General features: G+C 62.1%; 46 protein-coding genes and 1 pseudogene. 20 read left to right on the forward strand and 27 right to left on the reverse strand.

The features are described 5' to 3' along the window. Positions 1-115: 115 nt before the first annotated feature. The 3 genes from GE027_RS12405 to GE027_RS12415 form a co-directional block, all read right to left on the reverse strand. Positions 116-760, reverse strand: a complete 645-nt coding sequence (locus GE027_RS12405; protein WP_153557520.1) for an SMI1/KNR4 family protein — start codon at positions 758-760, stop codon at positions 116-118. A gap of 63 nt (positions 761-823) precedes the next feature. Further along, positions 824-1219 carry a hypothetical protein gene (locus GE027_RS12410; RefSeq protein ID WP_153557521.1) on the reverse strand — a complete coding sequence of 132 codons (396 nt, stop codon included), beginning with the start codon at positions 1217-1219 and terminating at the stop codon, positions 824-826. A gap of 1011 nt (positions 1220-2230) precedes the next feature. After that, positions 2231-2686: a DUF420 domain-containing protein gene (locus GE027_RS12415; protein WP_153557522.1), complete on the reverse strand. Its 456-nt coding sequence runs from the start codon at positions 2684-2686 to the stop codon at positions 2231-2233. 371 nt (positions 2687-3057) lie between these two features. Here GE027_RS12415 and GE027_RS23880 point away from each other — a divergent pair, with 371 nt between their 5' ends. From GE027_RS23880 to GE027_RS12440, 5 genes are all read left to right on the forward strand, one after another. Then, complete coding sequence (locus tag GE027_RS23880; protein ID WP_202617398.1) at positions 3058-4080, forward strand: phage integrase N-terminal SAM-like domain-containing protein; 1023 nt, start codon at positions 3058-3060, stop codon at positions 4078-4080. A gap of 208 nt (positions 4081-4288) precedes the next feature. Continuing rightward, positions 4289-5848 carry an ABC transporter permease gene (locus GE027_RS12425; RefSeq protein ID WP_153557523.1) on the forward strand — a complete coding sequence of 520 codons (1560 nt, stop codon included), beginning with the start codon at positions 4289-4291 and terminating at the stop codon, positions 5846-5848. Positions 5849-6001: 153 nt separating this feature from the next. Further along, positions 6002-6721 (forward strand): ABC transporter ATP-binding protein, encoded by a 720-nt coding sequence (locus GE027_RS12430; protein WP_153557524.1) that lies wholly within the window; start codon positions 6002-6004, stop codon positions 6719-6721. Positions 6722-6808: 87 nt separating this feature from the next. Continuing rightward, complete coding sequence (gene ilvE, locus GE027_RS12435) at positions 6809-7669, forward strand: branched-chain-amino-acid transaminase (protein ID WP_153557579.1); 861 nt, start codon at positions 6809-6811, stop codon at positions 7667-7669. A gap of 272 nt (positions 7670-7941) precedes the next feature. Beyond that, positions 7942-9294, forward strand: coding sequence for a nucleotide sugar dehydrogenase (locus tag GE027_RS12440; RefSeq protein ID WP_153557525.1), 1353 nt, complete (start codon positions 7942-7944; stop codon positions 9292-9294). Here GE027_RS12440 and cysN read toward each other — a convergent pair. The 3 genes from cysN to rsmG all read right to left on the reverse strand — a co-directional run bounded on the left by cysN (position 9291) and on the right by rsmG (position 13074). After that, positions 9291-11234, reverse strand: coding sequence for a sulfate adenylyltransferase subunit CysN (cysN, locus tag GE027_RS12445; protein ID WP_153557526.1), 1944 nt, complete (start codon positions 11232-11234; stop codon positions 9291-9293). The two genes, GE027_RS12440 and cysN, sit on opposite strands and share 4 nt — an antisense overlap. A gap of 95 nt (positions 11235-11329) precedes the next feature. Next, entirely contained in the window at positions 11330-12241 is a 912-nt protein-coding gene (gene cysD / locus GE027_RS12450; protein WP_153557527.1) for a sulfate adenylyltransferase subunit CysD, read from the reverse strand. A 179-nt stretch (positions 12242-12420) separates the two neighbouring features. Beyond that, on the reverse strand, positions 12421-13074 hold the full coding sequence (rsmG, locus tag GE027_RS12455; RefSeq protein WP_153557528.1) for a 16S rRNA (guanine(527)-N(7))-methyltransferase RsmG: 654 nt from the start codon (positions 13072-13074) through the stop codon (positions 12421-12423). 134 nt (positions 13075-13208) lie between these two features. Between rsmG and tsaD the strand changes: the two genes are divergently transcribed. Beyond that, complete coding sequence (gene tsaD / locus GE027_RS12460) at positions 13209-14231, forward strand: tRNA (adenosine(37)-N6)-threonylcarbamoyltransferase complex transferase subunit TsaD (RefSeq protein WP_153557529.1); 1023 nt, start codon at positions 13209-13211, stop codon at positions 14229-14231. A 199-nt stretch (positions 14232-14430) separates the two neighbouring features. Here the strand turns inward: tsaD and GE027_RS12465 are convergent, their stop codons facing one another. The 3 genes from GE027_RS12465 to GE027_RS12475 all read right to left on the reverse strand — a co-directional run bounded on the left by GE027_RS12465 (position 14431) and on the right by GE027_RS12475 (position 19144). Then, positions 14431-16491 carry a carboxy terminal-processing peptidase gene (locus GE027_RS12465; protein WP_153557530.1) on the reverse strand — a complete coding sequence of 687 codons (2061 nt, stop codon included), beginning with the start codon at positions 16489-16491 and terminating at the stop codon, positions 14431-14433. 167 nt (positions 16492-16658) lie between these two features. Further along, positions 16659-18173: a DUF58 domain-containing protein gene (locus GE027_RS12470; RefSeq protein ID WP_237607488.1), complete on the reverse strand. Its 1515-nt coding sequence runs from the start codon at positions 18171-18173 to the stop codon at positions 16659-16661. Continuing rightward, the gene (locus GE027_RS12475) at positions 18173-19144 is read right to left on the reverse strand and encodes an AAA family ATPase (protein ID WP_237607490.1); all 972 of its coding nucleotides are present in this window, start codon (positions 19142-19144) and stop codon (positions 18173-18175) included. Before GE027_RS12475 ends, GE027_RS12470 begins: the two co-directional genes overlap by 1 nt. Positions 19145-19260: 116 nt before the next feature. Between GE027_RS12475 and GE027_RS12480 the strand changes: the two genes are divergently transcribed. Then, complete coding sequence (locus tag GE027_RS12480; protein ID WP_153557531.1) at positions 19261-20340, forward strand: DUF481 domain-containing protein; 1080 nt, start codon at positions 19261-19263, stop codon at positions 20338-20340. 24 nt (positions 20341-20364) lie between these two features. Then, on the forward strand, positions 20365-21405 hold the full coding sequence (waaF, locus tag GE027_RS12485) for a lipopolysaccharide heptosyltransferase II (protein ID WP_153557532.1): 1041 nt from the start codon (positions 20365-20367) through the stop codon (positions 21403-21405). Positions 21406-21537: 132 nt separating this feature from the next. Here the strand turns inward: waaF and GE027_RS12490 are convergent, their stop codons facing one another. The 6 genes from GE027_RS12490 to GE027_RS12515 all read right to left on the reverse strand — a co-directional run bounded on the left by GE027_RS12490 (position 21538) and on the right by GE027_RS12515 (position 30034). Beyond that, positions 21538-22359, reverse strand: a complete 822-nt coding sequence (locus tag GE027_RS12490; protein WP_153557533.1) for a sugar phosphate isomerase/epimerase family protein — start codon at positions 22357-22359, stop codon at positions 21538-21540. A gap of 118 nt (positions 22360-22477) precedes the next feature. Continuing rightward, complete coding sequence (locus GE027_RS12495; RefSeq protein ID WP_153557534.1) at positions 22478-23284, reverse strand: SDR family oxidoreductase; 807 nt, start codon at positions 23282-23284, stop codon at positions 22478-22480. 163 nt (positions 23285-23447) lie between these two features. After that, the gene (locus GE027_RS12500) at positions 23448-26096 is read right to left on the reverse strand and encodes a serine/threonine-protein kinase (RefSeq protein ID WP_153557535.1); all 2649 of its coding nucleotides are present in this window, start codon (positions 26094-26096) and stop codon (positions 23448-23450) included. 51 nt (positions 26097-26147) lie between these two features. Continuing rightward, the gene (locus GE027_RS12505; protein WP_237607492.1) at positions 26148-26768 is read right to left on the reverse strand and encodes an ECF-type sigma factor; all 621 of its coding nucleotides are present in this window, start codon (positions 26766-26768) and stop codon (positions 26148-26150) included. 127 nt (positions 26769-26895) lie between these two features. After that, positions 26896-29073: a serine/threonine protein kinase gene (locus GE027_RS12510; RefSeq protein WP_153557537.1), complete on the reverse strand. Its 2178-nt coding sequence runs from the start codon at positions 29071-29073 to the stop codon at positions 26896-26898. A 10-nt stretch (positions 29074-29083) separates the two neighbouring features. Then, complete coding sequence (locus tag GE027_RS12515) at positions 29084-30034, reverse strand: DUF1571 domain-containing protein (protein ID WP_153557538.1); 951 nt, start codon at positions 30032-30034, stop codon at positions 29084-29086. Positions 30035-30378: 344 nt separating this feature from the next. Here GE027_RS12515 and secA point away from each other — a divergent pair, with 344 nt between their 5' ends. Together secA and GE027_RS12525 are read left to right on the forward strand one after the other, a co-directional pair. Continuing rightward, positions 30379-34074: a preprotein translocase subunit SecA gene (gene secA / locus GE027_RS23650; protein ID WP_153557539.1), complete on the forward strand. Its 3696-nt coding sequence runs from the start codon at positions 30379-30381 to the stop codon at positions 34072-34074. Positions 34075-34165: 91 nt separating this feature from the next. After that, a complete protein-coding gene (locus tag GE027_RS12525) occupies positions 34166-35464 on the forward strand; it encodes a 3-deoxy-D-manno-octulosonic acid transferase (RefSeq protein WP_153557540.1) in 1299 nt (432 codons plus the stop codon). Between the two features lie 216 nt (positions 35465-35680). On the opposite strand, the gene GE027_RS12530 is transcribed toward GE027_RS12525, so the two are convergent. Next, complete coding sequence (locus GE027_RS12530) at positions 35681-36517, reverse strand: hypothetical protein (protein WP_153557541.1); 837 nt, start codon at positions 36515-36517, stop codon at positions 35681-35683. 243 nt (positions 36518-36760) lie between these two features. Here GE027_RS12530 and GE027_RS12535 point away from each other — a divergent pair, with 243 nt between their 5' ends. Next, complete coding sequence (locus GE027_RS12535; protein ID WP_153557542.1) at positions 36761-37222, forward strand: carbon storage regulator; 462 nt, start codon at positions 36761-36763, stop codon at positions 37220-37222. 237 nt (positions 37223-37459) lie between these two features. On the opposite strand, the gene GE027_RS12540 is transcribed toward GE027_RS12535, so the two are convergent. Both GE027_RS12540 and GE027_RS12545 read right to left on the reverse strand, forming a co-directional pair. Beyond that, positions 37460-39358 (reverse strand): 6-phosphogluconolactonase, encoded by a 1899-nt coding sequence (locus tag GE027_RS12540; RefSeq protein ID WP_237607494.1) that lies wholly within the window; start codon positions 39356-39358, stop codon positions 37460-37462. Positions 39359-39462: 104 nt separating this feature from the next. After that, positions 39463-39933 (reverse strand): hypothetical protein, encoded by a 471-nt coding sequence (locus GE027_RS12545; RefSeq protein ID WP_153557543.1) that lies wholly within the window; start codon positions 39931-39933, stop codon positions 39463-39465. A 365-nt stretch (positions 39934-40298) separates the two neighbouring features. Here GE027_RS12545 and GE027_RS12550 point away from each other — a divergent pair, with 365 nt between their 5' ends. Both GE027_RS12550 and ndk read left to right on the forward strand, forming a co-directional pair. Further along, complete coding sequence (locus GE027_RS12550) at positions 40299-41108, forward strand: hypothetical protein (RefSeq protein WP_153557544.1); 810 nt, start codon at positions 40299-40301, stop codon at positions 41106-41108. A gap of 260 nt (positions 41109-41368) precedes the next feature. Then, complete coding sequence (ndk, locus tag GE027_RS12555) at positions 41369-41827, forward strand: nucleoside-diphosphate kinase (protein WP_153557545.1); 459 nt, start codon at positions 41369-41371, stop codon at positions 41825-41827. A 3-nt stretch (positions 41828-41830) separates the two neighbouring features. On the opposite strand, the gene GE027_RS12560 is transcribed toward ndk, so the two are convergent. Together GE027_RS12560 and GE027_RS12565 are read right to left on the reverse strand one after the other, a co-directional pair. Beyond that, complete coding sequence (locus tag GE027_RS12560; RefSeq protein ID WP_153557546.1) at positions 41831-43522, reverse strand: glycosyltransferase family 39 protein; 1692 nt, start codon at positions 43520-43522, stop codon at positions 41831-41833. Further along, positions 43519-44643, reverse strand: a complete 1125-nt coding sequence (locus tag GE027_RS12565; protein WP_237607496.1) for a threonine aldolase family protein — start codon at positions 44641-44643, stop codon at positions 43519-43521. Before GE027_RS12565 ends, GE027_RS12560 begins: the two co-directional genes overlap by 4 nt. A gap of 149 nt (positions 44644-44792) precedes the next feature. On the opposite strand from GE027_RS12565, the gene hisD reads away from it, so the two are divergent. The 4 genes and pseudogenes from hisD to GE027_RS23400 form a co-directional block, all read left to right on the forward strand. Then, complete coding sequence (hisD, locus tag GE027_RS12570; RefSeq protein WP_153557548.1) at positions 44793-46214, forward strand: histidinol dehydrogenase; 1422 nt, start codon at positions 44793-44795, stop codon at positions 46212-46214. Between the two features lie 334 nt (positions 46215-46548). Next, entirely contained in the window at positions 46549-47607 is a 1059-nt protein-coding gene (gene hisC, locus GE027_RS12575; protein WP_153557549.1) for a histidinol-phosphate transaminase, read from the forward strand. 12 nt (positions 47608-47619) lie between these two features. After that, entirely contained in the window at positions 47620-48207 is a 588-nt protein-coding gene (gene hisB, locus GE027_RS12580) for an imidazoleglycerol-phosphate dehydratase HisB (RefSeq protein WP_153557550.1), read from the forward strand. A 236-nt stretch (positions 48208-48443) separates the two neighbouring features. Continuing rightward, a pseudogene (locus GE027_RS23400) lies at positions 48444-48503 on the forward strand (hypothetical protein); the annotation flags it as partial. Between the two features lie 462 nt (positions 48504-48965). Here the strand turns inward: GE027_RS23400 and GE027_RS23405 are convergent. The 6 genes from GE027_RS23405 to larC form a co-directional block, all read right to left on the reverse strand. After that, entirely contained in the window at positions 48966-49478 is a 513-nt protein-coding gene (locus GE027_RS23405; RefSeq protein ID WP_237607501.1) for a hypothetical protein, read from the reverse strand. A gap of 355 nt (positions 49479-49833) precedes the next feature. Further along, entirely contained in the window at positions 49834-50817 is a 984-nt protein-coding gene (gene tsf, locus GE027_RS12590) for a translation elongation factor Ts (RefSeq protein ID WP_153557552.1), read from the reverse strand. A gap of 236 nt (positions 50818-51053) precedes the next feature. Continuing rightward, positions 51054-51836 carry a 30S ribosomal protein S2 gene (gene rpsB / locus GE027_RS12595; RefSeq protein WP_237607497.1) on the reverse strand — a complete coding sequence of 261 codons (783 nt, stop codon included), beginning with the start codon at positions 51834-51836 and terminating at the stop codon, positions 51054-51056. Positions 51837-52091: 255 nt separating this feature from the next. Next, a complete protein-coding gene (locus tag GE027_RS12600; RefSeq protein ID WP_153557553.1) occupies positions 52092-52763 on the reverse strand; it encodes a glycine zipper domain-containing protein in 672 nt (223 codons plus the stop codon). A gap of 114 nt (positions 52764-52877) precedes the next feature. Then, positions 52878-53201 carry an RNA-binding S4 domain-containing protein gene (locus tag GE027_RS23885; RefSeq protein ID WP_153557554.1) on the reverse strand — a complete coding sequence of 108 codons (324 nt, stop codon included), beginning with the start codon at positions 53199-53201 and terminating at the stop codon, positions 52878-52880. A 123-nt stretch (positions 53202-53324) separates the two neighbouring features. Beyond that, positions 53325-54512, reverse strand: a complete 1188-nt coding sequence (larC, locus tag GE027_RS12610) for a nickel pincer cofactor biosynthesis protein LarC (RefSeq protein ID WP_153557555.1) — start codon at positions 54510-54512, stop codon at positions 53325-53327. Positions 54513-54686: 174 nt separating this feature from the next. Between larC and ykgO the strand changes: the two genes are divergently transcribed. From ykgO to GE027_RS12625, 3 genes are all read left to right on the forward strand, one after another. Continuing rightward, positions 54687-54839 (forward strand): type B 50S ribosomal protein L36, encoded by a 153-nt coding sequence (gene ykgO, locus GE027_RS12615; protein ID WP_153557556.1) that lies wholly within the window; start codon positions 54687-54689, stop codon positions 54837-54839. 152 nt (positions 54840-54991) lie between these two features. Continuing rightward, positions 54992-55294, forward strand: coding sequence for a hypothetical protein (locus tag GE027_RS23090; protein WP_153557557.1), 303 nt, complete (start codon positions 54992-54994; stop codon positions 55292-55294). A 20-nt stretch (positions 55295-55314) separates the two neighbouring features. Continuing rightward, entirely contained in the window at positions 55315-56208 is an 894-nt protein-coding gene (locus tag GE027_RS12625; protein WP_153557558.1) for a DUF58 domain-containing protein, read from the forward strand. Between the two features lie 79 nt (positions 56209-56287). Here GE027_RS12625 and GE027_RS12630 read toward each other — a convergent pair whose 3' ends face one another. Next, positions 56288-57670, reverse strand: coding sequence for a type 2 periplasmic-binding domain-containing protein (locus GE027_RS12630; protein ID WP_153557559.1), 1383 nt, complete (start codon positions 57668-57670; stop codon positions 56288-56290). Between the last annotated feature and the right edge of the window lies 1 nt (position 57671).

The following is a 57671-nucleotide window of genomic DNA, read 5'->3' on the forward strand; positions in this document are numbered from 1 at the left end:
TAGTCGGGTAACGTTGGGGATCAGCGGGCGGCGGCAGTTGACAATGATCTCACCAAGAAACGCAACTCCGCCGCTCCGTTGCATCCCATGGTTCTGCCTTTCTCGATAGTGATGTTCAAATCCTGGCCACCGCATCAGTAAGCCAGTCAGTGTACCACTCCAGAAAACTTACCCGATGGCCGCCATTGGAGTTAGCAGGAACCAGCCCCCCATGATCCACGCGGAGGTCTTCCCAGACATTGCCAACCTCAGGCCCGGACACGATCAGCCAGTTTCGATACGCGCATCCCTGATGACAAATAGGGATTGCACCGTCCACGTTCTCCGAATTCCAGTAAACCTCGTCGAATGCCTCGAGCTCGGCCTCGTACGCGTCTTCGTCGTCCTGTTCTTCGGGATACGCTGGAAGATCGTTCCAAGCTTCGGTGTGTGGAAATGGTTTTGCGAGTACGCCTATGAGGCCGTCGTCCTCTTTCCAACGTTTGTGGCTGAAATTGTTGTCCATCTCACCAAGTTTGAACACGCCGTAAAATGGTCCGGCGCCACCGTTGCCAAGTTCCGTTACGAAACGCCGATAGTCTTCGGGCAACTTTATGCCGTGTTCTGCCTCGAATTGCGAAACGACAGATTCGTCTACGGGGGCGTGCAACTCGAATCCGTGCGAATCAGAGCCGAACACCTGCAACTGTGCAGTGCGGCAACGTTCGAGGCCTTCACGGATTAATTCGATGTCCATTTTCAGTGGCAGAACGGCGGACATCACGGGGCACGGAGAGTGAACTATCGATTGCGAAAAAAGCCGCAAGCCGTGCTCACGTGCATGTCATGGTTCCCCGCTCGCCATATCGGGGCATTGATCAAGCGACGCATTGTCATAGCGGGAGGGCGTTACCACGTAGACAAGCGACGCGACGGTACAAAGTAGTGCCGCTACAGTCAGCCCCCAAGACATAATCACATGCAACGCCATGTTGTAGTGTATCGTGACCGAGCCATCCGGAGCAACAAAGGACTCATTCGCGATCATCGGCTCGATTAGCAGTCCCGAACCGGAAAGCATGGCGAGCCAAGCGGAACATGCGTAGAGAATGGAAGTTACAGAACGATACCTGCGGAGTGCGACTGTTGCCGCCACACAAAGCGAGACGAACGCGGCGAGTATGAACCAGTATTGTGATGATGCGTTCATGCGCCATTGAATAGAACGTTCGCGAAACACGGTTGGCTGTAGACGGCGGTCTCGCGCATTTTAGTCGGGGAACGTTTCAAATCACGTGGCACGGGCCCAGGGCGAGCAAGCAGACCGACAAACGAACCACCCGTGCTCACGTGCATTTGTTGGTTACTGCCTCACGGACGCTACAGCCCGAGACAGTGCGAGATAAGCATTGTAACGCTCCCATCGCAGACGTGGCAAGCAAGAACAGGGGGCCGACGGTCAGTGGACGGAGCGTACCGACAGCGACCAAGCCGAAGGATAAAACGCAGAGGACACAGAGCACGCAGAGAACGGTCTGTGCTTGAAAACTCTGCGTCCCTCTGCGACTCTGCGTTTTGCAACGACCGCGCATCCCGTTCAGGACGAAGCCACGGAGGAATCGACGAAAACCTCAAGATGGCGGGACGATCAGCTGCAGCCAGCACGGATGAGGCATCGAGGGCCGATCCGACACAAGGCATTCGGCCACCCAACGCGGGAGCAGGGCGGCTGCGGGCCCCATTCGCAAGATGTGACGGCGCCCAACGCAAGACGTCAGCAGAACACGCGGAAACTACCCACGACCGACCGGCGCAAGGATCGGACCGCAAAACGCTAGCGACGGTAACGCTGGCGATCACCGGGTCGCGGAGATTTATTTTCCACTTGCAAACGCCCAGCTACCGCGACTCCGGTGCATCGCATTGTTATCACGATATATCGGCGGAGACGCTACCATCAGCATCAAGTCTGCCGACTGCGTATCTTACCGCATGGGCGACCGAGTAACAATTGTCCGCGCACATTTTCGAGCATTGAATTGACCGCGCAACAACGAGCATCCGAATGTCCGAGCAAATTGACCGTGATAACGTTAAGGGTCTGCCACAGGCTACCGGCAGCGCCCCTTCGACTTCAAAGTTGAGGTTGTAATAGCCATGAAACTATCGACTCACGGCGGGTAGCCTGTTGGTAGCATCCGCTTGTTATCTTTTCAAATTCTTGGATGAGAAAGAGATTCGTGTGAAGAGATCATAAGAAAAATGCAAGCATGCAGACAATTGACGCGGTGATCGCTGTGTAGAATAAACCCACTATCGTGAAATACCCTAACCGCTTATGAGTAATGGAAAACGGACCTGGTAACGTTTTGCGCACTTCCCACCTTTTGCTTGAGGTGAAAACAGTTACCCCCCAAACGATATACGTTAAAACAGCTCCAATAATATGAGCAACTAATATCGATTTAAAGAAGACAGCCCCAGTATGTTCACTATTTGACACAAGGCTTCCTGAACCACCCGAAACCCGAATTTGCACCTCAAGAATCACAACTCCTGCAACACAAGACCAAAATAAGATCTTTTGAATAAAAATGTGTTTTTCATGATCTCCTTTCCTGACTAAGGACACCGCATATAAGCTAATAAATGGAGCTAGAATCGATAGAGTCAGCATTCCGATTACAATGATTAGTGTGACATTCATGATTTGCTGGTGAAAGGATTTCCTCGTCTCTCAATCTGCGGTGATCACTTCATGATGGCTCGGTGAACGAGGCAAAACGATGAAATCAACAACAAGAAGAATAGCGATAGAGCGATAGCTCATATTTAGAGATAACAATGAATTATTAGCGAGTCAGTGGGGCATTATAGGGAGTTTCACCCGGCTAAGCCACGCAATATCTCGATTAGCTCACCCGGGTGGTGGAATTTTGTTGACCATCTACCGCGTGGGGCGTAGGATGGGCGCCTTTGAGCCGCTCGTCACGGGCGAATTGCTATCACTGCTTAGCGGTGAGAGGCTGCGGCATCGATTTACGGACGAGAGGCAACTCAAATGCAGGGGCTCTTGTTATGTGTCTCGATCGGTTTGAAGTGGTCTGCAGGCAGGCCTTTACGGGCAATGAACGGACCTGGTTTCCTCGCTCGCTTTTCGGCTACGCCAAACACCTCGGTCGCGGGCGGGTCGATACGACGACCGCGGTGCCGGTCACGCGCGACTCGGTTATCGCTTACCTCCGCTTCCTTCGCGACGCCGGTGCTCCGGCTTGGAAACGGCTGCAGGTCGTCCGGGCCATTGACGCCTATCAAAACCTCGTCCTCCGGCTCGCCCCGGCCGCCGATCTGTTCGACATCAAAAAGAAGCTGAGCGAGCTGGCCGCTGCCCAGCGGCAGGCTTCGGAAGGGTCGGGAAATTCGCCCGTCGCTGGCGAAGGCAACGATGGGCACATCGATCCAGACGAGCCCGCCCCCATCCGCGAGATGCGTCGCGTGTTGCGACGCCTGCACCACCCGATCGCTACGGAAAACGCTTATACCCAGTGGGTCAAACGTTTCATGCGTCATGTCGATGACGAGAACCTGGAGGATTACGGCGAAAAGGAAATCGGCGAGTTTCTGACGGATATTGCGCTGACGCAGGTGGTCGCCAGCACGCAAAATCAAGCCCTGAACGCCCTGCTGTTCTTCTATCGAAAGGTCCTCGGTCGCGAGCTTGCCGGCGTCCAGCGACTGCGGGCTCGCACCGGCGATTACCGTCCCGTCGTGCTTACCAAGAACGAAGTCGCCAATCTGCTCGGCTTTTTCAACGGCACCAAGCGAGCCATGTTTCTGCTGATGTACGGTAGTGGCTTACGGCCCAAGGAATGTCGCTGCTTGCGCATTAAAGATCTCTGCTTCGACCGCCGTGTGATTGACGTTCGTCGCGGCAAGGGAGACAAAGATCGCGTGACTGTTATGCCCGAAGGAGCCGACATCCGTACCGTCCAGGAATTACTCGGACACAAGGATGTTCGCACCACGATGATCTACACCCACGTGATGAATCGCCCTGGACTGGCTGTGAAGAGTCCGCTGGATTCCTTGGGCGTTGAGTGAACGTTTGGAGAAACCGGGGCTATCGCCCAATCGGCTCAGTTGATGGAAGACGCTGGGTGGGCCGCCGCTTTTCTGGGCTTTTTTTGTTTTTGGGGTTGAGCTTTACTTGCGCCGCACCGGCTGGCTAGACTTGCCGCCCGAGCCCCTCGCTTCCCCGCCTGGGCCTAACGGATGGACCCGAAGAACCGCCAATGGATTGGTCAGTGTTATGTATCGATGGTTGCTTTGCTTTCGCTACCTGCGGACACGCTATATCGCGTTGGCTTCGGTAATCAGCGTCACTCTGGGCGTCGGCACGTTGATCGTCGTCAACGCCGTGATGTCGGGATTCTCGGCCGAGATGCACGACAAAATGCAGTCGCTGGCCTCCGATATCGTGATCGAATCTCATGCCAGCAACGGCCTGCCTAACCCCCAGGCTCATCTGGAAGAAATCCAGCGGCTGCTGGGCGACCAATTGGCCGGCTACAGCTTCAGCGTGCACACGCCGGCGATGCTGGCCGTGGAGCACAACGGCCAGGTGATCCGCCACCAGGTGAACCTCACCGGCCTGGACACCAACACCTACGCCTCGGTGACCGACTTCGGCAAGTACCTGCTGCATCCGGAAAATCGCCAAAGGGTGCAGTTCCGGCTTCGCGACGACGGCTATCCGGATCGCGACCGTCAATACAAATGGGGCGCCGAATACCGCGAGTGGCGGTTGGCCATCGAGAAGGCGCGCAGTGAAGAACGCGAGCGACTGGCCGCTGCCGAACAAGCGGCCGCCGCGAACACCGACGAAGCGGCAGCCGGTCCCGGCGCCGCAGCAGCCGGCCCCAGCTTTGGACAGATGTTTCCCACCGACGTCGATCAGGTCAGTACGGTCGAGGATGCGGTGGGCGAAGAGACAACCGAATTTCCGGGTTTGGTCCTGGGCGTCGCCACGTGCAGCTTCCGAACGCGCGACGCCGATGGCGAAGTGCTGGATTTCTTCTACTGCCGCCCAGGCGATGACGTGCGGCTGATGTTCGCCAATGCCTCGGACAAACCCAAAGCGATCAATCAAAAATTTACCGTCGTCGACCTGTTCGAATCGGGAATGAGCGAATACGACGGAAGCTTCGCCTTTTGCGACATTCGCCAGCTGCAAGAGCTGCGCGGGATGGTCGACCCGGAATCGCAGGCCCGCAGCGTGACCACGATCCAGTTGCGGCTGGCCGAAGGGGCGAACCTGAGCGCGGCCCGCGACGTGATCCGCGCTCGCTTTCCGCCCGAACGCTTCGCCTACAACATCCAGACCTGGCGGGACATGCAGGGACCGCTGCTGGCGGCCGTGGCCATGGAGACGACGATCCTGAACATCCTGCTGTTCCTGATCATCGCCGTCGCCGGTTTTGGAATCCTCGCGACGTTCTTCATGATCGTCGTCGAAAAGACCCGCGACATCGGCACGCTGAAAGCCCTGGGCGCCTCGAGCGGCGGTGTGATGAGCATCTTTCTGTCCTATGGTTTGACCCTGGGCATCGTCGGTGCCGGCGTGGGACTGGTGGGCGGGCTGTTGTTCGTCGCCTATATCAATCCGATCGCCGCGGTGATCGAGCGGATCACCGGCCAAGAAGTCTTCGATCCGACGATCTACTATTTCAACGAGATTCCCACCATCGTCGAACCCTTCACCGTGACCTGGGTGATGATCGGCGCGGTGATGATCGCCGTGATGGCCAGCGTTTTGCCGGCCCTGCGTGCGGCGCGGATGCACCCCGTTCAATCGCTGCGTTACGAGTAATCTCGCTGCCACATCAAGCACCTCGGCATCACCAGAAAAACCCTCTCCGGGCCTGAGAGCCCGACTCTCCCAGGAGGAGAGTGTTGTCCAAGCCTGCACCGCGCCCCTTCCTTTGCCTCCATCCCTATTCCTTCGTATCCTTCCGGCCGACCCATGAATCATCCTCTCCTGCTGCAAGCTCGCGGCTTGGTCAAGAGCTATCGCAAAAACCGCCTGGAAGTGCCCGTATTGCGGGGCGTCGACCTGGACGTGCCCGAAGGCAAGGTGACGGCCATGATCGGCCGCAGCGGCAGCGGCAAGAGCAGTTTGATGCACCTGCTGGCAACGCTGGACCGTCCCGACGAAGGGGCGGTCTATTACCGCGGCCAGCGCATCGACGACGCCCCGCGTCGCTTCCGCGACGGTTTCCGCAACAACGACATCGGCATCATTTTCCAGTTCTATCATCTGCTGCCCGAGCTGACGGCCTTGGAAAACGTGTTGGCGCCGGCGATGATCGGCCGCAGTGCCTGGCACTACCTGCGCACGCGTCGGGAAACGCGGCAACGCGCCGAGGCACTGCTCGATCGCGTCGGCCTTTCCCATCGTCGCGATCATAAACCCACGGAGATGAGCGGCGGCGAGATGCAGCGGGCGGCGATCGCACGGGCGTTGATGTCCGAACCCTCGGCGCTATTAGCCGACGAACCGACCGGTAACCTGGATACCGAAACCGGACAGGAGATCCTGGAACTGCTGCGGGGATTGAATCAGAACGAGGGCCTGACGATCGTGATGGTCACCCACGACGACGCGATCGCCCGCGATGCCGACTACACGGTGCGGCTGGAAAACGGACGCGTTGCCGATGCAAAATTGGCGGCGGTGGCCTAATCAACAAAACGCCGGCGATGCTTTACAATGGCCGCCCGTTTTGCCTGCCTGCTCGCCCCTCCCCATTTCGAAGAGATTCCCGCACCCATGTCGTTAAAGGTCTATATCAGTGGTCGTCTGGTCGACAAAGAAGACGCCAAGATCAGCGTCTTTGACCACGGATTGTTGTATGGCGACGGAGTCTTCGAGGGGTTGCGAAGCTACAACGGCCGCGTCTTCGAATTGGACGAGCATCTGGACCGATTGTGGGAATCGGCCCGGGCCATTCATTTGCAGATTCCGGGCACCAAAGCCGAGATGGCCGCTGCGGTTGAGGAAACCCTGCAAGCCAACCAGCTCCGCGATGCCTACATCCGGCTTGTCATCACTCGCGGCCGCGGCACCCTGGGCTTGGATCCCAACCGCTGCAGCGATCCGCAGGTGATCATCATCACCGACAAGATCGCGTTGTATCCGCCGGAAAACTACGAACAGGGCTTGGAACTGGTGACCGCCGCGACGATCCGCAACCACCCGGCGGCGCTCAGCCCGCGGATCAAGAGCCTAAATTACCTGAACAACATCATGGCCAAGATCGAAGGCCTGCGGGCGGGCTGTGTCGAAGCGTTGATGCTGAACCACAAGGGCGAAGTAGCCGAATGCACCGGCGACAATATTTTCGTCGTTCGCCGGGGCACGCTGATGACGCCCCCGATCGACGCCGGCATCCTGGAAGGCATTACCCGGAACGTCGTGCTGCGACTGGCCCGTGAAGCCCAGATCCCGGTCGCCGAAGTACCGTTCACACGTCATGACATCTTCGTGGCGGAAGAATGTTTCCTGACCGGGAGTGCCGCCGAAGTGATTCCCGTGGTTAAACTGGACGGACGCCCCATCGGCGAGGGGGTTCCGGGGCCGATTACCGGTCGTTTGATTCAGGCGTTTCGCCGGTGCGTGCAGGGCGATTGATCGGCGGCCGCGGCCCGGTGAAGGAGAAGACGTTTTGCCATCGCCATCGCCGCGCACAAGGCCTGAGTTGTAATTGACTTTCCATAATTTAATATGGGGCGGGTGTGGCCGTGGCGTCCCGTGGAGTGAAGGCAGTAACACAGGCTGGAAGCCTATGCCGCTGTTCACAGGCTGGAAGCCTATGCCACTGTTCACAGGCTGGAAGCCCGGCGCCACGACTGTTATTTTCCAATCCTTTGCGACCGCGACCTTTTTTCGACGAGACGAAACCTTTGTCCACCTCTACCCCCCAGTCCTCGGTTGATGCGGTCGCTCAGTTGCAAGAGCGGATCGCGAACAAAACGGCTACCATCGGCGTGATCGGCCTCGGCTATGTCGGCCTGCCCTTGATCGACGCGTTCACCAAAGCCGGGTTCGCCTGCCTGGGTTTCGACGTGGATCCGGCCAAGGTCGAAGCGTTGAGCGCCGGCAAGAGCTACATCAAGCACATCGACGACGCGACGATCTCTGAGTGGCTCTCAGCCGAAAAATTCGAAGCGACCGTCGAGATGTCTCGATTGGCCGAACCCGATGTGTTGCTGATCTGCGTGCCGACGCCCCTGACCGACGCTCGCGACCCGGACCTGAAATACGTGGTTGGAACGTGTGAAGCGATCGCTCGTACGCTGCGCAGCGGACAATTGGTGGTTCTGGAAAGCACGACCTATCCGACGACCACTCGGGACGTGATGGTGCCGATTCTGGAATCCGGCGGATACAAGGCCGGCGAGGATTTCTTCGTCGCCTACAGCCCCGAACGCGAAGACCCGGGCAACCCGAATTTCTCCGCCGCTCAGATCCCCAAAGTCGTCGGCGGCTTGGACCCGAACAGCCGAGACTTGGCCGAGGCCCTTTACGGTTCGGCCGTCGCGGGAACCGTGACGGTCAGCAGTTGTGAGGTCGCCGAGGCGGCCAAGGTTCTGGAAAACATCTACCGAGCCGTGAACATCGCTTTGGTCAACGAACTGAAAGTCTTGTTCGATACCATTGGGATCGACGTTTGGGAAGTGATCAACGCGGCCAAGACCAAGCCCTTCGGTTTCCAGGCGTTCTATCCGGGGCCGGGACTGGGCGGACACTGTATTCCGATCGATCCGTTCTATCTGTCGTGGTTGGCTCGCAAACACGGCCAGACGACGCGCTTCATCGAACTGGCCGGCGAAGTCAACACGTCGATGCCACGCTACGTCATCACTCGTGTTGCCGAGTTCCTGAATGAAGTCGGCAAGCCGATCAAGGGCAGCAAGATCTGCCTGCTGGGTATGGCTTACAAAAAGGACGTGGACGATCCTCGCGAAAGCCCTTCCTTTGTGTTGATGGAACAGTTGCTCGATCGCGGCGCGGACCTGACCTACAGCGACCCGCACGTGCCGGCGCTACCGAAAATGCGGCATCACGACCTGCCGGTGATGGAGAGTCAGGAGTTGACGCCGGAGTTTTTGAAGTCGCAGGATTGCATTCTGATCGCGACCGATCACACGGCCTTCGACTATGAGACGATCGTCCAGCACGCTCCCTTGGTAGTCGATACTCGCAATGCCACGTTGGCCGTGGCCACCGGACGAACGAATATCCGCAAGGCCTAGCGGATGAAGCCGCGTTGGCGGAGCAGGTCGATGACGGCGTCGGCACAGGCTTCGGCGGAATCGTTCGTGGCGTCCAGCACTAGGTCCGGGGCGTCGGGCGTTTCGTAGGGAGCCGTCACGCCGGGGAAATTCTGCAGCTTGCCCGCGTCGGCCTCGGCGTACTGGCCCTTGGTGTCACGCTGTCGGCAGACTTCGACGTCGGCGTTGACGTGCACGACCAGAAATCGATCCTGCCCCACCACGGACGCCGCCTTTTGGCGAACCGATTCGTTGGGCGCGACGAAGGCGGCAATGCAAATCATTCCGGCGTCGTTCAGTGTATGCGCCAGATGCGCCGAACGACGGAGGTTCTCGCTGCGATCCTCGGCGGAGAAGCCAAGGTCGCGGCTGAGGCCCTTTCGCACGCGTTCGCCATCGATCATTGCGACCGCCCGACCAGCATCGAACAGCTTTCGCTCGCAGGCCGTTCCGATCGCGGTTTTGCCGCTGCCGGTCAACCCGGTCAGCAATACGGTCACCGGCTTCTGACCAAACCGTGCAGCCCGCTCTTCGGCACCCACGGACGTCGCCTCGCCGGCGGACGGTTCGCCGGAGCGATCCGCTTCGTCATCCCAGATCGCTCGGCGTTTGGTATCGGTATCGCCATCGAGGATCATGCCGGCACCGACGGTGGCGTTCGTGATCCGGTCGATGATGATGAAGGCGCCGCTGTTGCGATTGCGGCGATAGGCGTCGAAATGGATGGGATTGTTCAGCGAAACCCGAGCGCGACCGATCTCGTTTAGTTCCAATTGCGGCGTCGGGCTGCGATGCAGCGTGTTGACGTCGATCTTGTAGTTCAACGTCTCGATGCTGCCCGGCACGGTTTGCGTGGTGTGTTTAAACAGGTACGTCTTGCCGGGCAACATCGCATCCTGGTTCATCCACACGATCATGGCATTCACGGTGTCGCTGCTGCGCGGCACGTTGCCGCTGCGCACGATCATGTCACCGCGACTGGCATCGATCTCATCTTCCAAGGTCAGCGTCACCGACAGCGGCGCGAAGGCTTCCTCGACCGGTCCTTCGAAGGTCTCGATCGATTTGACCTTCGACTGCTGACGACTGGGCAACACGGTCACTTCTTCGCCGGGCCGGATGATGCCCGAGGCGATCGTGCCGCAGAAGCCGCGGAAGTCCAGGTTGGGTCGATTCACGTACTGGACCGGAAGCCGAAAATCGCGCAGGTTGCGGTCCGAGCCGATGTAGACCGTTTCCAGGAAGTTCATCAGCGTGCTGCCGTTGTACCACGGCGTGTTCTGGCTGGGTTCGACAACGTTGTCGCCATCGAGAGCGCTGATCGGAATGAAGTGCAGGTCCGGCAGGTCCAAGCGCGTGGCGAAGGAGCGGTAGTCCTGGCAGATTTCTTCGAAGCGTTCCTCGCTGAAATCGACCAGGTCCATCTTATTGACCGCCACGATCACATGGCGGATGCCCAGCAGCGAAACGATAAAGCTGTGGCGACGGGTCTGGGTCAGGACACCGTGCCGGGCGTCGATCAGGATCACCGCCAGGTCGGCCGTACTGGCCCCGGTGGCCATGTTGCGGGTGTATTGTTCGTGGCCCGGCGTGTCGGCAATGATAAATTTTCGCTTGGCCGTGCTGAAGTAGCGGTAGGCGACATCGATCGTGATGCCCTGCTCACGCTCCTCTTTCAGGCCGTCGGTGGCCAGGGCCGGATCGAATTTGCCGCCGGCCGAACCCTGCGTGACCGAGTCGTTTTCGATCTTCGAGAGTTCATCCTCGTACAGCATCTTGGAATCGAACAGCAAGCGCCCGATCAGCGTGCTCTTGCCGTCGTCGACGCTGCCGCAGGTGATGAACCGCAGCAGTTGCTTGTGCTCGTGCTGTTTGAGGTAGGCATCGATATCGGTGGCGATCAGTTCGGATTGGTGCGACATGATAGGTGAAAAAGCGTGATGGACGGTAGCGAATGGTGGGGGGACGCAGGGCGGCACGGCGACGGCCGTGGCAGGGCGGAGCGGGGCAGGGCGGGCTAGAAATACCCCCGCTCTTTCTTCTTTTGCATGCCTGCGCCGCCTTCGTCCTGGTCGATAACGCGTCCCTGTCGTTCACTGGTACGGGTCAGCAACATTTCCTGAATGATTTCCGGCAACGTCGTGGCGTCGGATTCGACCGCGCCGGTCAGCGGATAACAGCCCAGGGTGCGGAAGCGGACGCGCCGCATCTGCGGCTCCTCGCCCGGTTCCAGCGGAATCCGCTCGTCGTCGCGCATGATCAGGGTGCCGTTGCGTTCGATTACGGGACGTTCGGCCGAGAAATACAGCGGCACGATCGGGATGTTTTCCAGATGGATGTACTGCCAGACGTCCAGCTCCGTCCAGTTGCTCATCGGGAACACGCGGATCGATTCGCCTTTATTGACCCGAGCGTTGTACAGGTTCCACAGCTCGGGACGCTGGTTCTTGGGGTCCCAGCGATGGTTCTTGTCACGGAAGCTGAACACCCGTTCCTTGGCGCGGCTCTTTTCTTCGTCGCGGCGAGCGCCGCCGAAAGCGGCGTCAAAACCGTGCTTGTCGAGCGCCTGCTTCAGCGAATCGGTTTTCATCAACTCCGTATGCCGCTCGCTGTCCTCCCAGGGTTTGATGTCGTGGCTGCGGCCCTCTTCGTTGATGTGGACAATCAGATCCAACCCCAGCTCCTTGCGAGCATAATTCTCGCGAAACTCGATCATTTCGCGGAATTTCCAGGTCGTGTCCACGTGCATCAGTGGAAATGGCGGCTTGGCCGGAGCGAACGCTTTGCGGGCCAGATGAACCAGGACCGCCGAATCTTTCCCGATCGAATACAACATGACCGGCTTTTGAAACTCCGCGACGACCTCGCGGATGATGTGGATGCTCTCGGCTTCGAGCTGTTTCAGGTGGGTAAGGTTGTAGTCGGACATAGGTTTCGGCGCTATCGGGTGTCTCGGCACTATCGGCCAATCGATCGTTCTGAACAGGTTTTCTCGGCCCGGTGAGTATAGGCCAAGGACGCTTCGGCGGGCAGGCAGGTCATCCGCTAACGCGTGTCATCGGCGACAGCGCGTTATTCGCTGCAACACGTTTTATCGGCAACAACGCTTCATTCGCGATAGCGAGGGTTATCGCGATGGGTGATCTGCAGGACCACACCTTCATTCTCGCCGTCGCCCAGCGGATAACTGGCGACTTTCCGCATCAGCAGACCGTTCATTACGCCGTGATGCCGGGCTTCGCCGCGTTCCTCCACCCATTTGGGCCCCTTGATAACCAGCAAGCGGCCGATCGACGCCCAGTGCGGCTCGACCCAAGTGCACAGTTTGCGAATTGAACCCACGGCCCGCACCAGGATCGTTTCAAAGCGAAAATCTTCCAATAGGTCCTCTCCGCGAGCGGCGTAGACCGGAACCGGCAGATTCAGTTCCTCGACAAACGTATTCAGCACGGCCGCCCGCTTGCCGACGCTCTCGGCCAGAGCCACCTGGACGTCGGGCCGCACAATGGCCAGCGGAATCCCCGGGACACCGCCGCCGGAGCCCAGGTCCAGGACGTCCTCGCCGGCCGCGAGCAACGGGGCCACCTGCAGCACGTCTCGCAGGTCGCGCGTGACGAACGTTTCCCAGTCGGTGTGGCGAGTCAGGTTCAGGCGTTCGTTCCAGTCCCACAGCAGACGCACGTACTGTTCGATCTGTTCGATCTGCGGCTCGGGCAACTCGTAACCGGCCCGCTCGAGCGCGGCCAGGAAATCAGCATCCATCGGCAAAGGAAAACTCCAAGATAGAAATAAATAGATCCGTTCGGCGTTGGGCTTGCGGCACCGTTGGACCGCCCCCGGCGTTCCGGACGTCATGCCCCCTTGGACGTCCTGTTCGCAGCAAGCAAACTGACGGAATGAGCATTCTGACAATTGAATCGACTTGCGACGAGACGGCTGCCGCGGTAATCGCCCGCGACGGCCAGGTTTTGGGCTCCGCTCTGGCCACCCAGACCGAATTGCATGAGCAATACCGGGGCGTGGTGCCCGAGGTCGCCGCTCGGGCTCACGTCGAACGCATCCTACCGGTCATCGACCACGCCTTGACCGAGGCCCAGTGCGACCCCACCTCGCTCGATGCGGTGGCCGTAGCCCACACGCCGGGGCTGGCCGGATCGCTGCTGATCGGGCTGACCGCCGCCAAGACCCTGGCGGTCGCCTGGCAGAAGCCACTAATTACCGTCAACCACCTATACGCCCACATCTACGCCTGCCAGTTGGGGCGGACCGAATCGATCTATCCCTGCGTGGGGTTGATCGTCAGCGGTGGCCACACCAGTTTGTACGATTGCCTGGGACCGCTGGAGCTGCGTTACCTGGGCGGCACGATCGACGACGCGGCGGGCGAAGCCTTTGACAAGGTGGCTGCGATGCTGGGGCTGGAGTTTCCCGGCGGGCCGGCCGTTTCCCGGGCCGCCCTGGAGGGCAACCCCGAGGCCTACCGGTTTCCGCGTTCCCTATTGAACCAAGACAACTTTGACTTCAGCTTCAGCGGCCTGAAAACGGCCGTGCGATACGAATTGGTCGGACCGGGGGAAAAGGATTTCACCCAATTGGACCTGCCCGCGGAGCGGGTGGCTGATATCTGCGCGTCGTTCCAGCAAGCGGTGGTGGACGTCTTGGTCGAGAAGTCGCGACGAGCCGTGCGCCACAGTTCCGCCAACCGATTGTGCATCGGTGGCGGTGTCGCGGCCAACCGCGTCCTGCGAACCGCTTTTGAACAAGCCGCCGACGAGGACGCGTTTGAGTTGATCGTCGCGCCGCCCCATCTGTGTACCGACAACGCGGTGATGGGAGCGATCGCACTGGAAAAGCTGGCCCGCGACGATTTCGCGTCGCTGGACATCGACATCCAGCCCGGCCTGCAGCGCGGGCATTAGCCGCGCGTCCGGGTTGGACTTGACCGTAGCTGATCTCGGCAGAGATTGGATCGAGGGGTTGAAACGGTCCAAAGTCTGGCGACTTCAGCTACGGGAGCTGGAGTCTAGCCTTTAGGCGATTCCGATCTGGCGCAGAGCGGCTAAAGCCTGGACTCCAGCGCCAAAGTCTGGCGACTTCGGCTACGGGCAGACCACCCGCTTAACCGGCACGCGCCAGGTTCTGCTGCTGGAGGCCAGCGGCATAGTCGTGGGCGATATTCAGCACTTCTTCGTTGTAGAAGTACCGGCGGAAGACCTCATCGTCCGGCGTCTGCTGGTCGATCACCTCCTTTTCCTCTTCTTCGTCCGCATCCAGTTCCTTGCGGCGTTCGAAGAATTCGCTTTCGACCAGCGACAGGAACTTTTCTTCTTTCTGACGGCGATACGAATCGATTCGCCGCTGCAATGCCAGGAATTCTTCGTTCTCGGCGACGCGTTCGGTGGATCGTGCCCGGACCACGCCCAGCACATCGGGCGGCAGCATGTCGTAGACGCGGTGTTCCGCCTTGGGCACCCGGTCGTGCTCCAGAGCGTACTCCAGGTCGTCTTCACCGACGTCCATATAGGTCGTCAAGCTGGGCAGCACCACATCGGCTGGCACGCCTTCCTTCTGGGTACTGTCTCCATCGGGCAGGTAGAACTGCTGCAGCGTCACCTTCAACGCGCCGTAGTTCTCGCGGTTGGTTCCCAGCAGTTCGCGAGCCAGGTCCATCAGGGTTTGCACGGTGCCTTTGCCGTGCGTTTTCTCGTCACCGACGATCAAGCCGCGGCGATAGTCGCGGATGGCACCGGCGAGAATCTCACTGGCGCTGGCACTGAACTGGCTGGTCACCACGACCAGCGGTCCGTCCCACGCCACACCGCGTTCTTCATCGTCGTACTGGTCGACCGTGCCGTCGGAGTTCTTGACCTGGACGACGGTGCCCTCGTCAATGAACAACCCGGTCAAACTGATCGCTTCGGTCAGGCTGCCGCCACCGTTCTTGCTGAGGTCCAGGACCACGCATTCGACGTTGTCTTCTTTGAAGCGGTCGAGGATACGACGCACGTCCCGGGTACTGCTGCGGTAATCGCGGCGATTCTGGCGAGCCGCTTCCATATCCATGTAGAAACTGGGCAGGCTGATGTAGCCGATCTTCATGTCCTTGCCGGTTTCTTCACTGGTGTGTTCGAGCACTTCTCCACGGGCGGCGCTGTCTTCCAGCTGCACCTTGGCGCGAACGATCTTGAGGACTTGGACGTCGCCGACGCCCTTGGGTTTGACGCCCAATCGCACGGTCGTGCCGGCTTTGCCGCGGATCATGCCGACGACTTGTTTCAGCGGCATTTCCACGATATCGGTCATTTCGCCTTCTTCACCCTGGCCGACGCTGACGATCACATCGCCCTCTTTCAACTTGCCATGCTTGGCCGCCGCACCACCGGGAATGATGTTCGTCACCTCGGTATAGCCGTCCTTCTCTCGCAGAGCGGCACCGATTCCGTCCAAGCTCAGTCGCATCAGCATCTCGAAGTCTTCCAGCGAGCTGGGCGACATATAGGTCGTATGCGGGTCGTACGAACTGGTGATCGACGTCAGGAACAGTTCGAGAATGTCATCGGTTTCGGTCTGATGCCAACGGCGGGCGTAGCGGTTGTAGCGGCGGCGCAGTTGTTCGGTCGCCTCTTCGCCTTCCTTGCCTTCGTCCTTCAGGTCCAGCAGGTTGTACTTGATCTGGCGGCGCCAGCGATCCCGAGCTTCGTCGGCATCCAGCGGATAACGGGTCGCTTCGGGATCGATCACGATCGATTCTTCGCGTTGGAAGTCGTGCTCCTGGTCCAACAACTCCTCGATCGTCTTCAGCCGCTCGTCGACGCGTTCCAGAAAACGATTGAAGATCTTGTAGGTGATCGACAGATCGCCTTTCTTGACGTGATCGTCCAGCAACGTCTGGTATTCGGTGAACTCGTCGTAGTCCGACTGATAAAAGTACAGCTTCATCGGGTCCAGCGATTTCAGGTACAGCCCCAGGGCCCGCTTGCTGGCCTCGTCGTCCACTTCGCTGCGCGAGATATGTCGCCGCGGCAACAACAGAGAAACGATCTTGGCAACTTGACTGTCCTTGGCGGTCGGTCCGGGAAGTCCTTCGGCCTGGGAGGCAAGCGGACAACTGAGCATGGCTGCGGCGACCGCCATCAACAGCAATGACCGAAAACCAAAACGACCAACGTGAACGGGCATACGTTTTATCCGTAACAAGGGGGGAGTCTGCGGAATCAGCACGGCGGGAAGAATCGCCACTGGAATGGTAGGAAAGGTGGCAAATAGCGGCAAGTTCGAAAAATCTGCCTTCACCGTACTCTACGTAAGATAACCGATATTGGTGCGTTTTGGGGATTCAACGCATGCTATCGCAGCACCACTTCGCGGCAGACGTCCGGCAGCGTCGCTTCGTCGCGGAGGTGCATCACGGGGATTCCCGCGGCGATCAGAGGACCGGCGGCCAGCGTAAAATCCTCTTGGTCAAACGTATTGATGATCACGCTGACCGCCCAGCCTCGGCGAGCCATGCCGACAAGCGCCACAGCCGCCGGCGGAGGGCACTGCTGGAGGATGACCAACAGCGTGGTATCACGAGCCAGCCGGTGCTCGGTTTCCAGCAATAATTCAGCCACAGACAAGCCGTCGGTGCGTTCCAGTCGCGCCAGTTGTCCCTGACGCTGCCGCAATGCCACCGGGCCGCGATCGGCCGCCATCACAACCGGTCGCAAGCGGTCGTCCTGCTCGCGCATCGAAGCTTCGGCTCGGGCGATTTCGCGGGTTCGAAAATCGCTGGCCCAGCCCTCGGTGCGAATCCGGTCGACCGCGTCTCGGCCGTTGCTGACCAGGCCCACCGGTTGGTTCATCTCGTAGAGCGCATTGGAAATCGACGCGGCTAAGGTGATCGCCAACTCGCTGCGTCGCGGTTCGTGTCGCCGTGGGTTGCTGCGGCGATGCAGGTCCACCACCAAGGTCGCGCCGACCACGCTGGTTTGCTCATAGATCTTGCTGTGCAACTGGCCCGTGCGGGCGGTGGCGGCCCAGTGCACTTTGCGCATCGGATCACCGATCTGCCACTGCCGAATACCCTGCAGCCGTGAAGGATCCTCCAGCATCCGCTCGCGGATTCGCACCTCGCCGATCGGTCGTCGCGACGCGACGTCGAATCCGGTCAAGGGTATCGCCCGAGGCAGTACCTGCAGGAATTGAGGCAGGGCCCCCACGCGATAGCGGCGGTGCAGGCCCATCAGGTCGCCGGTTTCCAATACCGTGGGCCCGATCTGATAGTAACCGCGGCGATTGCAGGTCAACTGATACCGCACGAAACGGCTTGCTCCGGGGGCCAGAAAGAAAACCTGCAACCGCGAGCCGGCCACTGCGAGGGCCGGCGGTTGATACATCAAGGCCTGACGCGGCAGCAGGTCCTCGGCCAATAACCAAACGATCGGCAGGCGGCCCCGGTTGCGAATTTCGATCTCCACCGGCACGACCGCGCCCACCTCCACCTCCCAGCGGCCGGCGGTCCGCACCACCGACGTACTCTGGCTCCAGGCCTGAGCCAACAAACGATTAACCAACAGCATCCCGAACGCGGCATAGGCGGCGTACAACCACAGGGCGGCTCCGAAAACCATACCCAGCAAGATCACGCCGGCCAGCAGCGCCAGCATGCCCGGCAGGCCCAAGCGGCCGAGGCCTTGGTGATCGGTGTGCACCGCCTGGGGCGGAGGGCCGCCGCCGACGGTGGGCAATTCCGCGTCATCAAACACCGCCGCGGAACGGACCGGTGCCGCGACCGCGCTGGCGCCAGGGGGCGTCGGGCCCGGCGAACGGTCCCCTGGTCCGGACGAATCGGCGGAGCGGGGCGGGCGTGAAGACGACATCAGCTGGCCGAAAGCGTGGGTACGGCGATTTCGGACAGGATGTCTTCGATCACGTCTTCGGCGGTGATTTTCCGCAGCCGGCTCTCCGGTCGCACGATCACGCGGTGCGTCATCACGGGGGCGACGATGCGTTTCACGTCGTCGGGTTCTACAAAGCTGCGGCCGCGAATCGCCGCCATGGCCTGGGCACAGCGGAACAGGGCGATGGTCGCCCGGGGGCTGCCGCCCAGCGCCAAGTCGTTGTGTTGGCGAGAATCGATCACGACCTGCAGGGCGTACTGCCGCACCCGCCCGTCGACGTGGACCTGACGAATTGCCTGCTGGGCGGCCACCATCTGAGCCGCCGTGGCCACGCTCTTGAGCTGGTCGACCGGATGGCCGAACTGCAGCATTTCCAGCATCCGCAGCTCTTCCTCCGCCGAAGGATAGCCCAGCGTGAAACGCATCATGAAGCGGTCCAGTTGGGCTTCGGGCAGGGGAAAGGTGCCTTCGTGGTCGACCGGGTTCTGCGTCGCCACGACCAGAAACGGCTTGCGCAGGGAGTGCGTGGTGCCATCGACCGTGACCCGGCCTTCGGCCATCGCTTCGAGCAGAGCGGCCTGCGTTCGCGGCGTGGCCCGGTTGATTTCGTCGGCCAACAGGATCTGGGCGAAAATCGGTCCGGCACGAAACTCGAAATCGCTGGTTTTCTGGTTGAAGATCGACGTCCCGGTCACGTCGCTGGGCAGCAGGTCGGGCGTGCACTGCACGCGTTTGAAACGGCATCCCATGCTGCGTGCCAGGGCGCGGGCCAGCATGGTTTTCGCCACGCCGGGGACGTCTTCCAGCAGGATGTGTCCACCGGCCAACCAGGCCACCAACGACAGCACCAGCTGCTTGCGTTTTCCGACGATCGCCTGTTCGACGTTCGTAATCACGCGGCGAGATAGTTCGGCGACCTCCTGGATCGACATTTCCGAGGACTCTGTCATAGATGGACCTAATTCCTGGTGACGCGACACGCCGGCATCTGGTAAACCTCGTTCACTTCATCGGTTTCCGCTCCGAACTGCGGAACCGGGTCCAGTTTATTCCAAACGAGAGGGCGATGGTGTTGCCGTCAAGGATTGCGTTCGAACCCCGGCTCTGGCGAGTGGCTCGGCTCTGGCGGGCGGCTCGGCTCTGGCGGGCAGTGCTGGCGGGCCTGCTGCTGATGCTGGGCAACCAGGCCGACGCGCAGATGACCTGGATGTTCGGCGACCCGGACGATCCGGCGGCCCCACCGGTCACCCAAGTAAATTTTGACGAACTGGGTTTGATCGACGCCAGCGGTGCCGAACCGCTGACGGAAGCCTCGGTTGGACAGCTGCCGGCCCCGGGCGGGCTCGGCTCCACGGCTACCGGCCCCACTCCCACCGCATCGGCCGCCGTTCCCTCTGCCGCAGGTCCATCCGCTTCGGTCGTGGTCGAACCCGAACCGCTGCCGCTGGCCGAACAGACGGCTCGCTGGTACGCCTACCCCTGGATGTGGATGCAGAGCGGCTGGACGAACAGCGCGGAATTCGGTTTGAACGCCAGCGAAGGCAATACGACATCGCTGAGCATGCAGACCGGAGCGGAATTGAAACGCGCCACCGATCGCTACACCTTTGAAATCGACTTTGATTATTACCGCACCAAAACGTCTGGCATCCTGACCCAGGACAACGGCCGCCTGAACCTGGACTTCGATCGCTTGTTGGGCGAGAGTCGCTGGTCGGCGTTCGGCAAACTCGGCTTGGAATGGAACCGGTTCCGGCCCTTCGATCTGCGTCTGAACCTGAACGGTGGTGCGGGTTATCACTGGTTTCGCAACGACCAGACCACGATCGTCACCCGCTTCGGTGCCGGTGCTTCGCGCGAGATCGGCTCGCCCGACGATCAGTGGACGCCCGAAGCCCTGTTCGGCGTCGAAGCCGAGCAGCAGTTGACCAGCCAACAAAAGTTGAAAGCTTCGCTCGATTACTTTCCCAATTGGGGCGACTTTTCGGACTACCGCCTGGTCACCGAACTCAGCTGGGAAATCCTGCTGGACGATTCGGACAACCTGAGTCTGAAATTGGCCACGACGAACCGCTACGACAGCACGCCGCAGGGAGCCCTTCCTCGCGATCTGTTCTATTCGATGCTGCTCCTTTACAAGTTCTAGTTTTCCCATTCTCGACAACTGCTCATGAAGATCGCGGTCATTTTGCCCAGCTGGGTTGGCGATACGGTTATGGCGACGCCGGCGCTGCGCAGCGTGCGTCAACGCTACCCCGACGCTCACCTGGTAGGCCTTGGACGCTACGCTCCGGTGCATCTACTCGAGCCGCTGGGCTGGTTCGACGATCTTGTCAATCATGGCAAGACCACGCGCCAGCGACTCACTTGCGCTTGGCGGCTGCGATCCCAGCGGTTTGACCTGAGCATCAATTTCCCGGCGTCCGAGAGCGCGGCTCTGATCGCTCGCACCCTGGGTGCCCCCCACCGCCTGGGATTCGACTCCGGCCTGAACCGATGGCTGTTGAACGATCTCGAGCCGCACCCGCGAAACATCCCGTTTACCGAGCGTCGCTCGGAGATCGAACGCTTTCTGGGCTTGGTCCAGCGCCTGGGATGCGACACCAGCGACCGTCGCGTGGAACTGCGAAGTACCGCCGCGGCCGACGCGTTGGCCCAGCAGTCCCTGGCCCAGTGCGGCCTGGACCGCTTTGCCAAACTGGTCGTTGTCAACAGCAGCGGTGCGGTGGCCGAAAGCAAACTGTGGCACGAACCCCATCTGATCGAATGCTGCCGCCAGTTGGCCCAGCGCGGCGATACGGGCGTCCTGATCCACTGCGGACCCGGCGAACGCGAAGCCGCGCGAGCCGTGACGCAGGCCTGCGATCACCCGGCGGTGCAGAGCATGGCGGATTGGCCCGAGTTGCCGCTGGAACTATCGATCAGCCTGATGCGTCGCGCGGCCGTCGTCGTTTCTACCGACAGTGGACCCCGCCACATCGCCGTGGCCATGAACCGGCCGGTGATCAGTTTGTTCGGATCGACCAATGTCGAGCCGACGCGGACGTTCAATCATCCCGAAGTGGTCATGCAAGAGCCGTTGGCGTGCCGTCCGTGCTGGAAGAAAGAATGTCCGCTGGGCCACCACGACTGCATGCGCCGGTTGACGCCCGAGCGAGTCCGGCAAGCGGTCGAGCAGGTTTTTGCCGCTCAAGACGCCGCCGCCGCGTGAAGCCCCAGTGGTCGTAGCTGAAGTCGCCAGACTTTGGATGTTTTCGACGCCTCGGCCCAATCTCTGGCGAGATCAGCGACGCGGGGGTCCAATCTCTGGCGAGATCCGCTACGAGGTTACGGGGATCCATGCTCAGCGGCTGCTGCTGGTCCAGTAATCGTAGGCTCGCATGGTTTGTTCGGCGGCGATTTCCGGCGTCGGATAGGGAAACGCTTCGGCCGACAAATAACCGTCGTAATCGATCTGGCGGAGCGCCGCGATTATTTCGCGGTAATCCATATGTCCTTCGCCGACGGGACGACGGTTGCTGTCGACAAAGTGGATATGGCCGACGTGCCGGCCGCCTTCGAGCAGCGCGGCGGCGACATTGCGTTCTTCGATCTGCATGTGGAACAGATCGCACAGCAATCGCACGTTCTGGGTCGACAGGCCTTCGAGCAAGCGGACGCCCTGGGCAACGGTGTTGACCTGATTGGTTTCGTAACGGTTCAGCGGTTCGTAGACCAGCGGCACGTTGTACTGCGACGCGTGTTCGCCCAGCTCCTCGAGCGCCTCGCTCAGGTAGCCGCGAGCGGTCGATTTATCGACCGCCGCATCGTGCCGTCCTTGCATCGATCCGATGATCGCAAACGCGCCGAAGGGACCGCCGAAGTCGATCATCGAGCGGACAAAGTCTTTGGCCTGCTGGCGTTTGCTCGCATCGGCATCGGCTAGTTGCAGGCCATGCTTCACCCAGCCCGCACCGGTGCCCACGGCGGCCAGTTCCAGGCTGTGGTCTTCGAGCAGGGATTTTAATTCCTGCGGATCCACCGCCTCCGGGCCGGGCGCGAAGATCTCGATCGCGTCGTACCCCAGTCGCGCCGACAACTCACACGCGGCCCGCAGCCCATCCCACAGCACGAACGGACCGCCGCGAGCTTCTTCGACCAAACTGACTGTGATGCAGGATTTCATGGGGCTCGCTGATTGGTTACTGGTGGATTCGGAAAAGGTTCGTTCAGCCGCTTGGGCGTTCGCCCCGGTTCAACCTGGCAACCGTGGCAAATGCAAAAACGGCTGAATTGCCGAAAGATCAGATCGAGGTCGCGGAAAAACCGCCATCGACCACGATGTTCTGGCCAGTGACGAAGGACGACGCTTTTTGCGATGCCAACCAAACGACCGCACCAGCCAGCTCTTTGGGGTCGCCAAAGCGGGCCATGGGCGTATGAGCGATGATCTGCCCGCCCCGCTCGGTGTAGCTGCCGTCGTCGTTGAACAATAGTTTTCGGTTCTGCTCGGCCGGAAAGAAACCGGGACTGATCGCGTTGACCCGGACGCCGCTTGTGGCCCACTGGCGAGCCAGAAACTGGGTCAGGTTGATCACGGCCGCTTTGGCTGCGGAGTAGGCGACGACGCGGGACAGCGGGACCATGCCCGACATCGAAGCGATGTTGATGACGCTGCCCCGACCGCCCTCGAGCATCGGCTGGGCGAAGACCTGCGTCGGCAGCAAGACACCGCCGGAAAGGTTCAGATCGAAGACGCGGTTCCAGGCTTCCAGCGGCAGGTCGGAAAAACGGTCGCCGGGCTGTAACGTCGCATCGGGATGGTTTCCACCGGCGGCATTGACCAGGATCGTAGGCGCGCCAACGCGGTCGCAAATCTGCTCGCGAGCGGCCACCAACGACTGCACATCCAACGCATCGGCTTGCTGGAAAGCCGCTTTGCCACCGGCCGCTTCGATCTGTGCAACGCGTTGATCCCCGCGCTGTTGATTGCGGCCGGCAACCACCACGGTCGCCCCGGCCGCGCCGAGCGCTTCGGCCATCGCGCCGCCCAACGCCCCGGTGCCGCCCAAGACCACGGCCGTCTGGCCATCCAAATCAAACAAATCCATGATGCTTCCAGTCCAGTCTCATTCGAACGATGCCAATTGCTGGCAAATCTATCTGGCAGAAGCGGCCTTGTTAAGGTGGCCGAGAGTCGCCTTTCGCTCCGCCGAAAGGTGTGGGTTGGATTCTTTGGCTACTTACGGCGGCGCGAAAGGCGACACTGGCTACTTACGCCGAGCGCGTGGCCACGACCGGTTGGACGATCGGCCGGTCGCGGAAACCGGCAAAAGCAGGATGGGCGGACATCAACAGAACCAGCGTCGTCGGGCGGTCCGCCAATAGTTTGGCCAGGTACACATCGTCGACCCGCTGCCGGCGGGCATCCAGAATGGCTCGATTCATTGCCGGACCGAACGGACCGTACGGGTCCTGCTGCAGATGTTCGCTTCTTTGTTGGAAATACGTTTCGGCGTCCCCGGTGGGTGAAAATCCTTGCAGCCGGGCGGCGTCGGCAAAATTACCGTTCTGTTCGTACAAATCGATGGCCAACCCGCGAACCGCGGGACTATCCGGAGATTCGCCCAACATCGCTTCCATCCCCGAGTCGGCCAAGGAAACTTTTCCCAGGAACCAACGCAGCCGGACTTCGTCGACCCGCAAGGTCTGCGACAGCGGGTTCAGGGTCACCGCGCGACTGCTGGCCGCCAGCGATTCCTCGCGATTGCCGGACGCGGCCAGGAACAGCGCGTACTCGTGGTGGGCATGCCAGCTGTTGGGCGTGGCCGCCAGGGAGGTCTGAAAATGCTGTTCGGCCAGTTGGAATTTGCGATCGTCACGCCACATCACCATCGCCGCGGCAAGGTTTGTCGTGGCGGCTTCGGGACGCAGCTCCAGCGCTTGCTGCATTGCGTCCCGCGCATCCATGACCAATTTCTGGCTTTCCTCCGGCGGCTGCAGGGCGGCCAACGACATCGCCGTGATCGCGTACCCGGCGTGGGCTTCGGCGAAAAACGGATCGACTTCGCGGGCATGCCCAAAGCAGCCGATCGCAGCCCGCAGTCCCGCTTCGCTGTCCGGGTCCAGGCGTGCCACGCCGCGGACCAAGCACCGAAACGCTTCGGCCTCCTGGGTCTCCTGGCCGTCGGCCAGCGAAGCGACCTGGCCGCTGATCTCCTGGGCCAGACGGGCCGCGCTCATCCGCTGGCCCAACAGGCTTTCGTTGTCGCCGTACTGGAATTCCTTGCCCCACAGCACGGCCCCCGAAGCCACTTCGACCAACTGCAGATGGATTCGTCGCTTGACTCCCGCGCCGGCCAAGCGCACCCAGACCAGGGCGTCGACGCCCAATTCCTGTCCAACCTGGGTGCTCTGCGACAGGTCGGCTTGGATCGGCCGATAGGGCACGACCTTCAGCGTCCGCTGGCGGGCCAATTGGTTAACCAACATAGCGGCCACCATTTCTTCTTCGGACAGTTCGCGGTCGCCGACCGGCTGGCGATTCTCCGGAGCTTCGACCTGCATGGGCAAGACGGCCAGGGATTCGATCCGCGGCCGACGACCTTGCGCGGCGATATACCAGCCGCCGCCGGCCAATCCGGCCAGGGCCGCCGAACCGGCCAACAATCCCAGCGTGCGGCGCGAGAACCGTCCGTTATTCCGCCCGGCTGGCACGCCGTGCAGGCTTCGCCAGGGCACTTCGGTGGTGTGTTCGGTATTGCCACTCGGCCCCACCGTGCTGGGCGCGACACCGCGCAACCGCGCGGCCACTTCGCTGGCGGATACCGGCCGCCCATCGATATCTTTCTGCAGGCAATGCTGAATTAATTCCGCCAGATCGGGATCCGACGCGGCGATCTCGGGGACGCCCGGCGGGTCGGCATGGAGGACGGCGCCGAGCGATTCGGCCAGCGTTTTTCCGGGAAAGGGCGGGCGGCCGTAAAAGCATTCGTACAGCACACATCCCAGCCCAAAAATGTCTGCCGCGAAAGTCGCTTTCTCGCCCCGGGCCTGTTCCGGCGCCATGTATCCGGCCGTCCCCATGACGATCCCACTGGCCGTCGGATCCTGGGTGGTGGCCGCCGCGGCTTCGGAAGCTCGCGACAAACCGAAATCCAACAGTTTGACGATCGAACCGGCGGGGCTGCTGGCATGCGAACCGGCGACGCCCAACAACACCAGATTCTCGGGTTTCAAGTCACGATGCACGATTCCTCGGGCATGGGCGGCGCTCAGCGCGTCGGCGATTTGGGCTCCCACCCGCCGCGTCTCGGCGGCGTCCAAACGTCCGCGTTCGATGCGACTGCGAAGCGTTTCCCCGTCGAGCAATTCCATCACGGCATAGGGTCGCCCACAGTGGGTGCCCACGTCGAACAGGGACACGATATTCGGGTGTCGCAGCCCCGCCACGGCCCGCGATTCGCGTTCAAAGCGTTCCACCCGGTCGCGTCGCTGCGCCCAGTCGTCGGCCAGTACTTTGATGGCCACCGGGCGTTCCAATCGGGTGTCCAGCCCCAGGTAGACGCGGCCCATGCCGCCCCGGCCGATCAGGGACTCCACTTTATAGGGTCCCAGCTGGACACCCGGTCGAATCACCGATTCGCCCGGCTGGAGTTCCACCTCGTCGGTGGCCGTTTCGTCCGCCGTGGCCGGTTCGTCCGCGGTGGCCTGCAGCACGGCCGCCCCTCCGGCCCCGGCCGCCTCGAGTTCCGAACGCACCGCCGACAACTCGGCTCGGAGGACCTGGCGATTAACTTGGCCATAGGTATCGAGCCAGTGTTCGACCGAGGGTTGCTTCCCCGCTTTCCACTCGGCTTCGAACTGCAGACAGATCGCGTCGATACGCGTCAGTTCGTCTGCCGACAAGTCGGAAAGGGACATAGAAATTCGCCTCCTGGGGCGCGAATGCTATGAGGTCTCGTCGGCCGCCGTTCAGCGTTCATCGGCCTCGACCGCCTCACTCCAAATCTTACGGATCAACTGCAACCTTCGTTCGACCGCGCGTTTGGAGAGTTCCAGACGTTCGGCGACCTCGTCCACCAAAAACCCCTCCATCCGCATGATCGCGATCTGGCGCAATTGTTCGTCGGGCAACTGATTAAGCAAGGCCTCGCACTCTTCGGCCAGCTCCGCCTGCAGATCGGCCGCCGCTTTGTCGCCGGCAACCCCGCCGATGCCGCCACTGCGGAGCTCCTCGGCATCGGCAAATACCGATTCGCCACGAACCACGCCGCCGCCACGTTTCTGTCGCGTTTGATGCCGCAGGTGCGCATGCGCTTTGCGGCCGGTCAATGTAATTAACAATCCCCAAAGGTTGTCCGGACCCGACAGATCGGGAAAACGATCATGGCGAATTCCCGCGATAAAACTGTGAAAGGCGCTCAGAGCCACGTCTTCCTCGTCGCCCACGCGGCGCAGCGAAGCCGGCAGCCGACGGGCGGCCAGCCGCACCAAACGCTGGTAATAATTCTCCCACAGCTGCGTTGTCGCCTGCTGGTCTCCCTGACGCACTCGGTCGATCAGCTTGGCAAATTCTTCGGTCGATTGCGGCAACAAACACCTCCCGGGACCCTATGCTCAGTACACCCCGCGGCCCTGTTATAGCCAACGAGTCGTGCACCGAGCAGTATAACGACCCGCACGAAACTCGCCGCACACCCCGCCCACCAGAGGGGCGGCATCAATCCATCAGTGTCGGTGGAGCAGCTCCCTCCACCGCTGCCGCAGGGGCCGGGCCGGCACGCCTCGTCGTCGCCCTTCGGCCCGAATCCGCCGCTCGACCGGGGCCGGAGACGCTGGTCCACCAACGCTCCGCGTCCTGGGCGGTCCACGCCGGAACGTCCCGGCAAGCCTGCAGCTGGCGAGCCACCTCTCGGGCCGTTTGGGGTCGCCGGTCCGCGGATTTCTGCAAACACTGCATCACCAAATCCTCCAGGTCTGCGGGGACGGCCGAACCGAGCCGCTTGCTGGGCCGTGGCGGCATCGTTCCGACCTGCAGCATGCAAATGTCGACCGCGCTGTCGGCACGAAACAGGTGCTGGCCGCACAACAGGTAATAACCGACGGCGCCGACGGAATAGATGTCCGAACGCGCATCGACGCGAGTCGCATTACGAATCGCCTCGGGAGACATGTACAGCGGCGTCCCGGTCAACGACTCCACCTTGGTCACGGCGCTGCTATCGATATTGATCGTGTCCTTGACCAAGCCGAAATCGACGACTTTCAACAGGTCGCTGGGCGCCGGCGGAGCGCTGACCAGGAGGTTCGCCGGCTTGATATCGCGGTGTACCAGCCCGCGATCGTGTGCTTCGGCCAGCGAACCGCACAGCTGGCTCAGCAGATGGACGACGCGCGGTGCTGACTGCGGTCCATAACCGTCGACCAACTGCGACAGGTCCAATCCTTCGACCAGCTCCATCGCGTAATAGAACGTACCGTCGGGCGTTTTGCCGTAATCATAGATCTGGATCGTGTTGGGATGCCGCAGCTCGCTGGTCCGCCGTACTTCACGTTCGAATCGCTCGGCCGCTCGCGAATCCTTGCCCGCATTCAGTACCTTCAGGGCGACCGGTCGCCGCAGCATGGTGTGCTGGGCCCGGTACACCGTTCCCACGCCGCCGCTTCCCAAAGCTTCACCAAGCTGATAGCTGCCCAGGTAATCAAGGCCCGGGTGATTGCGGCCCGGGTGCTCGCGGCCCAGGTGATCGCGGCCCGGGTGCTCGTGGCTTTCCTGTGGGGCCCCAGCAGCATGCGACACCGGTTGCGTGCGCAGCCGCCGGACTCCGAAGACTCCCACGCCCACGACGCCCAGCAGGGCCGCGAGCCACAGCAGCGAATCGACCGCGTGGCGGAGGGCGAGCCAGGGTGCAAACGCTTCCTGACGAGCCATCTCGACCGCCACGCCCATTTGATACGCTTCCAACCAAGTCCACGCGCCGATCAATTGCTCGCCACGGTAGTCATCGAAACCGTCGATATCGATGCTCGAACCACCCCGCAACGCCGCGGCGGCGATCCGCGTAGGCACCTCGGGGGCCGCCGCCGCGACAAATCGGCTGGGCGACAGCAATCGGCCCTCGCGATCGTACAGATAGGTATCCGCCGTGTCGCCGACCCAGCCACGCTTGAGGATCGGCTGCAGGTGCCGGTCGGGATCCAGCAGGATGGCGAGGTAACCGACGTTCTGGTTCTGTACGCGGATCGGTGCGACCGCTGCGATCCGTCGGGTGGGAGCCTCCGCGGCGTCGGCTCCAGCCTCATACGACCAAGGAAACGGATGGGAAACGGCCGGACAGCCGCGAGCCAGCCGCCGCCAACAATGCGGTCCCAGCGGCAAATGCGTATCCCGCCAGTCCGGGTCGGCAGCGTCTTCGATTCGGCCGTCATGATCGAACACGGCCCACTGGGCATCGTCGGGCCAGCTGTCACTGAGGCGGGCAGCCCGCTGGGCGGACAACCCTCTGGGCGAAAACACTTCGGCAAACCGCAAAGCCTCGGCAGGCAGAGCTCCACCTGCCGCGGCTCGGTCCGTCTGCTCCAGCAGCCGAGCGGCACGGCGGGCGAGTTCCGTCTGCTGCTGCAACCAATTCTCGACGGCCGCGGCGGTGGTATCACGCAGAAAACTTATCTCTCGGACGCTATGCAGACGGGTCTCTCGACGCACCTCCCAGGAAACCCAAATGCCGTAAGCGACTGCCAGAACGATGGTTACGGCGGCCAACGGCCAGCGCAGCAGGCGAGAGCGACCGGTTGCCGGGGATCGTTCGGGGGCGGCTCGGCGCTGGGTTCCGCTCTCCGGCGAAGCTTCCTCACCCGGTAGTTCGTTGCCCCGCGGACCAAGCGATACGGAACCCATCGACGGCGTCCTAGGGAAAGTCGTACTGCGGATTATCGGGGTCGAAGTCGTCCTCGGCTAAGCCGACGTTCAATTCGACATCCAGATAGGTATAGGATTCCAATAACGGCGGCTCTTCACCCTCGGCAGGCCACCCGTAGGCCGTGTACTGCAGAGGGATCTGACGTTCTTGATCGATGGCGATTTCGGCCAGCGAGAAATCGTCCGGCCGGCCGTTGGGTTCGGCGTGCCGCACCTGAATCAACTGACACGCTCGCCCGGCGACGTCATGCGGAGCGGTGATCGAAACGGTGGCCGACGCCGTCTGTTGGTCCAGTTCGCCGCGTTCGATTAATTTTCGCACCAAATTGGTCATCCCGATCTGGGTGATCGGATAACGGTTGCCCCGCATGGCCAGAAAGCTGTCCGGCGGCAGCGAAACCCGCATCACATTCAGCAGTCCGGCTTCGTGAGCGACCAGTTTGCCGTCGTTGGCGTCTTCACGCCAAATCACTTCTCGGCCGGCCACCGCAGGCGGATCGGTAAAGTGCAGGTAGACGCGCAGCGGGCGGACCGTCTGTCCGTCCTGGACGCGCCGGGTCTGCAGTTTGATCTGCATCGTTTCAGGTGGACGCAGGGTTTCGCCGATCCGTTCCTGCTTGACCAGGGTGGCGGTGTAGTCGTCGATCCGCTGTTCCAATTGGTCCAGGCCCTCGCGAGCCATCTGCAGGACTTCCTCCAGCGTCGCCTCGCGAGTCGTAGGGGTCGCCGCGGCGACCAAGGCATCGCCGGACGCCGCGGGTTCTGACGGACCCGCCGGCGTCGGCACACGCAGCGGCGGCGCCGACCAAGGCGCCGTGCTGCGGCCCAACACGAACCCGACCCCCAGCAGAATGACGGAAACGGCAGCCGGACGCAGCCATCCCCGGCGGCTGCGCCCGGCAGCAGGGGGCGGATCCGAGGCGGGAGGATTCGTTGTCACAGGTGGTGGCCCCCAAAAACACGAAAAAAGCGGAAAAACGCCCCAAAAATCACGGGTGACGGCAAGCCCCCTGGCCCTCGCACGAATGCGGGTAGGGCTCGCAGCCCGCGACCGTAACCCCCGCGATTACAAGGAAATGGATCGCGGTTGACCCACTTTGCCCAAACGCGTAACTTTTACCGGGGAAACTTCGTAGCAAATTATTTGCCTTCTTTGTTGCGCATGGAAGCGTCTTGGGGCCAGGGGGTGCGGATTTGACCGCTCTCTGCCCAGAACATTCCATGCCAGTGACATCCTTTGTTGGCGCCCCGCCGGCGATGGTCAAGGCTTAACAGGTGTTATTGATGACAGCTTTGGAAAGAATCTGGGAGATACTGGGCCTGGTCTTCGGCGGCTTGCTCGGCTCGGTCGAGCGGGGCGTCACGGCGGTCTTCGGCTCCAGCAACGCCCGGACAATCAATCGTTACCAGGAACGGGTCGAACGCATCAATGCGCTCGAGGACCGTTTCGCCAAACTCAGCGACGAAGAGCTACGAGGGCAAACCGAACGCTTTCGCCAGCGGCTCCGCGAAGGCGAAACCCTGGACGACATTTTGGAAGAAGCCTTTGCCGTGGCCCGCGAGGGCGGCAAACGCTTTCTGTCCATGCGGCACTACGACGTCCAGTTGATCGGAGGCATGGTCCTGCACAGCGGGGCGATCGCCGAGATGGTCACCGGGGAAGGAAAAACCCTGGTCGCTACGCTGCCGGCCTACCTGAACGCTCTGGAAGGCAAGGGCGTCCACGTCGTCACCGTCAACGACTACCTGGCTCGTCGCGACATGGAATGGATGGCGCCGCTGTACATGAACCTCGGCCTGACCGTGGGCAACATCCAAAGCGGGATGAGCATCGCCGAAAAACAAGCCTCCTATGCCTGCGACATCACCTACGGCACGAACAACGAATTCGGCTTTGATTACCTGCGCGACAACATGCGTCCGGCCTCGCGCGGCGACCACCGGTTCCCCACCGAGGTCCAGCAGAGCCAGGGGCCGTTGCATTACGCGATCATCGACGAAGTCGACAACATCCTGATCGACGAGGCACGGACTCCGTTGATCATCAGCGGCCCGGCCGACCAGGACCTGGGCAAGTACTCCGAAGCCAATCGCGTGGCGATGCAGCTTCGCAAAGAGGAACACTTTACGGTCGACGAAAAACAGCACAACGTGACGCTGACCGACGAGGGCGTTCGCGAAGCGGAAAAATTGGCCGGCGTGGAAAGCTTCTACACCGCCGGCAACATGCAGTGGCCGCACTTGATCGATAACGCACTCAAAGCCCACTACCTGTACAAACTGGACGTCAATTACGTCGTCAAAGAGCGGCAGATCGTGATCGTCGACGAATTCACGGGCCGCCTGATGGAAGGTCGCCAGTGGTCCGACGGACTGCACCAAGCGGTCGAAGCCAAAGAAGGCGTTCCGATCAAACAGGAAACGCAAACCTTTGCCACCGTCACCCTGCAGAACTTCTTCAAACTGTACAACAAGCTGTCCGGGATGACCGGTACGGCGATGACCGAAGCCAACGAGTTCTGGAAGATCTACCAGTTGGACGTGGTCGCCATTCCGCCCAACCGCACGCTGCAGCGGATCGAACATCCCGACGTCATCTACATGACCGAGAAGGATAAATTCAAAGCCCTTGCCCACGACATCGAACGCACCAACAAGTGGGACGTGCTGGTTCTGAAAGACGGCGAAGAACTGTGGGGCATGATCGACTCGGAAACCGACGACTCGATCGTGATCACCCCCAAGGGCTCGAAACAAAAGGAAACGGTTCCGCGCAGCAAAGTCGTCGACATCGAACTCGCCCGCCGTCCCGTTCTGGTCGGTACGGTGTCGATCGAGAAAAGCGAACGGCTGAGCGAGCTGCTGGACAAGCGCGGCATCCAACACGAAGTGCTGAACGCCAAGCAACACGGCCGTGAAGCCGACATCGTGGCCCAAGCCGGTCGCTTGGGTGCCGTGACGATCGCCACCAACATGGCCGGTCGTGGTACCGACATCATCCTCGGCGGTAACCCCGAGACGATGGCCTGGGCCCAGCTGCAGCACAAGTATCCCACGCGTCTGGAAGTCCCCGACGAAGAATGGAAAACACTGGTCGAAGAGATCGACCAGCGTGAACAGATGACCGCCGAAGGCAAAATCGTGCGGGAGATCGGTGGGTTGTGCGTGATGGGTACCGAACGCCACGACTCGCGCCGCATCGACCTCCAGCTCCGCGGACGTTGTGGTCGTCAAGGCGACCCCGGCAGCAGCCGTTTCTATCTGTCGCTCGAAGACGACCTGATGCGAATCTTCGCGGGCGACTTTGTGAAAAGCGTCTTCGAACGGCTGGGTATGAACGAAGGCGAAGCCATCGAATCGAAGATGGTCACCCGGCGAATCGAAGCGGCTCAGAAGAAAGTCGAAGAACGCAACTTTGAAATCCGTAAAAGCCTGCTCGAATACGACGAGGTGATGGACGAACAGCGGAAACGCGTCTACGGCTATCGCCAACGGATCCTCGACGGCCACAGCTGCCGCAAGATGATCCTCAGCCAAATCGAACAACAGATCGACCAGCACGTCGAAGAGTTCCTGGATGAGAACTACGGCCCGACCTCCTACGCCAACTGGGCCGGCGGCCAACTGGGCTGCCAACTCGAGCCTCGCGACTATCGCGGCCTGGATGCTCGGACGGCCGATCAGTACAGCCGCGAACAGGCCGAACGAGCCGCCGAGGCGGCCGTGGCCGAAGCGCTCGAAGAAAACCTTCCGCCCGAGATGAACGAAGAGGAATGGAACTGGCAGGCCCTGGCCACCTGGTCCAACAAACGCTACGGAACCCAGTACCGTGATCGCGACCTGAAAAAGCTGGAGCGAATCGATCTCCAGGACCAACTCGTTCGCGACGCCCACGAGGCGATCGCCAAGGTGGATCTGGACGAAGGTGCTCCGCTGCTGGAAAACGACTTCGGCCTGCGGAAACTGTGCGGCTGGATCCGCAATAAATTCGGTATCGAAGCCACCCCGGCCGAACTGGAACAGCTGGACGAACTGGACGAAGTCAAAGATCTGCTGTTCGAACGCGCCTCGACCGCCTACGCCACCAAGGAAGCCGAGTACCCGATCCTGACCGGCATCTCGGCCTATACCTACAAGGAAGGCAACTCGATCATCCTCGACCGCGAAGGTCTGGCCGGCTGGATCGAAGGCCGCTTCGGGGCCACGATCGCTCACGATCAACTGGATCTCAATCGCGAAGCCCTCAAGAACCAATTGATGGCCTACAGCCTGCCGGCCACCGAGGCGTCGGCGGCGAAACAAAAGGAAGCCAACGAGAAAGTCGAAGCCCTCTACGGCGACGCCGATGACAACACCGCGGCCCGCCTGGCCGCCGGAGACGAAGCCGTCGAAACGTTCGCCAACTGGCTGGAGTCGGAACTCGGCTATCGACCGCCCACCGACGAACTGGGCCGGATGGACCGGCCAGCCATGATCCGCGCCGTCGAAGGCGCCGTGGACGACCGTTTCCACCCCGAAATGCGACGCATGGAACGACAGGTCCTGCTGTCAATGGTCGACGGTGCCTGGAAAGATCACCTGCTGGCGATGGACCATCTGCGCAGCAGCGTGCAACTGAAAAGCTATGCCCAGCTGGACCCCAAGGTGGAGTACAAGCGAGAAGGCATGCGGATGTTCGAGGACATGTGGAGCTCGATCGGCGAGCGGACCACGGACCTGATCTTCCGGATGGAATCCTTCAACGAAGACTTCATCCGCAGTACCTGGGTGAACGCCAGTGCGCATCACGCGCCGGCCGAGCCTGCCAGCAACGCCGCGTCGGCCGGTGATGCCCAGCAAAGAGCGGCGGACAACGCCGGTGATACCCAGCGCAAACCCGATCCGGTTCGTAACACCGAGCCCCGGGTCGGACGCAACGATCCCTGTCCCTGCGGCAGTGGCAAAAAGTACAAGGCGTGTTGCATGCGGAAGATGGTCTAAACGCCGCCTTCACGGCGCGGGCCACCGCAACCGTCTGTGCGTTCTTCACACGTTTAAAACGCGACACTTCCGTTCGGCAAGGATGCCTGCGATGTGGTTTAATGCCGCCTACCTGCTGGCCGCTTTGGCGGTCTCGCCCTGGCTGCTGTACCGGGCGATCCGGCACGGTAAATATCGCCGCGGGTGGCGTTCCAAGCTGCTCGGCCACACCGGTCTGACGCTCACCGACGCACCGACGATTTGGCTGCATGCGGTCAGCGTCGGCGAAGTCAACCTGCTGCGGCGGTTTGCCTCTCGGCTCGCCCAGCGGTATCCGGATCATCAGCTGGTCATCAGCAGTACGACGGTGACCGGCCATGCGCTGGCTTGCCAGCACTTCGGCGCGGACCGCGTTTTCTACTGCCCGCTGGATTTCACCTGGGCGGTCCGCCGAGTTTTGCGCCAGCTGCGTCCGGAACAATTAATTCTTGCGGAGCTGGAGGTCTGGCCCAACCTGATCCGTATCGCCCACCGGCAGGGCGTTCCGGTCGCGGTGATCAATGGCCGGCTGAGCGAGAACAGCTTTCGCGGGTACCGCCGTTTGGGCCGTCTGGTTGGCGGCACGTTCGGAAGGCTGTCGTGCGTCGCAGCGCAAAACGAAACCTACGCCGAACGATTCCACAGCTTGGGAGTCGATCCGGCTCGGGTCCATGTCACGGGATCGCTGAAATTTGATGACGCACCGACAACCCGCGACACCCCCGCCGCCAAAGCTTGTGCAGCACGAGCGGGCCTGACGAGCGCCCACCGCGTTTGGCTGGCCGGCAGCACTCAGGCCGGCGAAGAGACCGTGGTCCTGGCCGCCTACCGCCAGTTGCTCGAGCAACACCCGGACCTGCGACTGATTCTGGTCCCCAGGCATGCAGAACGGTTTGAACGGTGTGCAGCGGAGGTCCGCCAAGCCGGTTTCCGCTGTGTACGCCGCAGCGAGACGTCCGAGCGGGCGGACGCGCCGCTCGCCAGTGACAGCGTTTTTCTGGTCGATGCGATCGGCGAGCTGCGGGATTGGTGGGCGACGGCGGAAATCGCTTTCGTCGGTGGCAGCCTGGGCAGCCGTGGCGGTCAGAACATGCTCGAACCGGCCGGCTACGGCGCGGCGGTTTGCTTTGGTCCCAACACCCGTAACTTTCGCGACATCGTTTCGCATCTGTTGGCCGCCGACGCCGCAACGGTCGTCCACGACCAACAGCAGCTGGCCGCCTTCGTCCAGCGTTGTCTGGAAGATGAACCCTGGGCCGCCCAGCAAGGCACGGCCGCGCAGGCGGTGGTCCGCCAACACCGCGGCGCCACCGAGAGGACCTTAAATGCGATCGCCGAGGTCGCACCGCTGCATCGCGATAGAGCCGCCTAGACACCGAGGGCTCTCACAGAGGCACCAAGGCACGGAGTAGAGAGGATCGTCCAGAGCAAGAGGCGGAATCTCCGGCGTCGACTGTGAGGCAGCCGTGCATTACTTGCTTGTTTTCCCCTCCGTGCCTTTGTGCCTCTGTGCCTTCGCGCGAACCTCCGCGATGACCATCTTGCCCGAAGCGGCAAACCTTATGAGCTTGCGTTAATGGACTTGGCGTTACCCGCCGGCGTGGGGCGGCGGAGGGCCGTAGAACTTGCTGATGTCGATGCCGCCTCGAGCCTCTTCCTCCAGCAATTTGATCCGCGATTCCATGCGTTCCATGCGTCGCATCATCTGGGGCAACAATTCCTTGGCCGGATCCGGCGGCACCGGCCGCGGCACTTGCGGGTAGCTCAGATGCCGCTGCAATGCGCTGAACAGATAGAAAGGATCTTTGCGGCGGTTGGCCCGAGCGATCCGGCCTTCTTTGGCGCCGAACAAGGGCGGCGGTTTGTCTGCGATCGAGATGCCCTCGGCCTCCGCCAAACGCAAGTATTCTTCGCTCCGCAGAAACAACATGTCGGCCAGATCCACGAACCCGACCTGTTTGTGAACCTCCTCGATCCATTCCCGCCAAGGCGGGTCGTAGATCGGGTCGGCAGCGATCGCCCGGAGGCCGCGGTCGTAGCCCAGGGCGTTGCGGCTGAGCGTTTCGAACTGGTACAGGAATGTACCCTGCGGCGCCGGCGACTCGCTGCGGTATTTGGCCTCCATCTCCAGCACGTGCAGGGCGACGCGCATGTCGAATTTTCCGCGTTCCGATTCCGCCTCGACGATCACAAACGTTTGGAAGGGCGTGAAGTAATGGCTCAGCCGCTTCATCGCCGGACTCATCACGCCGCTGTGTTTCAATTCGGTTAACAGATAATCGACCGCCAGCGGCAACCGGGTCGTCGCTAACAACTCCGCCTGCACCTGCTCGAGCAACTCCTGCAGCGGCACCTGTTCGACGATGCGTTCCCGCAACAACTGGAACAGGTAAGCCTGCTCGACATATTCGGATTGATCTAGCATCGGGCGGATTGCAAAGCCTTGTACATTCTGCAAAACCCCGCGGCGAACCCCCAGGGCGGTGACGGCCTAGATTATAACGCAAGTCGCCACCAGGAAACAACTTAAGACGCCACCGACAAGGTTTCCGCACCGCATTGGCACGGCACCTGCTTTAAGTCCCGATCATCAACCAAGACTTCGGATCGGGCGACGGACGCAACGCCGATTCCATTTTTCCAAAAGCGTCGGCAGAAGGAGATTGCCATGTTGGTTCTGAGCCGCAAATTGAACGAAAAAATTCAGCTGGGCGACAACATCACCGTAACGGTCCTGCGGGTCCAAGGAAATACCATCCGCTTGGGCATCGACGCTCCGCGAGACGTCCGCATCCTTCGCGGCGAACTGGAACCGTTGGACAACGATCGGACCAGCAAGGACCAGCTCTTCAAGATGCTTTCCGGCGACGAAGCGCCGGCCGCGGACGCCCCCGCCGGCGAGGCTGGCAGCGATGCTGCGGGCCACAGCGCGTCGAATGGTCCGGCGGCGGAAACACGTCGGCAGCGGCCCGCCCCAGGGCCGCGGGCGATGGCATCGGCCGCTCCGCGCTCTGCCGCTCCACGCGGCAAGGCGCCGGCCGGTCTGGATGCCGGACCAGCGCGGCGGGGCTCGATCAGCGGTTCGGCCGCCCGGCCGCTGGCGGCCTACATGACATCCGCCACGTCTTAATTCGCATGGCGGAACCATTACAGACAGAGGTGGCAGCCACAGGCTCTCAGAGTAGCTCGGCTGTCCCAGCCGAGGCAAAGCATAGTAGCTCGGCTGTCTTAGCCGAGACCACTGCTCACAGGCTGGAAGCCTATGCCACTGGCCACTGTTCACAGGCTGGAAGCCTATGCCACTGGCCACTGCTCACAGGCTGGAAGCCTATGCCACTGGCCACTGGCTGGAAGCCTATGCCACTGGTTAGACGGGTTGGCCGTCCCAGCGTGTAAAAGCTTCCATCGAAAAGTACTCGGGCAATCCCAGTTGGTTGTAACCGTCGGCGGTCATGCGGTTGCGGTCCTCGGCACGCTGCCAGAACTCGCGCGGGTCACTGCCGGGAAACAGCGCTTCGTCCTTTTGGCTTTCATGCATGAAGATGGCTTTGCGTTTGGTGGCCATGTCCTGCGGGCTCAGCGGCACGGCGATTTCGATTTCGTGCAGCGCGTACTCCTGCCACGCCCCGCGGTACAGCAGCACTTCCGGCACCTTTTCACCTGCGGAGCGCAATTGATCGACCGCGCGAAAGATCGCCTGCGCACAGACGCGGTGCGTGCCGTGCGGGTCCGCCAGGTCGCCCGCTACAAAGGCGACATCGGGCTGCACCTTGCGGAGCAGGTCGACGATGATGTCGATGTCCTCTTCGCCGACCGGCCGTTTGTGGACGGTTCCGGTACGATAAAACGGCAGGTCCAGAAAATGCAGGTTCTGCTCGATGCACCCGACGTGCTTGCCGCCGGCGCGGGCTTCGGACCAACGAATCAGGCCTTTGATCTTTTGGATCTCCGGTGCATCCGGCTGTCCCGGCTGTTTCTGTTGCAACGCCCGCTCGACCTCGGATTTGATGTTTTCGGAGACCTCCGGGTCGATATTGAACAAGCGATGGTACTCGGTAACCAGGTCCGCGATCTGCATCGCGTCGTGGTCGAAGACGGCAATATTGCCACTGGTCATATAGGCGATGTGCGTCTCATGGCCGTCGTCGTTCAAGCGAATCAGCGTCCCGCCCATACTGATCACGTCGTCATCGGGATGGGGGCTGAAGCACAGGCACACTTTCTTGTCGCGGCCGGCCGGATGGTATTCGATCGTATCCATCATCCAGCGGAACACGCGATGGGCCAGGCGCTGCGCGGGCCCGTGATGCCGCAACAACTGATGCAGATCGTGGTCGCGAAAATCCGCCTCGTCCAGTTTTAAGAGCGCCTTTCCAGTTTGCTCGCACAACCACAGCACGGCCCGTTTGATCAGGGCGTCGGTCCAGTGAATGTTGCCCAGTTGCCAGGGGGCGACGATCCCGGTCAGCATCCCGGCAGCCGGCTGATCGAGAAACAAACTGGCGCCGGGGTGCCCCTGCAGGTAGCTGGCCGGGACGCGGTCGGTGGCCGGGCCCTCAAACGCGCTGCGAACGATTCCAGCCTTGTGTTCCCCGAGGGCCAGCAAGAGGATCGTACGCGCTTCCAGTAGCGTGGACAGGCCCATCGTCACGGCGTGGGTGGGGACGTTCTCCAGGCCAAAGAAATCGCTGGCCGCGGCCCGGCGCGTCACCGGATCCAGCGTGCACAGCCGGGTACGGCTATCGCGGACGCTGAACGGTTCGTTGAACGCCAGGTGGCCGTTGCGTCCGATCCCACAGACCACCACATCCAAACCGCCCGCCGTCAACAACTCGTCTTCGTGACGGCGGCAGGCAGCAGCAATCTGGTCGGAATCGCCCGAAACATCCGGAACGTGGATGTTCTCCGGGGCAATATTGACGTGATCGGTTAAGTGCTGGGCGATCCAGCGGGCGTGGCTCTGAGGGCTGTCCTCGGGCAACCCCACGTACTCGCCCAGCAGGAACAGCACCACGCCGCCGAAGTCCAAGCCCTCCTCGCGGTGCATCCGAATCAGTTCGCGATAGGTTTCCGCCGGCGTGCTGCCGGTGGCCACACCGATAACGGTGCGCTGTCCCAGGGCGGACCGCTGGCGAATCTCGTCGGCGACAATCTGGGCCACGTGAGCCGCCAGTTGATCGCTGCGATCGAACATGAACGTGTCGATCAACGTACCGGGGACCGGAGCCGCAACCGGCTGATCGGGGTAGCCGTCTTTCGTATCCAAGGGAACACAGCCTTCGTAGTAAGTGGAACCTCTATCAGGGTTCGCATATTACGAAGCTAGCGGCCGATTGGCAATCGAACGGGTTCGCGGTACCCCGCCGGACACTAAACGGCCATCAGCCGCGGCTCCGCGGCGTCCGCGGCGTCGCGTTTCAGTTCCTCGTTCTCCTGCTCCAGCTGTTCCACGCGGTTGCGCAGGCGATTGAAATCGACGGCGGTTTCCTGCCAGAAGTCGCCATCGCGAAAGGCGATCTCGCGACTCGGCGTGCCATCGGCCAAGGCTTTGATCGAGCTTCGCAAACGGAACATCGGCCCGGCAAATCGATTGCTCAATTTCATCGTGTCGTGCACGAACACCGGCAACAGTACCAACATCACCGCCACGATCGGCAATTGGGCTCGCAAGCCACCGGTCACCGCCGGCCAGAACGGTTCGCTCGATAGGGTAACGACCATGTGCAAGAACGCGTTGACGCTCAGCAAACAGGTCAGGAACAGCATCCAGTGGACAATCAGTCGGCGGCCGATCGCCCACTGCACGGTCGGATCGATCAGAACTTGTTTACGCTTTGCCATCGGAACCTCCTCGTTTTTTTCTCTTGCGGAAGACTTACAACATTTGACGCTCCACCGGCTTCGCAGCGAGCGACAGAACCGGCACCTCGCCGGGGGGCCTGCCCCGCACAACTGTAGGGCAGGCGATTTTGGACCACTGCGGATTTTCCTCAGTTGTGGCCGGAGATTCCCCAGGTGGGCTGGATTACACGACACGACCGTTGCGACCGTCTGGGCCGACACAATCCCACCGAACGCTTCCTTCGACAGCGTGACAGTTCGGCTCGGGCAGGGGGTCCGCCGGCGTCGATGCGAACCCCTAGGGCTTTGTTGTTTTGTTTTGTCCGCGCCGCCCTCGGTGGCTGTCTTCCCATCAGGATGTTTCGATGCGAGTTCTGCTGTGCGTGACCGTCGTCGTGGGGGCCGTCAGCCTGGGGACTCCGCCGGCCGCCCTGGGCCAATCGCCGGCAGCCGCGAGCAAAGCCTGGGAACCGCTGAGCCGCGTCGGCCGCACGTTGGGAATCGGTTGGGGCGATGGCTACCACGCCTGCGATCGTGACTGCCGGCTGCCCACGGCCGACCTGCCGCCACGCTCCTACGCCGCCCAGCACGCCGGACACGGCCCCAGCGGACGCCAACACTGGTACGACGCCACCGCCCGGCAACGAGCCCGCTACTGGGCCGCCCACCAGCTGTACCCGGCCGTCGATCCCTACCGCCCCGCCCGAGACCACGACGCCCTCGACCAGGGCCCTCGCTTCAACGTGCCGCGTTCGGTATTTGAAGAGCTCGAGGCGATCGAGGACGATGCCTCCGGCGACGACGAGGAAGCCGGCGGTGATGAGCCGCAGGACTGGGAACAATTGCCCGGGCCACCGCCCACGGAATCCCGCGACGCCGCAACCTCATCCGCGCAGGCCTTGCCTCAGTTGACCGGTGAAGCCGCCTCAGACGTTCTGCCGGAAAACGACCGGCTGATCGGCGACGTCCCGCTGGAGGATGACTCGCTGCTGGAAGGCGACTCGCTGCTGGAGGATGATTCGCTGCTGGAAGGCGACTCGCTGCTGGAGGATGATTCGCTGCTGGAAGGCGATTCGCTGCTGGAAGATGATTCGCTGCTGTTGCAGCAAACGCGTCGTGACCGTTTCGTCCGCGAGCCGATCGCGACGCGGCCTGAGTCGGCCGAGAAGCGTTAGGCATTTCGCGATCGTGATCAGTGGCATAGGCTTCCAGCCTGTGAACCGATCCGCTCTCGGCTGGGACAGCCGAGCTACTATGGGACAGCCGAGCTACTCTGGGACAGCCGAGCTACTTTGGGACAGCCGCGCTACTCTGGGACGGCCGAGCTACGATGGCTGCCGCACGGCTTTTTGCGGCGACGTCTTCGCGCTGGCGGCGATTCTTTGCACAATCTGCGGCGTATCTGCTTACCCGTCCTTCCTACGAGGCTGCTTCCATGCAACGCACATTGATTCTCCTGAAACCCGATTGTTTCCAGCGCCGCTTGATCGGTCAGATCCTCAGCCGTTTCGAAAACAAAGGGCTGAACATCGTGGCGATGAAACTGATTCAAGTGACGCCGGAATTGTCGAAGCAGCACTACGCCGAACACGCCGACAAACCCTTCTACCCCAGCCTGGAATCTTTCATCACCTCGGCGCCTGTGGTCGCCCTGGCGCTGGAAGGGCTGGATGCGATCAGTGTGGTCCGCGAAATGTTGGGCGCGACCAATGGCCTGAAAGCCGCTCCCGGTACGATCCGCGGCGACTTCAGCTCCAGCCGCCAGATGAACCTCGTCCACGCCTCGGACTCGCCCGAGTCGGCCGAGCGTGAACTGGGCCTGTACTTCAGCGAAGACGAGTACTGCGTCAGCCAGCCGGAACTGGAACGCTTCATGCGTGCCGCCGACGAGTAGGCTTCACCAGCGAGTTTCCAGGCGGACGACCGTCACGCCGCCGAAACTGCGACTGGCGGCCTGCGTATGCTGCAGCGCCGCCGGAGCCTGTGCGGATTCCGCGGCCTGCCGGTACAGCGATTCCAGGTACGGCTCGGCCATGCGGTAGATCAACCACCGGACCCGTACCGGACGGTACATTCGGGGCGGCATCAGCACGCGGTTGAGATCTTCGACCAGATGCTCCTCGGCGGACGCCAGGGGTTTGGCGTTTTCGATCGCGTAGGGGCCGGAGACCGGGAACATCAGGTACGTGTTGAGCGCCAACCATGGCGGGCTGACCGGCTTGAGTTCGCGCAGGCCGTTCGACTCGATCAATTCCGCTCCCACGTACACCGGTTGACTGGGCTCGCGATGTTGATTGACCCAAGCCACCGCCGCCCGCCAATCTTCGCCTCGAAGGCTGACGCTTGGATCGCGAAACAATTGCAGGGTTTGCTGGTGATGCAGGAGCATCCCTACGGCGATCACGCCGCCCATCGCAAGGATTCCCCCGCGGCCTATTCCGCTTCGTCCTACCACCTGGGCCGTCGCGGCCCACAGGTCAGCCGTGGCCCAGCACAGCAGCGGCAGCAAGCCCACGATGTAACGTCGATGCCACACCGGAACGCCACCGTATGCCGCGATCCACCAGCACAGCAGCGTTCCGGCGGCAACCGCGACCAACAAGAGGACTCCCAGCGGCAGCTGCTCGACTCGTTCCTTACGCGTTAACGACTTTCCTGCCGGTGACGGCTCGCGAAGCCATCGCCCGGCTTGCAAGATGGCCCAAACGATCAGCGGTATCAGCGGAACCAGCCAGGGCCACATCGCCCACAGCTCTCCGGCCGACTGTGGTACGCCGAAACGGCTCCAGTTGTCGCGAACCTGCCAAACCCGGCTTACGACCACGGCATTGATCAGCAGCGGCAGCAACACGGCGGCGATCGCGGCAAGGCCAAGCGACCAGCTCCAGCGACGCCGCCGCTGCCACAGAATCACCGCCGCGAGGGCAACGACGGCCAGCAGGGCGATCCCGGCCGTCGGATGCAGCAGCATGGCGGTGCACAGCCCCAGCAGGCACAGCACCAGCCAGCCTCGACGTCCCCCTTCGGTGTCGGCACGCTGCGGCGACTGGAAAGGGGCTTCGCGGCCCGGCGATGCATTCGGCCGTCCACCGGCATACTCGACCGCCGCCCACGCCGCGGCCGTGACCGCCGCCACCACCCAGCCATAGGAGCGGGCCTCGGTGCCAAAGTAGATGCCATTTAAATCGATCGCCAACAGCCCTCCGGCCAGGACGCCGGCCAGCAAGCTATGACGATGTCGGCTGGCGGCGAAGACCAACATCGCACAGGCCGCGGCGAGTGCCAGCACCGAGGGCAGCCGCAACGCCCATTCGCTGTCGCCGGCGACTTGCGTCCAAAACCACAACGCCCAAAAGTACCACGGCGTCTGGTTTCCAGCGGCCGCCCGCTGAGCGACGTCGGCCAGATCGTCGTGGATCGCCCAGGCCGTATGCAGCTCGTCGACCCACAAACTCTCCTCGACCTCGGGCAACCGCAACAACACGGCACCCAGGGCGACGACCGCTGCGGCGAGGAAGGTCAGCCAGCGACGGGACTCGAATGAGACGCTGCGCGACGGCTGTTTCGGCGGGGCATCGGCTGCCGTCACCGCGAGGAGGCTCCCGACGAGCTAGGCGGTCCGGACGTCCGCGGCTCGGCTGCACACGGGGCGGTCGCAACTTGCTCGACCACGCTTCCCGCCCGCTTCCCCGCAACGGCCCGAATCGCTTCGGCAGCTCGATCGATTTGAGCGCTGGAAACATCCAGATGCGTGACCAGGCGGATGGCTTGCGGCCCAAACGCCAGACAGCGAACGCCTTGTTCCTCCAGCCCCCGGACCAATTCGGCGGCGGTGCCCCAATCCGGATCCACCTCGAACCGTACGATGTTCGTCTGCACGCCGGCCGGTCCGATCACCAGCGACGGAGAATCGTCGATGGCCTTTTTTAGAATCTGCGCATGGTGATGATCCTCGTCCAGTCGCCCGCGATGATGCCGCAGCGAGTACAGGGCTCCGGCAGCGATGATTCCCGCTTGCCGCATGCCTCCGCCGAACAGTTTCCGCGCCCGGCGAGCTTCGGCAATGAAGTCCTCGGTGCCCGCCAGGACCGATCCCACCGGGGCCCCCAAACCCTTGCTGAAGCAAACACTGACCGAATCGAAATGCCCAGCCCAGCGATCCGCTTCGATGCCGGTGGCCGCGACGGCGTTCCACAGCCGAGCACCATCCAGGTGCCGCCGCAGCCCCTGTTCATCAGCCCACCGACAAATGTCTTCGACCGTTTCCAGCGGCTGGATCGTCCCGCCGGCGCGATTGTGGGTGTTTTCCAGAGCGATCAGTTGAGTGCGGACCATGTGATCATTGTGCGGCCGAACCAATCCGATCAACTGTTCGACCTGCAGCACGCCGTCGGTCCCGGCCACGGTCTGAGCCACCAATCCCGATAACTGGGCGAACGCCGCTTGTTCATAGTTGTAGATGTGGCAGCCGGCTTCGCACAAGAATTCGCTGCCGCGCTGACAATGCACCCGCACGGCGATCTGATTGGCCATCGAACCGCTGGGCATGAACAGGGCCGCCGGCATGTCCAACACGGCAGCCGTCTCCTGTTCGAGCCGCTCGACCGTGGGGTCGACGTCGATCACATCGTCGCCCACTTCCGCCTCGGCCATGGCTCGGCGCATCGCGGCGGTGGGCCGCGTCACGGTATCGCTTCGTAAATCGATCACCCTGTTCAAATCCATCGGCGTGCGTCGTTTTCCAACCAGCTTCGTCCGGCTCGCCATCCTAGCACACTGGCAGGGGACGGTTGATGGCATAAGATAAGGGCCGCAGCGTTCGAGTAAGAGCAGCACCGCACACTTGATGACCACCGATTATGTCAGCCGATTCCGGATCCGGTTCGCCCCCCAACCAGCCAGACGACCGAAACAACCAACACGCCCCAAACAATCCCAGCATCCCGGTTGTCGATGCCAGCGAAACTTCGGCCGGCGAGATTTTAGAGCGTCTGCGTCAGAAGCTAAGCCCCCAAGGCGATATCGTCAGTCCGCGGGGAAGGGCATTGACCGAGAAGGTTTTCGGAGAAGCCCTTTCGCCGGTCGCCGTGGTCAGGCGAATCTGTGACGACGTCGCCCGCGACGGCACCGAGGCCCTGCTGGATTACGGCAAACAGCTGGATCAGGCGGAATTGACGGCCGACCAACTGCGCGTCCCGGCGGCCGATCTCGCCGCGGCGCATCGGCAGGCGGCTCCGGAATTTCTCGCAACCGTTCGCCGCATCCACGACAATGTCCGGCGGTTTCAGACCGCCATCCTGCACAGCGATGTCACGATCGAGCCCAGCGATGGCGTCCGCCTCCAGCAACGCTACGTTCCGCTGAAACGCGTCGGCGTCTGCGTTCCCGGCGGCGCGGCGGCGTACCCGTCGACCGTGCTGATGACCGTCGTCCCGGCTCAGGTCGCGGGCGTGGAACAGATCGCCGTGGTCGCCCCGCCCACTCCCTTCGGCGCCTACAACCAAGACATGCTGGCGACGTGTCACGAGCTGGGCGTGCGAGAAGTTTATCGGATGGGCGGAGCCCAGGCCGTCGCGGCGCTGGCGTATGGATGCGACGCGGTGCCAGCGGTCGACAAGATCGTGGGTCCCGGCAACCTGTTTGTGGCCTTGGCCAAGAAGCATGTCTACGGCACGGTCGACATCGATTCGATTGCCGGCCCCAGCGAAGTGATCGTGATCGCCGACGAAACGGCCCGACCGGAATACGTCGCGGCCGATCTGTTGGCCCAGGCCGAACACTCGCCCGGCTCAGCCATCCTGATCACCTGGCACGCTCCGTTGATCGAGGCGGTTCAGAAACACCTGCGGCAACAACTGGCCCAGCTGGAACGAGCCGAGTTGACGGCGGAGAGCCTGGAAGCGTTTGCGGCCTTGATCCGTGTCGAAGACTGCCGCCAAGCCTGCGAGTTGACCGACAAATTTGCCCCGGAACATCTCCACATTCAAACGGCCAATCCGCAAGCGGTGGTGGCCGAGATTCGCAACAGCGGCGCCGCGTTCCTCGGTTCCTTTACGCCGGTCGCCTTGGGCGACTATGCGGCCGGTCCCAGCCACGTGCTGCCCACCGGCGGAACGGCTCGCTGGGCAGCCGGACTGTCGGCCAACGATTTCCTGCGCAGCGGCAGCGTGGTCGAGTTCAGCCGAGCGGCACTCGACGCGATCGGCCCCGACGTCGAGGCGCTCGCGCAAAAGGAAGGCCTCACCGCCCACGCCCGCAGCGTCGCCATCCGCCGCGAGTAAAGAGTTGCCTTTCGCTCCGCCGAAAGTAGCCAAAACCCAAAAACCCTAACACAACTTTCACGGAGTGAAAGGCGACACTGGCTCCGCCGAAAGTAGAGAGTCGCCTTTCGCTCCGCCGAAAGTAGCCAAAACCCAAAATCCCAAACACAACTTTCACGGAGTGAAAGGCGACACTGGCTCCGCCGCGAGTAGAGAGTTGCCTTTCGCTCCGCCGAAAGTAGCCCAAACCCAAAAACCCAAACACAACTTTCACGGAGTGAAAGGCGACACTGGCTCCGCCGATTTTCCCTTTTTGCTCGCCTACCTCCCGTTCCTTCCCAAAGACGCTTTCCGGATGTCACGCTCCAATCCGTTTCGGCCCGCGCTGGCCAAGATGCAACCCTACGTCCCGGGCGAACAACCGCAGGGCGGCAAGTTCATCAAACTGAACACCAACGAAAACCCCTATCCGGCTCCGCCCGCGGTCACCGAAGCGATCAAGTCCGCCGCCACCGCGGGCCTGCAGCGCTACCCCGACCCGGTCGCCAGCGCGTTCCGCCGCCGGGCCGCCGAGGTGCTGGACCTGCCCGGTCCCGAATGGATTCTGGCCGGCAACGGCAGCGACGAAATCCTGACGATTCTGGTGCGAGCCATGGTCGGAGAAGGCCAGCGTCTGCGGCTGCCCTATCCCAGCTACATCCTTTACCGCACCCTGGCCGACATTCAGGGTGCCCAGTGGGAACAAACCGCGTTCTCACCCGACTGGCAATTGCCGGCCGCCTTCGGCCACAGCGACGACCGTCTGCGCCTGGCGTTCCTGCCCAACCCGAACAGCCCCAGCGGCACCGTGATTCCGCCCGACCAAGTCCTGCAGTTCGCCCAGACGCTGCCCTGTCCGCTGGTGGTCGACGAGGCCTACGCCGACTTTGCCGACACCCACTGCCTGGACCTGGTCCGCCAGAGCGATCAGGTGTTCGTGACGCGGACGCTGAGCAAGTCGTACGCGTTGGCGGGCCTGCGTTTCGGATTCGTCGTGGCTCAGCCGCACCGGATTGCGGAACTGCAAAAGATTAAGGACAGCTACAACTGCGACACGCTGTCGATCGCCGCCGCCACCGCAGCGATCGGCAGCACCGAGTGGTTGGCCGACAACGTCGCCAAAATCCGAGCGACCCGCGGGCGGATGGAACAGCGTTTGGCCGAACTGGGATTCCACGTCACTCCCTCGCAAGCCAACTTCGTTTGGTGTCAGCACCCGGATAAATCGCACAAGCTGATCTATGAACACCTGAAACAAAGCCAGATCCTGGTGCGGTACATGGACTTTCCGGACTGGGGCGACGGGCTGCGGATTAGTGTAGGCACCGACGATCAAGCGGACGCCTGCCTGCTGATGTTATCACAAGTACTGTAGGAAACGGTCGTAATGGGACGTAGCGCCAAAATCGAACGCCGCACCGGCGAAACCAATATCCAGTTAAGCGTCGACCTGGACGGCAACGGGGACGGCACGCGCCGCACGGGCATCGGATTTCTGGACCACATGCTGGACCTGTTCGCCCGCCACGCTCTTGTCGACCTGGACGTGCAGGCCGAAGGCGACTTGCACGTGGACGACCATCACACCACCGAAGACGTCGGGATCTGCCTGGGTCAAGCCATCGACCAAGCGCTGGGCAGTCGCGCCGGGGTCCGCCGCTACGGTCACTGGACGTTGCCGATGGATGAGGTGTTGGTCACCGCCGCGGTGGATATGGGCGGACGGTATGCGTTTGAATACCACGCCGAAATCCGGGCCGCCAAAATCGGCACCTTCGACACCGAATTGGTGGAACACTTCTGGCAAAGCTTTGCGGCCAACGCGCACTGCAATCTGCATGTGGTAATGCACCACGGCCGCAATGCGCATCACATCGCCGAAGCCGTCTTCAAAGCCACCGCGAGGGCGATACGCATGGCGGTCGAAGACGATCCCCGCAGCGACGCGGTGCCCAGCACCAAGGGCGTCCTCTGACGCAAGGGCGTCCGAGCAAGCCGAATGATTGCGCAAATCGGCAGGCTGCGATGTTTTTTTTCCCTTCGCGTTGCCCCAAGCGTTCGCTTGCCGCCGCGGCGGTATATGCTGGACGCCAACCGTCCGCGTACGAGGCGACCTGATCGGGGGCACAAACTGGACGAAGCATCCAGTAAAAACGACCAGGACGTGGACCGGAGAGGAACCATCGTTAGAACGTCAGAAGCGAGAAGCCTGTGCCTGCGACCATCGTTTGCCCGTCTTGTCAGACCAAATTAAAACTTCCCGATTCGGCGCTGGGCAAACAGGTCCGCTGCCCCAAATGCTCCAAGACGCTGCGGGTGCCGGCGTCTGGCGGCAAGTCCGCCGCAACGCCTTCAAAGCCGGCCGCTTCTGCAAGACCAGCCGCTTCGGCACCTGGTGCAAAGAAGACCACGATCCGCTGTCCGGGATGCAGCAAACAGCTGGCGGTCAGCGCCAGCAGTGCGGGCAAAGTCGTGCAGTGTCCGCAGTGCAGCAAGAAGCTGCGAATTCCAGCCGCCAAAGGATCCGCGCCGGGCCCCGCAGCCCCGGCGGCCCCAGCGCCCGCTCCGGCAGCCCCATCAGCGCCCGAATCTTCGCCGTTTGATTTCGACGTTCCAGGCCAAGACTTCGGCGCCCCGGCTCAGGGCGGCGGGTTTCCATCGAGCCCTGCTAGCGGCGGCGGCGGCGGAGCACCCGCGTTCGGCGGCGGCGGCGGTTTTCCTGCCAGTCCTCCGTCACAGGCCGCGTCGCCATATGCGCCGCCCAGCGGCAATTTCGGAAAGCCCGCCGGAGGCGGTTCTTCGGGCGGCAGCCGATCGACTTTTTACATAATCAACGGAGTGCTGATCACGATCTGGGGTGTTCTGATGCTGCTTGGTGCCCTCCTGCGCGCCGGCCAAATAACCGTCTTGCTGACCACTCAGGAAATCCCTGCGGAGGCGTACGCTCGCGTTGCCGGCTTCATCGCCGGCGCTCTGTTTAGCTTCGTAGTTGGAACCGTCATGACGTGGGGCGGCATCGTGATGGCGAGACGCAGTAGCCTCGCAGGCGCTCGAACAGCCGCCGTCCTCGCCGCCCTTCCTTGTCCCGGATGCTTGGTATTCCCGTTCGGGATCTGGGCCTGTTTCCTGGTTTTCGGCCAGCACGCAAAGAAAGATTTCGGGGTGCGGTAGAAGCCAACCCTCGGCCGCCGCCGAGTCCGCCAGCCGACGGCGCCAGCCGCGGGTCTCCCAAGCACGTCGCAACATCTAATTCGGCTTTACTCTCCCTCTGGGAGAGTCGGGCTCTCAGGCCCGGAGAGGGTTTTCGTAGGGCCCTCCCCGGGCCTAAGAGCCCGACCCTCCCGCTGCGCGGGAGGGTGTTGTCGCGGGGTTTTACCTAAAGATTCATGCCGACGTGCTTAGCCATGACGGTTTTCGCCGCTGCAACGCTGCGCAACCGTCAACGCCGCGGAAACGCGAATCGTCGCCGCACGCTCCCCCGCCGCGAGCGCCTGACGCTGTCCGCGTTCGGCTGCGCGGCACAAAAAAACGCAACCACGAATCTTACGACTCGTGGTTGCGTTTTGACCGTTTGCTTTACCGTCCTGATCCGGCGGCTCTCTCAGCCGACGGCGACGCGTTTGAACTCGATGATTTCGGCTTCGTCGCCCAGGTCCTTGACCGCCTGTTCGACGGTCTTGGTGTCGTCCAGAGCGTAGACCTGACTGAGCAGGCAGTGCTCCAGGTCCAACAGGGTGTTGTCGGCGACGAATCGTTCCAGTTTGCCCGGGACGATCTTGTCCCAGATCTTCTCCGGCTTGCCTTCGGCCTTCAGTTGGGCCTTGATGTCCTCTTCGGCCTGGGCCATGACTTCTTCGGTCAACTGGCGACGGCTGGCGTACTGGGGCACATTCTTTTGCGGCTTGCCCAGGTTCTCGCGAGCGTTCAATTCGTTCTCGGCGATGATCTGCGCTCGCAGAGCTTCGGTTTCCTTGGTCACGAATTCGTCGTCGAACTCTTCCGGACGCAGGATCGAAGGCCGCATCGCTGCGATGTGCATCGCCACGTTACGGAAGAACTTTGCGGCTTCGGCGTTGCCGCCATCCTTGTAGGAAACCAGCACACCGATTTTGCTGCCGGCGTGGATGTAGGAGGCGATCTTTTCGCCTTCGACCACTTGGTAATCGGAAACCTCGATCTTTTCGCCGATCACGCCGGTCTTCTCGACCATCTTTTCCTGGACCGTGCTGCCATCGTAGGCCAGGGCCAGCAATTCTTCCTTGGTGTTGACCTTCTTGTCGGCGGCCAATTTGGCCACGTCCTGAACGAAGGCGATGAAGTCTTCGTTTTTGGCCACGAAGTCGGTTTCGCAGCTGACGGCCAACAACAAACCGCGGGTGCCCGAGTCGTCCAACAGGGCCACGACGACGCCTTCGTTGGCTTCGCGGTCGGCGCGTTTGGCGGCCACCTTCTGTCCCTTCTTGCGCAGGTAGTCCAGGGCGCCGTCGAAGTCGCCGCCGGATTCCTTCAGCGCGGCTTTGCAGTCCATCATGCCCGCGCCGGTGGCTTTGCGTAATTCACTAATGTCTTTTGCGGTAATAGCCATCGTGTTTCTTTCTAGATCGTTCGTGCTGGAAACGGAGTATTCAGGGTACGGATAGGGATACGCCGGCAGAAGACAACCTCGCTGCGCACCACAGCGAGCCACGAACGAGGAAGGCTGCTGGGCGGGCGACCCAGGGGCCGCAGCGGGCGGCGGCCGGGCCGGCGTGGTCGTCGTGCCGCAAACGCGGCCTGCTGGAAATCAACAGACCGCCTTGAGGATCGAAGAGTTCGCGAACGCTAGCTGGTCGCTTCGGCGGCTTGCTCCGAAGCACCGGCCGGCGCGCCAGCCTTCTCGGCCTCGGCCGGGGTGCCTTTGCCCGCGATGACCGCGTCGGCCAGCTGTTTCATGATGATCTCGATCGAACGGATACCGTCGTCGTTGCCGGGGATCGGCAGATCGATCAGATCGGGGTTGCTGTCGGTATCGATCAAGGCCACGGTGGGAATCCCCAACCGCTTGGCTTCGCGGACCGCGTTGCGTTCCTTGCCCGGGTCGATGATGACCAAGCATTCGGGCAACCGGTTCATGTTGCGCAAACCGTTCAGGTTGCGATACATCTTGCGGTATTCGCGGTTCAGAGCCGACTGCATCTTCTTGGAATAGTTGTCCAGTTCGTCACCGGAACGGATCTTTTCCAGTTCTTCCAAGCGGCTCAAGCGGCTGCGAATCGTGCGGAAGTTCGTCAGCGTGCCGCCCAACCAACGCTCGGCGACAAACGGCATGCCGCAACGCAGGCAGTGCTCCTCGACCGCCTCTCCGGCCTGACGCTTGGTGCCCACGAACAGGATCAAACCGTTGTTCTCGGCCACCTGCTGCAGGTATTTCTTGGCCCGCAACAACCCTCGCAGGGTTTCGCGGATGTCCAGAATGTGGATCTGGTTCTTGCGGCCAAAGATGTACGGTGCCATCTTCGGGTTCCACAAACTGGTGCGGTGTCCAAAGTGCACACCGGCTTCGATCATCGTCTGCACGATCGTGTTGGGATCGGTGCTGGAAGCAGGGCTGGCGTCAGTACTCATCGGGGGTTTTCTCCTGGTTTTCGACCGGTCCAAGCAACGTCGCCCAAGCACAGCCAATGCCTTGCTTCGGCCACGGCCAGAGCCCTCGGGGGCCCTTCGCCCGTAGTGTCAAAAAGTACGAAAGGGAACAGTAAAAAAGCCCACGTCCGCAACAGAACGTGGGCCGAAGGTAGAAAATAGCGTGTTGACAACCGGTTGGTCAATGCGTAACGCAGACGCAATCTGAAATCTCAGATCTGAAAAAACTCGGCCGGCTCACAGCCCGATCGAAAATCCGAATCCGCCGTGGTGGTGGTGATGGTGGTGGTGATAATCGTAGGGGTGGTGGTAGTAGCGTCGCCGCGGAACCACGACCGGCACCGGGGTGTAGTGATGTCGCTCTTCGACGATCACCGGCGCGGGCTGGACGACGGTGGGAGCGGGAGCCGCGGCAGGGCCCCCCACCGGAGCTCGCTGCAAGGCCGTGATCACCACTTCGCGAACCCCCTGTTGGTGCAGAGAGATGATGTCCGAGACCTCCAGGCGGCGCTGCACCCCACGCTGCTCGATATGGCCCAGGATCACCGAATCGGACAGGCCGCTGCGGGTCATGTTGATCACGTCGGCCGTCGTGACGGCGCCCTGCGTTTGGGCGTATCGCGACTGTTGGTACTGGTAGTTCTGCTGCTGGTACTGGTAGCGCTGGCGCTGCAGGGCCTGTTCTTGGTCTTTGGCGCTACCGAGCGCCCCGCCGGCAACGGCACCTAAGACGCCGCCGATCACCGCTCCGGCTCCGGCTTCGTCGTTGTTTTCTCCGATGATGCTACCGGCAACCGCCCCGGCGATGCCGCCCAGGGTGGCGCCGCGGCGGGTATTGGCTTGCCCACTGGCGGTCGAACAGGCAATCGCAGTGATGACAAGCATCGGGCCAACCAAGCGTTGGTTCATGGTCGTGTATCCACAAAAATCGGGTATTGGGTCTGACGATGGATAAATCGGCGGGAGATGGTTCTTTAGCGGGAAACCTCTCCAGCGGGCAACGTCAGTTTGTGCTAGCACCCGTTAACCAGACGCCTCGACCTCAAACCGCTCGCCCAACAACTCTACCACATCGCCGACGACCAGCTGCTTGCGGCGGCGAGTTTCAACCTGTCCGTTGACCCACACCTCGCCGCCTTGGATCAGCAGCTTGGCCTGCCCCCCGGTGCCGACGAGGCCACAGAATTTCAGAAAATCGTCCAGCCGGATCGTGGGCAGCTCGGGCTGCTGGGCGTCTTGAGGCGGGCCAGGCTGCTCGGGCGGGCCAGATTGCTCGGGCGGGCCAGATTGCTCGGGCGGGCCAGATTGCTCGGGAGGGCCAGCGGCGCCGGCGTTGGGTTCGGTCATCGTGGGGAACTCGTTTCGGTGGAAAGGTTTCGGGCGTCGCACAGAAAAGGAAGAAAGAAAAACGACCGCGACGGGCGCGAGAGGGTCTCCCCGGTGGGGAGCGACTGGGGGGCGGCTGAACGGTTACGGCGAAACGGCCCGCTGGGCGATCTCGCGAACCTGATGAACGCTCAACCGGTGCCTGTCGGCGACCGCCTTGGCCTCTTCGTACTCCACGGCAAACCGCCACGAACCGTCCGGCAACCGACACTCCTTGCCGACGACCGGCCCGAGTTCGGTTTCGCGCGTGACCGAGCGGCGAGCCAATTTGTGACGCTCGGCGCGATAACGGCGGATGCCGATCGTTCCGGTTGCCAGAAACAGGATCCGCTCCAGCTCGCACGCTCGCCCCTCGGGGCACAGCACGCTGACCTGCACGCCCGAGCGGCCTTTCTTCATCACGCACGGCGTTTGGATCACGTCCAAGGCTCCCGCTTCCAGCACGGCCTCGCACGCTGCGGCGATGTCTTCTGCCGGGGTATTGTCGATGTTGGTTTCCAAAACCGTCACCCGGTCGTACTCCAGGGGCGAGGGCGAGTCGCCGTCGGCCTCGGCCAATTCGCCCACCAGGACCCTCAGGACGTTTGCTTGGCCTTCCAGATCCTTCTGGCCCGCGCCGTAGCCGACGGCCCGCGGCGTCATCGCCGGCACCGAGCCGAAACGGCGGGCGGTCGCTTTCAAAATCGCCGCACCGGTGGGTGTGGTCAACTCGATCGGAGCTTCGCTGGCGGCGATCGGGATGTCGCACAGCAGTTCGGCGGTCGCCGGCGCCGGGATCGAAACGCGGCCGTGATCGATCTGGATAAAGCCCGTACCGGTGGGCACGGCGGACGCTTCGACCGCGGCGATCTCCAAATCATCCAGGGCGATCGCCGAACCGACGATGTCGGCGATCGAATCGATCGCGCCCACCTCGTGAAAATGGACCTTCTGGATACTCGTGCCGTGCACCTTGGCCTCGGCCGCGGCCAGAGCCGCAAAAATGTCGCGTGCCCGCCGCTTGGCTCCTTCGGAGATCGCATCGGCCTGGTCGATCATCGCTTCGATGTGATGCAGATGACGATGCGCGTGCTCGGGTGGATGGGTGATCGTCACCTGCACGGCCCGAAACCCCGCCTTGCGGACGTCCTCGGTCGTGATCGACAGCTCCCCCAGACCCAGCGACCGGACCCCCTGAACAATCCGTTCCAAAGACGCTCCCGCATCGATCAGCGCTCCCAGCGTCATATCGCCGCTGATCCCGCTGAGACAATCAAAATATGCGACCCGCATGGTGCTGTGTTCCTGTAAAGTGGCGTTGCCTTGGCGCGTTGAATCAGTAGAATCCGGGATTCTGATAGCTGCCCGAGGCTCTGCCGAGCCCCCTAAGGACCGTTTGACCAGCAGTTTACCAAGTCGACCCGTTCCTAAGTCGACCCATCGATTAAATCTAGCGAGACGATATCCATGAAGGTTGTAAGCTCGATCGGAGCCCTGAAATACCGCCACCCGGACTGCCAAGTGGTCCGCCGTCGCGGCCGAATCTACGTGATTTGCAAGAGCAACCCACGCTTTAAAGTGCGTCAGGGTGGGGCCAAAATTAAGAAGCGTCGACGCTAAGGCGTTAGACCCGCCGCATTTTCCGCATATCCCCTACATTCTGTGAGGCGAACGTTTACGGTTCGCATTAGGCGGATTCTGCCGGGATGCCGATGGGTGTCGTGTGCTGCTGTTCCAGCACCGACGTCCCACTGCACCCTGGATGAATCGCTATGTCGCCTGTGTCCCCGTCCGCGGAAGCTGCGGAAACCGAATTGGCAGCTGTCGATGCCCCCGAAAGCGCGACACCTGCAAGCGACGCCGCCGAGCTCAGCACCCCCGAACCCGGCACACCCGAACCCGGCGGCCTGCTGCGAGAACTGGAACGGCGACAGGATGACGTCCTGGCGCAGATCGACGACCTGGATGCCAAAGTCACGGCCTTGCTGAGCGAGTTGGGGGTGACGCCGAGCGCCGATGCCGCGGACCGGGTCGCCCGACCATTGGCCGACGACGCGGCGACCAGCGAAGAATAACGCTTACCGGATCCGCGCCAGTGTCGGCGACCAACCCGCTTTCTCCCGAAGCGATCAACCAAATCAAACGGTTGGACCTTCGCGCTCGCACCGTCGTGCGAGGCTTTCTACAGGGCCTACACGCCAGCCCCTACCATGGGTTTTCGGTCCAGTTCAGCGAGCACCGGCGGTACAACCGCGGCGACGATCCCAAAGACATCGATTGGCTGGTCTACGCCAAGACCGACAAGTACTACGTCAAGCGGTTCGAGGCCGAAACGAACCTGACGGGTTATCTGGTCATGGACCTCAGCGAGTCGATGGGCTTTACCGACAGCCAACAGATGACCAAGTTCGAGTACTGCACCTGCTTGGCCGCTTCGCTGTGCTACCTGATGTTGATGCAGCAGGACCCGGTCGGCTTGATCACCTTTGGCGACAAAGTCCGCGCCAGTTTGCCGGCCCGCAGCCGCCGCAGTCACTTGGGCGACGTGCTGGCCCATCTGACCAATCTCCAGCCCTCCGGCACGACGGACCTGCCGGCTTGCCTGGCTCAGGTCGCCGCGATGCTGCAGCACCGCAGCCTGGTCATGCTGTTCAGCGATCTGCTGGGCGAACCGGAACCGGTGTTTTCCGCCCTGGCCCGGCTGCGACATGCCGGCCACGACGTGATCCTGTTTCACGTCCTGGACGAAGCCGAGGTGCGGTTTCCCTACGAGGGGTCGGTGCAGTTCGAGGATCCGGAAACCGGCGAGACGGTATCGGTCGACGCCACAGGGTTCCGCGAAGATTACTTGGCCAACCTGAACGAATTCCAGGAAGCCTATCGGCGCAAGTGCAGCGACCTGCGGATCGACTACGTGCCGATGGATACCAGCATGCCCTTCGACACAGCCCTGACCGAGTACTTGATCAGCCGCCAAGGGCGCTTCTGAGCCGGTCGCGAGACGGCTTGTGGCATAGGCTTCCAGCCTGTGTTTCTATCTTCACAGGCTAGAAGCCCATGCCACGCGATTACCGGCTCATTCCCTGCGTCATTCGCCAGTGCTTGGCTTGTTGGCGTCGGCCGTAACGTTCGGTGATTTCTTCCCACGCCACGCTGGCGTCGATCAGCGCCGTTTCGGGCGTTTTCTCGCCGGCCAACACCGCTTGGACTTCGGCGTCCAGAGCCTGCATGTACTGGTCCGCGCCGGGAATCCGCAGTGGCGGGCGGACGAAACGACCGGACAACTGCGTGCGGAGCAGCTGCGAATAATCGGTCTGTGGGCCACCGCCGTCGGCCCCCAAGTCATTGTTCGTGGTCCGCGTCACGGTGAACCCGGCGATTGCTTCGGGCAGGCCCGTCGATCCCTCGCCGCCACTGATCCACTGTAGAAAGGATTCCGAAACGAATGTTTGTCGGCAACCGGCCGCCAATGACCCCATCGGAGCCTGCCCCATCAGCAACACCCAGTGGTCATCGCTGCGGCCACCGCGGTCCTGCCAGCCTCGTTCCGGATCGAGATACACCGGATCGCCCACCGGCAGCGGCTGCAGCATCACGTCGGCGCGGGTCGCAAGATCGGACTCCATCAGGTTCTCCGGCGACGCCGGCCACGCGATGGCCAGATCCAGGTTTCCCTCGTGCACCGCCTGCCAGATCTCCGCCGGAGTCATCCGCTGCGAAGGATAGCGGGCGGCATCCTGTTGCAGTTCCCGCAGCGCCCGCAGGTAGGGGGCGGTCGCCAGGATCGGTTGCAATTCGTCGCCGCGAAACAACCAGGTCGAACCGCAGTAACCGTTGGCCCGGTACAGCAAGGCCTGGGCCGCCCAACCGTCGGCCAGCGGTTCGGCGGCGCGGCCCTTGTCGGTCTGGGCGACCTGCTGGGCGTAATCCGTCCAGGTGGTTTGCCGCGGCGACGGGCCACCGTCGGGCCGCCGCAACAGCACCGGCTGCGGTCCGCCCAGCGGCAAACCGACCGATTCCGATCCATAGCGAACCAGTGAATCGCCGAGGGCCGGCAACAGCTCCGTCGGTTCCGCCTCGGTGGTCTGGCGCTCCGCATCGGCGTGGAACTGTTTGCGCAGCGGACGGATCGCGCCCTCTTGGATGAGTTGGCCGGTTTGCGCGGTGGGATAGATCAGCACGTCGTGCTGTTGGGCGGCCGTGACCATCTGTTGGTCACTCGGCTGCGCCCCCAACGCGGTTACGTCCAACGGTTGGTCGGAAACGGCCAACCAACCGCGCCGGATCGCTTCGGCCTGTTGCTCGTCCCCGGCTAGGGCCACCCGCAGCGGCACCTCGGAAACGGTCGCCTGCGGCGCGGCCGGCTCCTGCCGATCACCGCCACACCCGACGCTCAAGCCCAACAGGCTGAGGACCGTCACAACCAAACAAACGGATCGACGTCGAAGCATG

The sequence above is a fragment of the Roseimaritima sediminicola genome, assembly GCF_009618275.1.
GTDB classification, from domain to species: domain Bacteria; phylum Planctomycetota; class Planctomycetia; order Pirellulales; family Pirellulaceae; genus Roseimaritima; species Roseimaritima sediminicola.

Coding starts and splice junctions, on each gene's coding strand:
- tsf (WP_153557552.1), bottom strand. CDS start 50,817: ATGGCTATTACCGCAAAAGACATTAGTGAATTACGCAAAGCCACCGGC.
- tsaD (WP_153557529.1), top strand. CDS start 13,209: ATGAGCATTCTGACAATTGAATCGACTTGCGACGAGACGGCTGCCGCG.
- GE027_RS23405 (WP_237607501.1), bottom strand. CDS start 49,478: ATGTTGCGACGTGCTTGGGAGACCCGCGGCTGGCGCCGTCGGCTGGCG.
- larC (WP_153557555.1), bottom strand. CDS start 54,512: ATGCGGGTCGCATATTTTGATTGTCTCAGCGGGATCAGCGGCGATATG.
- GE027_RS12510 (WP_153557537.1), bottom strand. CDS start 29,073: ATGGGTTCCGTATCGCTTGGTCCGCGGGGCAACGAACTACCGGGTGAG.
- GE027_RS12535 (WP_153557542.1), top strand. CDS start 36,761: ATGTTGGTTCTGAGCCGCAAATTGAACGAAAAAATTCAGCTGGGCGAC.
- hisB (WP_153557550.1), top strand. CDS start 47,620: ATGGGACGTAGCGCCAAAATCGAACGCCGCACCGGCGAAACCAATATC.
- GE027_RS23090 (WP_153557557.1), top strand. CDS start 54,992: ATGTCGCCTGTGTCCCCGTCCGCGGAAGCTGCGGAAACCGAATTGGCA.
- GE027_RS12600 (WP_153557553.1), bottom strand. CDS start 52,763: ATGAACCAACGCTTGGTTGGCCCGATGCTTGTCATCACTGCGATTGCC.
- GE027_RS12470 (WP_237607488.1), bottom strand. CDS start 18,173: ATGTCGTCTTCACGCCCGCCCCGCTCCGCCGATTCGTCCGGACCAGGG.
- cysD (WP_153557527.1), bottom strand. CDS start 12,241: ATGTCCGACTACAACCTTACCCACCTGAAACAGCTCGAAGCCGAGAGC.
- ilvE (WP_153557579.1), top strand. CDS start 6,809: ATGTCGTTAAAGGTCTATATCAGTGGTCGTCTGGTCGACAAAGAAGAC.
- hisD (WP_153557548.1), top strand. CDS start 44,793: ATGTCAGCCGATTCCGGATCCGGTTCGCCCCCCAACCAGCCAGACGAC.
- hisC (WP_153557549.1), top strand. CDS start 46,549: ATGTCACGCTCCAATCCGTTTCGGCCCGCGCTGGCCAAGATGCAACCC.
- cysN (WP_153557526.1), bottom strand. CDS start 11,234: ATGTCGCACCAATCCGAACTGATCGCCACCGATATCGATGCCTACCTC.
- GE027_RS12475 (WP_237607490.1), bottom strand. CDS start 19,144: ATGACAGAGTCCTCGGAAATGTCGATCCAGGAGGTCGCCGAACTATCT.
- GE027_RS12405 (WP_153557520.1), bottom strand. CDS start 760: ATGTCCGCCGTTCTGCCACTGAAAATGGACATCGAATTAATCCGTGAA.
- secA (WP_153557539.1), top strand. CDS start 30,379: ATGACAGCTTTGGAAAGAATCTGGGAGATACTGGGCCTGGTCTTCGGC.
- rsmG (WP_153557528.1), bottom strand. CDS start 13,074: ATGGATGCTGATTTCCTGGCCGCGCTCGAGCGGGCCGGTTACGAGTTG.
- GE027_RS12465 (WP_153557530.1), bottom strand. CDS start 16,491: ATGCCCGTTCACGTTGGTCGTTTTGGTTTTCGGTCATTGCTGTTGATG.
- GE027_RS23880 (WP_202617398.1), top strand. CDS start 3,058: ATGTGTCTCGATCGGTTTGAAGTGGTCTGCAGGCAGGCCTTTACGGGC.
- GE027_RS12550 (WP_153557544.1), top strand. CDS start 40,299: ATGCGAGTTCTGCTGTGCGTGACCGTCGTCGTGGGGGCCGTCAGCCTG.
- ykgO (WP_153557556.1), top strand. CDS start 54,687: ATGAAGGTTGTAAGCTCGATCGGAGCCCTGAAATACCGCCACCCGGAC.
- GE027_RS12490 (WP_153557533.1), bottom strand. CDS start 22,359: ATGAAATCCTGCATCACAGTCAGTTTGGTCGAAGAAGCTCGCGGCGGT.
- GE027_RS12480 (WP_153557531.1), top strand. CDS start 19,261: ATGGTGTTGCCGTCAAGGATTGCGTTCGAACCCCGGCTCTGGCGAGTG.
- GE027_RS12415 (WP_153557522.1), bottom strand. CDS start 2,686: ATGAATGTCACACTAATCATTGTAATCGGAATGCTGACTCTATCGATT.
- GE027_RS12430 (WP_153557524.1), top strand. CDS start 6,002: ATGAATCATCCTCTCCTGCTGCAAGCTCGCGGCTTGGTCAAGAGCTAT.
- GE027_RS12500 (WP_153557535.1), bottom strand. CDS start 26,096: ATGTCCCTTTCCGACTTGTCGGCAGACGAACTGACGCGTATCGACGCG.
- waaF (WP_153557532.1), top strand. CDS start 20,365: ATGAAGATCGCGGTCATTTTGCCCAGCTGGGTTGGCGATACGGTTATG.
- GE027_RS12425 (WP_153557523.1), top strand. CDS start 4,289: ATGTATCGATGGTTGCTTTGCTTTCGCTACCTGCGGACACGCTATATC.
- GE027_RS12630 (WP_153557559.1), bottom strand. CDS start 57,670: ATGCTTCGACGTCGATCCGTTTGTTTGGTTGTGACGGTCCTCAGCCTG.
- GE027_RS12495 (WP_153557534.1), bottom strand. CDS start 23,284: ATGGATTTGTTTGATTTGGATGGCCAGACGGCCGTGGTCTTGGGCGGC.
- rpsB (WP_237607497.1), bottom strand. CDS start 51,836: ATGAGTACTGACGCCAGCCCTGCTTCCAGCACCGATCCCAACACGATC.
- ndk (WP_153557545.1), top strand. CDS start 41,369: ATGCAACGCACATTGATTCTCCTGAAACCCGATTGTTTCCAGCGCCGC.
- GE027_RS23885 (WP_153557554.1), bottom strand. CDS start 53,201: ATGACCGAACCCAACGCCGGCGCCGCTGGCCCTCCCGAGCAATCTGGC.
- GE027_RS12545 (WP_153557543.1), bottom strand. CDS start 39,933: ATGGCAAAGCGTAAACAAGTTCTGATCGATCCGACCGTGCAGTGGGCG.
- GE027_RS12525 (WP_153557540.1), top strand. CDS start 34,166: ATGTGGTTTAATGCCGCCTACCTGCTGGCCGCTTTGGCGGTCTCGCCC.
- GE027_RS12530 (WP_153557541.1), bottom strand. CDS start 36,517: ATGCTAGATCAATCCGAATATGTCGAGCAGGCTTACCTGTTCCAGTTG.